Source organism: Pseudovibrio sp. Ad13 (genome assembly GCF_001623225.1).
Taxonomy (GTDB): domain Bacteria; phylum Pseudomonadota; class Alphaproteobacteria; order Rhizobiales; family Stappiaceae; genus Pseudovibrio.
Genome location: NZ_LMCC01000018.1, coordinates 115,344 through 173,014 on the forward strand (window position 1 = coordinate 115,344; position 57,671 = coordinate 173,014).

50 protein-coding genes, 1 tRNA gene and 1 riboswitch (2 of these 52 cut by a window edge) are annotated in these 57,671 nt (G+C 51.2%); of the genes, 20 read left to right on the plus strand and 31 right to left on the minus strand.

The annotated features are described in order from the left end of the window. A protein-coding gene (locus tag PsAD13_RS22095; RefSeq protein ID WP_084404797.1) for a hydantoinase B/oxoprolinase family protein crosses the window boundary here: on the plus strand, nucleotides 1-71 show its 3' portion. It extends 3,529 nt beyond the left edge of the window; only the last 71 of its 3,600 coding nucleotides appear in the window; its start codon lies off the left edge, out of view; the stop codon is at nucleotides 69-71. A 95-nt stretch (nucleotides 72-166) separates the two neighbouring features. Here PsAD13_RS22095 and PsAD13_RS22100 read toward each other — a convergent pair whose 3' ends face one another. The 6 genes from PsAD13_RS22100 to PsAD13_RS22125 all read right to left on the minus strand — a co-directional run bounded on the left by PsAD13_RS22100 (nucleotide 167) and on the right by PsAD13_RS22125 (nucleotide 4,677). Then, nucleotides 167-379, minus strand: coding sequence for a DUF3892 domain-containing protein (locus tag PsAD13_RS22100; protein WP_063319490.1), 213 nt, complete (start codon nucleotides 377-379; stop codon nucleotides 167-169). Nucleotides 380-494: 115 nt separating this feature from the next. Continuing rightward, a complete protein-coding gene (locus tag PsAD13_RS22105; RefSeq protein ID WP_063319491.1) occupies nucleotides 495-869 on the minus strand; it encodes a hypothetical protein in 375 nt (124 codons plus the stop codon). A gap of 217 nt (nucleotides 870-1,086) precedes the next feature. Beyond that, nucleotides 1,087-1,320: a type II toxin-antitoxin system prevent-host-death family antitoxin gene (locus PsAD13_RS22110; RefSeq protein WP_063319492.1), complete on the minus strand. Its 234-nt coding sequence runs from the start codon at nucleotides 1,318-1,320 to the stop codon at nucleotides 1,087-1,089. Nucleotides 1,321-1,924: 604 nt separating this feature from the next. Continuing rightward, entirely contained in the window at nucleotides 1,925-2,902 is a 978-nt protein-coding gene (locus PsAD13_RS22115; RefSeq protein ID WP_063319493.1) for a calcium/sodium antiporter, read from the minus strand. Nucleotides 2,903-2,996: 94 nt separating this feature from the next. Then, complete coding sequence (locus tag PsAD13_RS22120) at nucleotides 2,997-3,797, minus strand: sulfite exporter TauE/SafE family protein (RefSeq protein WP_057465702.1); 801 nt, start codon at nucleotides 3,795-3,797, stop codon at nucleotides 2,997-2,999. Nucleotides 3,798-3,894: 97 nt separating this feature from the next. Further along, a complete protein-coding gene (locus PsAD13_RS22125; protein ID WP_063319494.1) occupies nucleotides 3,895-4,677 on the minus strand; it encodes a sulfite exporter TauE/SafE family protein in 783 nt (260 codons plus the stop codon). Nucleotides 4,678-4,840: 163 nt separating this feature from the next. Here PsAD13_RS22125 and PsAD13_RS22130 point away from each other — a divergent pair, with 163 nt between their 5' ends. Together PsAD13_RS22130 and PsAD13_RS22135 are read left to right on the plus strand one after the other, a co-directional pair. Next, nucleotides 4,841-5,413 (plus strand): thioesterase family protein, encoded by a 573-nt coding sequence (locus tag PsAD13_RS22130; protein WP_063319495.1) that lies wholly within the window; start codon nucleotides 4,841-4,843, stop codon nucleotides 5,411-5,413. Then, complete coding sequence (locus PsAD13_RS22135; protein WP_063319496.1) at nucleotides 5,406-6,089, plus strand: glutathione S-transferase; 684 nt, start codon at nucleotides 5,406-5,408, stop codon at nucleotides 6,087-6,089. The genes PsAD13_RS22130 and PsAD13_RS22135 overlap by 8 nt, the downstream gene beginning before the upstream one ends. On the opposite strand, the gene PsAD13_RS22140 is transcribed toward PsAD13_RS22135, so the two are convergent. Then, on the minus strand, nucleotides 6,073-6,729 hold the full coding sequence (locus tag PsAD13_RS22140) for a class I SAM-dependent methyltransferase (protein WP_063319497.1): 657 nt from the start codon (nucleotides 6,727-6,729) through the stop codon (nucleotides 6,073-6,075). The genes PsAD13_RS22135 and PsAD13_RS22140 overlap by 17 nt on opposite strands. Before the next feature lie 83 nt (nucleotides 6,730-6,812). Further along, the gene (locus tag PsAD13_RS22145) at nucleotides 6,813-7,559 is read right to left on the minus strand and encodes a pyridoxamine 5'-phosphate oxidase family protein (RefSeq protein ID WP_063319620.1); all 747 of its coding nucleotides are present in this window, start codon (nucleotides 7,557-7,559) and stop codon (nucleotides 6,813-6,815) included. A 326-nt stretch (nucleotides 7,560-7,885) separates the two neighbouring features. Here PsAD13_RS22145 and PsAD13_RS22150 point away from each other — a divergent pair, with 326 nt between their 5' ends. Next, nucleotides 7,886-8,374, plus strand: a complete 489-nt coding sequence (locus tag PsAD13_RS22150) for a BA14K family protein (RefSeq protein ID WP_057465821.1) — start codon at nucleotides 7,886-7,888, stop codon at nucleotides 8,372-8,374. Nucleotides 8,375-8,481: 107 nt separating this feature from the next. Here PsAD13_RS22150 and PsAD13_RS22155 read toward each other — a convergent pair whose 3' ends face one another. From PsAD13_RS22155 to PsAD13_RS22185, 7 genes are all read right to left on the minus strand, one after another. After that, nucleotides 8,482-9,291 (minus strand): extensin family protein, encoded by an 810-nt coding sequence (locus tag PsAD13_RS22155; RefSeq protein ID WP_063289968.1) that lies wholly within the window; start codon nucleotides 9,289-9,291, stop codon nucleotides 8,482-8,484. 606 nt (nucleotides 9,292-9,897) lie between these two features. Continuing rightward, the gene (locus PsAD13_RS22160; protein ID WP_063302563.1) at nucleotides 9,898-10,494 is read right to left on the minus strand and encodes an NAD(P)H-dependent oxidoreductase; all 597 of its coding nucleotides are present in this window, start codon (nucleotides 10,492-10,494) and stop codon (nucleotides 9,898-9,900) included. A 281-nt stretch (nucleotides 10,495-10,775) separates the two neighbouring features. Further along, nucleotides 10,776-14,522, minus strand: coding sequence for a methionine synthase (metH, locus tag PsAD13_RS22165; protein ID WP_063302564.1), 3,747 nt, complete (start codon nucleotides 14,520-14,522; stop codon nucleotides 10,776-10,778). Between the two features lie 90 nt (nucleotides 14,523-14,612). After that, nucleotides 14,613-15,533, minus strand: coding sequence for a methylenetetrahydrofolate reductase [NAD(P)H] (gene metF, locus PsAD13_RS22170; protein ID WP_063289971.1), 921 nt, complete (start codon nucleotides 15,531-15,533; stop codon nucleotides 14,613-14,615). Between the two features lie 2 nt (nucleotides 15,534-15,535). Next, nucleotides 15,536-16,552 carry a metalloregulator ArsR/SmtB family transcription factor gene (locus PsAD13_RS22175; protein WP_208860167.1) on the minus strand — a complete coding sequence of 339 codons (1,017 nt, stop codon included), beginning with the start codon at nucleotides 16,550-16,552 and terminating at the stop codon, nucleotides 15,536-15,538. Between the two features lie 217 nt (nucleotides 16,553-16,769). Then, entirely contained in the window at nucleotides 16,770-19,112 is a 2,343-nt protein-coding gene (locus tag PsAD13_RS22180) for a mechanosensitive ion channel domain-containing protein (RefSeq protein WP_063319498.1), read from the minus strand. 155 nt (nucleotides 19,113-19,267) lie between these two features. Further along, nucleotides 19,268-20,353, minus strand: coding sequence for a DUF2336 domain-containing protein (locus PsAD13_RS22185; RefSeq protein WP_057465693.1), 1,086 nt, complete (start codon nucleotides 20,351-20,353; stop codon nucleotides 19,268-19,270). A 525-nt stretch (nucleotides 20,354-20,878) separates the two neighbouring features. Between PsAD13_RS22185 and PsAD13_RS22190 the strand changes: the two genes are divergently transcribed. Further along, nucleotides 20,879-21,766, plus strand: a complete 888-nt coding sequence (locus PsAD13_RS22190; protein ID WP_063289973.1) for a LysR substrate-binding domain-containing protein — start codon at nucleotides 20,879-20,881, stop codon at nucleotides 21,764-21,766. A gap of 204 nt (nucleotides 21,767-21,970) precedes the next feature. Then, a complete protein-coding gene (locus PsAD13_RS22195) occupies nucleotides 21,971-22,573 on the plus strand; it encodes a helix-turn-helix transcriptional regulator (RefSeq protein WP_063289974.1) in 603 nt (200 codons plus the stop codon). Nucleotides 22,574-22,597: 24 nt separating this feature from the next. On the opposite strand, the gene PsAD13_RS22200 is transcribed toward PsAD13_RS22195, so the two are convergent. Further along, the gene (locus PsAD13_RS22200; protein ID WP_057465690.1) at nucleotides 22,598-23,224 is read right to left on the minus strand and encodes a metalloregulator ArsR/SmtB family transcription factor; all 627 of its coding nucleotides are present in this window, start codon (nucleotides 23,222-23,224) and stop codon (nucleotides 22,598-22,600) included. A gap of 392 nt (nucleotides 23,225-23,616) precedes the next feature. Here PsAD13_RS22200 and PsAD13_RS22205 point away from each other — a divergent pair, with 392 nt between their 5' ends. After that, a complete protein-coding gene (locus PsAD13_RS22205) occupies nucleotides 23,617-25,641 on the plus strand; it encodes a diguanylate cyclase (protein ID WP_208980530.1) in 2,025 nt (674 codons plus the stop codon). Nucleotides 25,642-25,670: 29 nt separating this feature from the next. Continuing rightward, on the plus strand, nucleotides 25,671-26,006 hold the full coding sequence (locus PsAD13_RS22210; protein ID WP_057465688.1) for a DUF2293 domain-containing protein: 336 nt from the start codon (nucleotides 25,671-25,673) through the stop codon (nucleotides 26,004-26,006). A gap of 7 nt (nucleotides 26,007-26,013) precedes the next feature. Here the strand turns inward: PsAD13_RS22210 and PsAD13_RS22215 are convergent, their stop codons facing one another. Beyond that, complete coding sequence (locus PsAD13_RS22215) at nucleotides 26,014-26,277, minus strand: hypothetical protein (RefSeq protein ID WP_063293931.1); 264 nt, start codon at nucleotides 26,275-26,277, stop codon at nucleotides 26,014-26,016. 260 nt (nucleotides 26,278-26,537) lie between these two features. Here PsAD13_RS22215 and PsAD13_RS22220 point away from each other — a divergent pair, with 260 nt between their 5' ends. Continuing rightward, a complete protein-coding gene (locus tag PsAD13_RS22220) occupies nucleotides 26,538-27,437 on the plus strand; it encodes a glycoside hydrolase family 18 protein (protein ID WP_063302568.1) in 900 nt (299 codons plus the stop codon). 243 nt (nucleotides 27,438-27,680) lie between these two features. Further along, nucleotides 27,681-28,418 carry a hypothetical protein gene (locus PsAD13_RS22225; RefSeq protein WP_063302569.1) on the plus strand — a complete coding sequence of 246 codons (738 nt, stop codon included), beginning with the start codon at nucleotides 27,681-27,683 and terminating at the stop codon, nucleotides 28,416-28,418. A 58-nt stretch (nucleotides 28,419-28,476) separates the two neighbouring features. On the opposite strand, the gene ettA is transcribed toward PsAD13_RS22225, so the two are convergent. The 3 genes from ettA to PsAD13_RS22240 form a co-directional block, all read right to left on the minus strand. Continuing rightward, entirely contained in the window at nucleotides 28,477-30,126 is a 1,650-nt protein-coding gene (ettA, locus tag PsAD13_RS22230; protein ID WP_063289978.1) for an energy-dependent translational throttle protein EttA, read from the minus strand. Nucleotides 30,127-30,349: 223 nt separating this feature from the next. Further along, the gene (locus tag PsAD13_RS22235; protein ID WP_063319499.1) at nucleotides 30,350-31,015 is read right to left on the minus strand and encodes an energy-coupling factor ABC transporter permease; all 666 of its coding nucleotides are present in this window, start codon (nucleotides 31,013-31,015) and stop codon (nucleotides 30,350-30,352) included. Between the two features lie 35 nt (nucleotides 31,016-31,050). Beyond that, nucleotides 31,051-31,262, minus strand: a riboswitch (cobalamin riboswitch). 356 nt (nucleotides 31,263-31,618) lie between these two features. After that, nucleotides 31,619-32,434: a hypothetical protein gene (locus PsAD13_RS22240; RefSeq protein ID WP_208986874.1), complete on the minus strand. Its 816-nt coding sequence runs from the start codon at nucleotides 32,432-32,434 to the stop codon at nucleotides 31,619-31,621. 426 nt (nucleotides 32,435-32,860) lie between these two features. Between PsAD13_RS22240 and PsAD13_RS22245 the strand changes: the two genes are divergently transcribed. Beyond that, nucleotides 32,861-36,070 (plus strand): EAL domain-containing protein, encoded by a 3,210-nt coding sequence (locus tag PsAD13_RS22245; protein ID WP_063319500.1) that lies wholly within the window; start codon nucleotides 32,861-32,863, stop codon nucleotides 36,068-36,070. A gap of 44 nt (nucleotides 36,071-36,114) precedes the next feature. On the opposite strand, the gene PsAD13_RS22250 is transcribed toward PsAD13_RS22245, so the two are convergent. Beyond that, nucleotides 36,115-39,864 (minus strand): AAA family ATPase, encoded by a 3,750-nt coding sequence (locus tag PsAD13_RS22250; protein WP_063319501.1) that lies wholly within the window; start codon nucleotides 39,862-39,864, stop codon nucleotides 36,115-36,117. Next, nucleotides 39,864-41,111, minus strand: coding sequence for an exonuclease subunit SbcD (sbcD, locus tag PsAD13_RS22255; protein WP_063319502.1), 1,248 nt, complete (start codon nucleotides 41,109-41,111; stop codon nucleotides 39,864-39,866). The genes PsAD13_RS22250 and sbcD overlap by 1 nt, the downstream gene beginning before the upstream one ends. A gap of 378 nt (nucleotides 41,112-41,489) precedes the next feature. On the opposite strand from sbcD, the gene PsAD13_RS22260 reads away from it, so the two are divergent. From PsAD13_RS22260 to PsAD13_RS22280, 5 genes are all read left to right on the plus strand, one after another. Then, the gene (locus PsAD13_RS22260; protein ID WP_063319503.1) at nucleotides 41,490-42,221 is read left to right on the plus strand and encodes a pirin family protein; all 732 of its coding nucleotides are present in this window, start codon (nucleotides 41,490-41,492) and stop codon (nucleotides 42,219-42,221) included. A 157-nt stretch (nucleotides 42,222-42,378) separates the two neighbouring features. Next, the gene (locus PsAD13_RS22265) at nucleotides 42,379-42,741 is read left to right on the plus strand and encodes a metalloregulator ArsR/SmtB family transcription factor (RefSeq protein WP_063319504.1); all 363 of its coding nucleotides are present in this window, start codon (nucleotides 42,379-42,381) and stop codon (nucleotides 42,739-42,741) included. A gap of 22 nt (nucleotides 42,742-42,763) precedes the next feature. Continuing rightward, nucleotides 42,764-43,174, plus strand: a complete 411-nt coding sequence (arsC, locus tag PsAD13_RS22270) for an arsenate reductase (glutaredoxin) (protein ID WP_063293940.1) — start codon at nucleotides 42,764-42,766, stop codon at nucleotides 43,172-43,174. A 12-nt stretch (nucleotides 43,175-43,186) separates the two neighbouring features. After that, a complete protein-coding gene (gene arsH / locus PsAD13_RS22275; protein WP_063302577.1) occupies nucleotides 43,187-43,894 on the plus strand; it encodes an arsenical resistance protein ArsH in 708 nt (235 codons plus the stop codon). Nucleotides 43,895-44,178: 284 nt separating this feature from the next. Continuing rightward, nucleotides 44,179-45,048: a BadF/BadG/BcrA/BcrD ATPase family protein gene (locus tag PsAD13_RS22280; RefSeq protein WP_063289987.1), complete on the plus strand. Its 870-nt coding sequence runs from the start codon at nucleotides 44,179-44,181 to the stop codon at nucleotides 45,046-45,048. A gap of 29 nt (nucleotides 45,049-45,077) precedes the next feature. On the opposite strand, the gene PsAD13_RS22285 is transcribed toward PsAD13_RS22280, so the two are convergent. From PsAD13_RS22285 to PsAD13_RS22310, 6 genes are all read right to left on the minus strand, one after another. Beyond that, on the minus strand, nucleotides 45,078-45,680 hold the full coding sequence (locus tag PsAD13_RS22285) for a curlin (protein ID WP_063319622.1): 603 nt from the start codon (nucleotides 45,678-45,680) through the stop codon (nucleotides 45,078-45,080). 41 nt (nucleotides 45,681-45,721) lie between these two features. After that, nucleotides 45,722-46,246 carry a curlin repeat-containing protein gene (locus PsAD13_RS22290; protein WP_063293943.1) on the minus strand — a complete coding sequence of 175 codons (525 nt, stop codon included), beginning with the start codon at nucleotides 46,244-46,246 and terminating at the stop codon, nucleotides 45,722-45,724. A gap of 117 nt (nucleotides 46,247-46,363) precedes the next feature. Next, the gene (locus tag PsAD13_RS22295; RefSeq protein ID WP_063319505.1) at nucleotides 46,364-47,923 is read right to left on the minus strand and encodes a curlin; all 1,560 of its coding nucleotides are present in this window, start codon (nucleotides 47,921-47,923) and stop codon (nucleotides 46,364-46,366) included. 250 nt (nucleotides 47,924-48,173) lie between these two features. Next, nucleotides 48,174-49,124, minus strand: a complete 951-nt coding sequence (locus PsAD13_RS22300) for a CsgG/HfaB family protein (RefSeq protein ID WP_063319506.1) — start codon at nucleotides 49,122-49,124, stop codon at nucleotides 48,174-48,176. Nucleotides 49,125-49,139: 15 nt separating this feature from the next. Beyond that, entirely contained in the window at nucleotides 49,140-49,607 is a 468-nt protein-coding gene (locus PsAD13_RS22305) for a curli assembly protein CsgF (protein ID WP_208860170.1), read from the minus strand. A gap of 344 nt (nucleotides 49,608-49,951) precedes the next feature. After that, a tRNA-Ile gene (locus PsAD13_RS22310) sits at nucleotides 49,952-50,028 on the minus strand. Nucleotides 50,029-50,234: 206 nt separating this feature from the next. Here PsAD13_RS22310 and PsAD13_RS22315 point away from each other — a divergent pair. The 3 genes from PsAD13_RS22315 to PsAD13_RS22325 all read left to right on the plus strand — a co-directional run bounded on the left by PsAD13_RS22315 (nucleotide 50,235) and on the right by PsAD13_RS22325 (nucleotide 54,136). Next, nucleotides 50,235-51,317: an AI-2E family transporter gene (locus PsAD13_RS22315; RefSeq protein ID WP_057461156.1), complete on the plus strand. Its 1,083-nt coding sequence runs from the start codon at nucleotides 50,235-50,237 to the stop codon at nucleotides 51,315-51,317. Between the two features lie 125 nt (nucleotides 51,318-51,442). Then, nucleotides 51,443-52,198 (plus strand): SIMPL domain-containing protein, encoded by a 756-nt coding sequence (locus PsAD13_RS22320; protein ID WP_063289991.1) that lies wholly within the window; start codon nucleotides 51,443-51,445, stop codon nucleotides 52,196-52,198. Nucleotides 52,199-52,696: 498 nt separating this feature from the next. Then, on the plus strand, nucleotides 52,697-54,136 hold the full coding sequence (locus tag PsAD13_RS22325; protein WP_208986875.1) for an MFS transporter: 1,440 nt from the start codon (nucleotides 52,697-52,699) through the stop codon (nucleotides 54,134-54,136). A gap of 148 nt (nucleotides 54,137-54,284) precedes the next feature. Here PsAD13_RS22325 and PsAD13_RS22330 read toward each other — a convergent pair whose 3' ends face one another. Further along, nucleotides 54,285-54,542 (minus strand): hypothetical protein, encoded by a 258-nt coding sequence (locus tag PsAD13_RS22330; protein ID WP_057461158.1) that lies wholly within the window; start codon nucleotides 54,540-54,542, stop codon nucleotides 54,285-54,287. Between the two features lie 102 nt (nucleotides 54,543-54,644). Then, complete coding sequence (locus PsAD13_RS22335) at nucleotides 54,645-54,992, minus strand: helix-turn-helix domain-containing protein (protein WP_063319508.1); 348 nt, start codon at nucleotides 54,990-54,992, stop codon at nucleotides 54,645-54,647. A 91-nt stretch (nucleotides 54,993-55,083) separates the two neighbouring features. Between PsAD13_RS22335 and PsAD13_RS22340 the strand changes: the two genes are divergently transcribed. Next, nucleotides 55,084-55,824: a hypothetical protein gene (locus tag PsAD13_RS22340; RefSeq protein ID WP_063302582.1), complete on the plus strand. Its 741-nt coding sequence runs from the start codon at nucleotides 55,084-55,086 to the stop codon at nucleotides 55,822-55,824. A 116-nt stretch (nucleotides 55,825-55,940) separates the two neighbouring features. Here the strand turns inward: PsAD13_RS22340 and rpoD are convergent, their stop codons facing one another. Continuing rightward, a protein-coding gene (gene rpoD / locus PsAD13_RS22345; protein ID WP_063319509.1) for an RNA polymerase sigma factor RpoD crosses the window boundary here: on the minus strand, nucleotides 55,941-57,671 show its 3' portion. Its footprint extends 390 nt past the window's final position; 1,731 of the gene's 2,121 nt are visible here — the last part of the coding sequence; the start codon falls outside the window, past its right edge — the gene reads right to left on this strand; the stop codon is at nucleotides 55,941-55,943.

A 57,671-nucleotide genomic window follows, 5' to 3' on the forward strand; every position in this document is an offset into this window, starting at 1 on the left:
CAATTCTGGAACCCGGCGAAGCCATCACAGTCGTCCCCCCAACCAGCGGCGGCTGGGGCACCCCAGAATAGGCTACTTAAGGATCAAACAGCAAAACGCCCGGCTTGAATAGCTGGGCGTTTTTAGATTAACAATTGGCTCTCGTGATTAGTAATCGCAAACATCTCTATTTATCGCGATTTACGTTATCTCTTTCAGAACCATCTGGATTATCACGTGCATATTCACGGTCATTAATCGTCACTACATGAGCACCGGGATGTTCGCCGCGCTTAATTTCAGCCACCACATTACGACGCGGTACGTTTTTGCGATTTCCGATGTCATAATGCTCATTCCGACCACCAGGGCCATCACCCCGACCTTTAATCTTAGTCACTTTAAGCCTCTCTTTCGTAAAAGTTGCATAAAATGATATAGTACTCGCTAAACTCATTTCAAGAGAAACGTTAATATTTAGTCAGGCCTTACTAAGCGAGACCAACCACACACCGCTAAGCAAACCAAGCTTGCCAGATAAAGCTCGAAACCGTATTGATGAATATTCCAAAAATAATTCCCCAAAAGAGTTGCCACTTTGAAATCCCATACTTGAAGCGTTCCCATCTATCGTAGGTGCGTAGCCATCGAAGTCCTTTATCTGTCAGGAAATAGCTGCCTGACCTAAACTGTTTTTGATTAATCGCGACGAATGTAAGATGATCAACTAAGCCCAATTCAACCAGCTTTTCAGTTGTCGAAGAGACATCTTGTCCCTCTATTGTCGACTTAATTTCATGAGGTTCACAACCACTTTTAATTTGCTTTAGAATAGGTCGAATAAAATCGATGTCTTCAAGAGCATGTGGGCGTGAATGATGTTCTGACATCTGATTTCCTTAATCGGATACATAGGTCGTGGCTCTTCCGATCTAAAACTGTGATTATAGAAACTGTTAAACAAAAGCTATACAGACAGGTCAATAACCTTCTGCTAGCTCCTAATTAAGATGACTCGCCAACCTTAGCAAAATCGTCTTCCTGCGCTTAGAGAAAACAAGAAGGCTCAACTTCAGATTTACAGCAACTGGCAGCTCAGCCAGCGCCTCATTCATCACCCTCAAAGCCAGAAGTAACCTCTTTAATCTCTTCATTAAAGTCATCAGCCAGCTTGATCTGCCCCTCGAAGCGCCCGGGCCTGCGCGGTTTCAGCTCTCTCTTATGCGGTACAAGGTCAAGGTAAGGTTTCCCTGCTTTGGTAATCACAACACGCTCCCCGTGCCAAACTCTCTCGCCAAGTTTGGATAGATTAGCCCCCGCTTCATGCATGTTGATCTTCATAGCACTCGTCCTTAGCTAAACTTGGCTAATCATAGCTCAAAGAGCAGAAGTCCGCCAATCTATCCTACCACAAACACCAACACCACCACATGGCATCCCATGCAGTGTTGGACCAGAGTTCCCGATAGTCGGGATGAGCAAGGCGGCAGGCAATGCCTGCGCTATTTATTAAATAATGTTTCTTCGGCATCAGCTACACGCCTTGCCCGGACTTTCTTTAAATGAACAACGTCGCCTCTTTTGCCTATAAGGCACGATAGTCAGTTTCCTGAAAAGAAGGTGGCTTATCCAGACACGTTTCCATGCCCAAACAGTTCCTCCGTCTTTGACAGACACGTCAGCAAAAGTGGATTTCCCACCGGTACATCTGCACCTGTCACCGCGTGATACCCTATAGTCCTGGGCCCTTCCCCTCAAACCATGCGGTCACGTTTGAAGTTCGGTTCACCGGACCACTGAAAGGTGCGTTACGTCTTCCAACAGCCCAACCCAGCCTACGACAAACTGACGGTCGCTCCGCCAGCAGCCCGTTACGTAGGCATAGGTTCACAGTATGGGAGGAATTCAGGAGGGGAATAAGTTTTTCCAAAAACGCTTTGCAGCATCACGCAATACCAACTGCAGCACGTAGGCCGGGCATAAGCTGAAAAACCATATAAGCTGCGTAACAGCACAGGAAGAACACGCCTTCCCTGCGGCTCACTCGCCAGCCGGTAATGCAGGCAATCGCCATCAGCACGACTGTGCCCACCATCACCCAGATATCCACTTGCGCGATCTCAGAGGGCACCGGGATTGGCACAACAAGGGCTGTTACACCGCCAATGCCGAAAATATTGAAGATGTTGCTGCCAACAATATTGCCAAACGCAACCTCGGCATGGCCTCGCACCGCAGCTATGGCCGAGGTGACAAGCTCTGGCAAAGAAGTGCCGATCGCAACCAGCGTCAAACCAATCACCGCATCGGAAACCCCAAAATGATGCGCAATTTCAACGCTGGATGACACCAGCAAACTCGCTCCAATAACGATGCCAACCACACCGACAGCAAAAATCGCAAGCCCCGCCCAGATGGAAAGGTTCGGATAGCTCGCCTGATCAGCCTCAGCCTCATGAATCTGAGCCGCTGCCTTTCCCGCTTTGCGTTCCGACCAATAGCTGAAGAGTGTATAGGCCAGCAGCAGGCCAATCAGAACGAAACCAGCCCATCGGGACAAATATCCCGTCAGAATGACGCCCATCAAGATCAGGCTTGAAAGCACAAGCACGGCACCATCACGCTGAAACGCTTCCCGGTTCACCGCAATGGGTAAGATCACTGCCGTAATACCTAAAATGAGCAGCACATTGGCGATGTTGCTGCCCACAATGTTGCCAATGGCAACACCGGGGTAACCAGCAAGCGCGCCCTGCAAACTGGCCACAAGCTCCGGCATGGATGTGCCAAAGCCAACAAGTGTCAGCCCGATAAACAGTTTGGAAACACCCAGACGCGTCGCAACAGCCACACTGCCGCGCACCAGTGCTTCACCGCCAACAAGCAGCAGCACAAGCCCCCCAACCAATTGAAGGATCACCATTTTCTGAAAACTTTCCTTAAGCGCAGTTCGCGCTTGCGGTTTAGACTGATGTGCAATTGGGTATCCTTCAATCAGATTGCAAGAAGGTTGGTCATCACATTACATTCAGCCAAACCTCTTTGATAATGAGGCCGAGACCAGAAAAAAGCATCATCACCAGCACGCAATAGCGGAACAGGATCGGGCTGAAGCGCCGGCCAAGATAGTTACCACTCTTGGTGCCGATATAGACAAAAACCAGCCCGGTGATCGAAATCGCAAAAGCACCAAGATGCAACAGGCCCATGTATGTCAGACCAAGGATCATCATGACTGTCACGACTGTGAAGAAGCTATTGATCGTTTGAATGAAATGGCTGCGTGGCAGATCGAGAGACACCAAAAACGGTGTGATCGGCATCAACTGTGAGCCTGTCATCCCCGTCAACAATCCGGTTGAGAATCCAGACAGCGAACTCCCAGCTTTCTCCCAATGCGTTTTCAGCTTCAGGTTCTTGGAAAGCAGCGCATATCCCACAAACGCCATGATGATAAATCCCAGCAGGATTGTCAGCCAATGCGTGGACGCCCACCCCAAAAACCAAAGACCAATGACAACGCCCGGTACCGAGTAAAGATAAATCCGCCAGAAGCGAGAAAAAGATTCCCGAAAATGCCCGGCTTCATAAACCAGTATGAGATCACTGATGAGCCCCGGTATCACAATAAGCGGAATGCCCTTCTTCAAACCCACCGTGTAAGCGAGAACAGCAAGGCAGATTGTTGTAAACCCAAGCCCTGCAAGGCCTTTCACAAAAGCTGCAAAGAAGAACGTGAACATGATGATGGCAATCTCAAAGGCCGTATAACCGAGATACTCCGCCGCCATTGCCATGTCTGCTTCCATATCCATCATGCAGCAGAGCCTAAGCGTGAACCTGCAACAATCTCTAACATCTCAATCTGCAAACTGAAGGGATCCATCAACCACCAGTTAGCTTAGAGCGTGGCCGCTAAAATCCTTTGACCAACAAGCTCAATCCAAGCCCGAACAAAAGCAGCAGAATAGACGCCCTGAAAACCGACGGCGACATCAGCTGGCGCACCACCGAGCCCAGTTTGGTGCCCAGATAGACAAAAGCCAGCCCAAGTGCAGAAACACCAAGCGCACTCAGATCAAGCAGTCCGAGATAGTAAAGACCGCCCGCCATCACAAAGGAGGACAAAGTAAAGGAGCAATTGATCGCCTGCACAAAACGCTCACTGTTGAGATTGAGCGACAACAGATAGGGCATCACAGGCATAATTTGCGAACCGGTAATGCCATTCACCACGCCCGTAATAAAGCCGCTGACAGGCCCAAGGAAGCGCTCCATCTCATAGGAGAGTTTCAGGTGCGGCGTGAAATAAGCAAACAAGGCATAGCTGATAAGCACAAAACCCAGCACCACAACGGCTTCCTGAGCAGGCGCCACATCCAAAAACCAAAGGCCCAGCAGAATCCCCGGCACCGTGGCAAGCAACATCCAGCGAAAGCGATCCACCATCTCCCTGAAAGACCCGGCATCGACCATCACCAGAATATTGCTGGTAATACTGGGCAGTAAGATGAGCGGAATTCCTCTTTTCAACCCCACCGCGTAAACCAGAAACGGCAGACAAGTCGTTGAAAACCCGAGGCCTGTCGCGCCTTTAACGAAAGCTGCAAAGAAAAAAGCGCCCGCAACAGCAGCAAGTTCCGTTGAGCTATACGCAATCTCCCACACAAAGAGATAACTAGAAATATCTTCAAACATCTGGCACAACACACCTGACCTAATAGGAAAGCTAATTCCCTATTGGAAAATCCATTAGATTTTTGTGAAAGCCCGTGAGCTATCACGTGGAGAAGAAATGCAACTCTGGTTTAGACTTATACTTTATTTCATTAAATTCCCTTTTCAGGAAAAACTAGCAGACATGTTCAGCAAGTCTGTCGTCCGATTGCGCGTTCTCCCCTCTGACATTGACATGAACATCCACCTCACCAACAGCCGCTATCTGGCCATGATGGATTTTGGCCGTGTGGATCACATGAGCCGCACCAAGCTCGGCAAAGCGATTTTCCGCAACAAATGGACTCCACTGGCCAACCACGCCACCGTCCGCTTTCGGCGCGAGCTCCCGTTTGGCGAGCCGTTCAAGCTGGAAAGCGAGATTGTGTACTGGACGGATGAGGCCTGTGTGATGGAACAACGCTTCATCTTCACCAAAGGCCCGAAGAAAGACATTGTTGCCGCAACCGGCCTGGTGCGCGTCAGCATGTACGACCGTGCGCAGAAGGCTTTTGTCCCAACCTCAGCGGTGCTGGAAGAGACCGAAACGCAAGCCACCAAACTCCCATTACAGCCGCATATCGAAGCTTTTTTGAAAGAAGAGAAAGCAATTCAGGCCTATGAACGCAAATCCGCTGGCATTGCTCCGGTAGATTCATTAGAAATACCAGCTGCTGAAAACGATCAATCAAAGGCAGACAACAGAAAGCATGGCTGAGCAGACCTCCTTCCCGATCTTGTATTCATTTCGTCGGTGTCCCTACGCAATGCGCGCAAGACTGGGATTGGTCGCAAGCCAGACAACCGTTGCCCTCCGCGAAATCGTGCTGCGCAACAAGCCAGCCCACATGCTGGAAATCTCTCCAAAAGGAACGGTTCCTATCCTGCAACTGACGGATGGAACCGTCATCGAGGAAAGCCTTGAGATCATGCTCTGGGCCTTGCAGAAGAATGATCCTCAAAGCTGGCTCTCTCCAGAGACGGGCACGCTGAAGGAAATGCTGCAGCTGATTGAAGAGATGGACGGCGACTTCAAACGCAATCTGGACAGGTACAAATACTCAACACGTTACGAAGGCGCGGATCCGGACGAGCATTACGCCCTCGCCATCAAGGAACTCTCCAAGCTCTCTAGGTGCCTTGAAAGCTCAGCGTATCTGTTCGGAAACCGCCCAGCTCTCGCAGATCAGGCACTCTTCCCATTCGTGCGCCAGTTCGCCAATGCAGATAAAGAACGCTTTGAAGTAGAAGCCCCTGCAAGCGTAAAAAAATGGCTACTCGAACGGATCGACCAGCCGGATTTTAAAACCGTATTCGGTATAAAATGGAAGCCATGGTCACCCGAGGATGACCTTGTGCTCTTCCCGCAAGAAGTGACTACACACGCCCTTTAAACAGCGCAACTTCGCCAACCACTTCAATCGTCACATCCCTGAAGTACGTTTCCAGATTGGAGCGCAAATCATCAAGGTTGTCTTCAGAATTCGAGAAGATGCCCTTGCTGTTGTAAAAGCCCATCAGCTTACGCGCTGCCCAGTTTGGTTTCTGCCCTTCACCCAAAATGGTTGAGCCAAACAAAATCCCACCGTCATTCAGCAGCGGTCTGAGGTTCTCAAACACCATATACTTCTGCTTCATGGTTCCCGGCAGGCAGTGCAGAAGGTAACCCAGATTGATGCTGTCAAAGTTGGCATCAGTCCACTCAATCGGCTCAAGCACATCAGTCTGTGTCACGCTGACATTCGCCACCACAGAGCGCGCCTTGGCATAGTCCAGACAGGTTTGGTTGAGGTCCATCAGCACCAGACGTGTCTTATCCGGAAAGCGCCCGTGCTCCAAAAAGTAACCACTGCCAACACCCACATCGAGGTGATTGGCACTGACATTGCGATTGAAGAAGCTCAGCGCTTTTGAAGCGGAACAGCGCCACAGAAACGTGTTGGAGAACCGCAGAACCAGCAGGTCATAAATACGCAGAGTTTTGTCGGAGTAGACCTCTGCCCCTGCCGCGCTATCCAAATTCTCTTTGTTCATTTCCGCACCAATCCTGTTTTGCTTCACGCATGCATAGTTGCCATACTAGAACAACAACATGAGCAAAACCCTACGTCATGGTTTTACACAGAACAACCAAGAGTTTGCATCAGCAGCTTTTCTAGCTCCGTAACCGACACTTCCTGATCCCAGGAATGACGGTAAACAGCCTCTCCATCAAAGAAATCAGCCCCCTCACCATCAACGCTCACCAGCCCCCATTTTGAGGCACCAACCTTAAAGGTTTTCGAGGCAAACGCCCCAATATCATCAGCACGGCGCTCATTCATGCGGATAACAAGGTCATGAGCGGTAGCCGCGAGTTGCTCGCGTCCCTCATCAGAAGACAGAACATCCTCGGTATCTAGAAGGAACGCCTTACCAAAGCCGCCGTTCATGTTCACCTGCTCAACATGCAGGCGGTACCAGTCGAAATCAGCAAAATCGACATAGAGCTTGGCCTTTGGGTGCCGCATCAAATAGCGGTTGCGCAGCTCAGTGCACAGCGGATCCCCTTTGCTCAGTCGCTCAAAGCGCCCGATAACGGTCAGCCGCGGATGAGCCAGTGGGTCCCCTTTTCCCGGCTCGCCAATCAGCAAAGACACTCGCTGATCCTGCTCAAGGCATTGAGAATGGTTGGAAAGGCTGGAAGCAAGCATAAACGGCGCACCAACAGCATCCGAGCTGACACCAACACGGCTGACAATAGGGTAGCCGGTCTCTGGCTCCAGAACAGCAAGAGAAGCAAATCTGACAGACCTGATCAGCTTCTTGGCAAGAGCGCGTGCTTCATCGGTGGTTTCACGAATTGGATCTATCTTCTTTTCCATACCAACCTCACTTTTCCCAATCTGACCCTGCTCAGATTCTTGGCTCTTGTCTATCTCCACTTATGCGTATTCCGGAAAAGTGGTCTCCATAATCTGGAGAGGACAACATACTGATTTAAGTAAGATGGATAACGTACTCAACTTAAAATTCGGTAAGAAACCAGCGTCTTAAACATTTTTTCAAACACATAATCAATTGATATATATAGATTTTCTGGCCCATTCATCTACATGAACAGAAGATGAATGGCGCTCTCAAAGAAGGTTCAGGCCACTTCTGGTTAATTAGTCTCAACAAACACGAAATACCGTTTACGGAGACGAAAATGGCTAAAGCATCAGCAGTAATTTCAGTAGCGCTTGCAGGGGCAATGATGTTGCCAGTCGTTTCTGCAGCTCAGGCAGGCCCCAGAAACAATACTTATATTGAAAACAACACTTACGTTGAGAACAACTATTACCATAAGCGTAAGAAGAGAAAGCATAAGAAGCACGGCATCAATGCAGGTGAAGCAGCTGCAATCGGCGTTATCGGTCTGGCGGCAGGTCTCATCATCGGCAATGCAGTGACACCGCAACCTCAGTACGTTGCACCACCACGCCCGGCCTACCGTCCACCAGCGCCAGCGTATCGCCCACCAGCCTACCGTCCGCCAGTGGTGCATCAGCCAGCACCGGTTTATCACGCTCAGGCTGTAGCCCCAGCCCCGTGGTCCCCGGCTTGGTTTGCCTACTGCACCAACAAATACAGAAGCTTTAACCCGAACACCGGCACCTATCGCACGTACTCTGGCAAAAACCGTTTCTGCCAGTAAGCCCTGTCATCACAGAACACGCCCGCTTGAAAGAGATAAAGCCCCGTCTCAATCAGGTGGGCGTTCCCACATCATGCTTTTGAAAAAAGGACTGTGAGCCCGCGCCTTTATTTGCAGACGCGATATTTGCAGCCCTTGCCGTGACAGCCCTGATCGAAGTGTAAGTGGTCTCGGTGATACTTGTCGGCCTCTGGGCCAAGTACGGTCGTGAACCGCTCACAGGCTCCTTTATGTAAGCTGCTCAGGAAACGCACTTCAGCTGAAGACCCGTCCCAGCCCTCTTCAACAGTCACTTCTCGTCCATCAGACAAATAGAAGGCTGCAATATCGATGGCGTTGCCCTTGCCATGCTCTGAGAGCTTCGCGCCGCGTTTGTTATTCCGGCCACGACAAGCATACCCTGCAGCCGTGCGAATGCGCGTGATGGATACACCAAGTTCCCGCCGAGCAGCAGGCACTGCCACATCCTGCAACCAGCCATCCAGCTTTTGTGCCAGCTCGCACTCAATTTGCACTGGCATCGTCAGGCCAATCTCTTGGCCACCACCAACCACAGACCGCAAAGAAACAGGCTGATCAATCCCACATCCGCCCGGCCCGTCAACAGCGTTTGAGATCTCAACACTCCAACCACGGAGCACACACATCCTCGCATCGCTTGCAGGAGGAAAAACACGCTGGTTTTCAAGTGGCACAGGAACGAGAGAAAGCGGCTTGCCCGCAGGAACACGTGAAGGCTGAACACTCACCTTGCTCTGAGGAAGAGGCATCGGAGGCAATAAGGTTACATTGCCCACATAAGGACGAGCTTTTGGCATCGGGGCAGCACTAACGTGTGCAGCGCCGATGCACATACCGATAACCAAAACGGCAGACAAAAGTCTTCCGGCAGCGTTCCCACCTGTCTTGTAACCCACCTCGAAATCCCCGATTTGAACAGACGTTTGCCCGGCGCTGTTCCTGATTCAATGCTGAATATTTCCGTTTTCCCGCCTGAATTGTCATGAATGTTTTAAACTATCCACGCCCAATTCACCCCAGGAAAAGCATGAGTATAGCCCGACGAGTATTCGCGAAGCTGCAGAAAACCTGCATATTGATTTGACAGAGGAAACGCAAGAATTCCCTTGGTCTTTCACAAAACAACCAGAAAGTATCCTCCGGCTTTACACATATTATTCGCTACAGAAATTTTCAGTGATCCTAGGTGCTTTTCTAGCAGTGCCATGAAAAATGGCATTTTTTTGCTTCCTAACGTGGCTTCCGTCACATAAGCTTTAAACAGCTAGTGAGTAACGGGAGATAAATCCATGACTGTCACACGAAGCTTTAACGCCGTCGCAATCACACTTGCATTTGCATTTGTTGGTGCTGTCGTTATCGGCTTGCTATAGTCCCCCTCCCCCACACTGACAAAGTCCTTCACAAAACAAAAATCGAAGGCAAGACTTATCCAGACGCACAAAGAAACCCACCTTGTTACCAAGGTGGGCTCCAGTTGATTAATTGCTTTTGCGTATCAGTTACGCTGCCACAGATGTCAGGCCAACCATTGTGTTCTGCGCTTGTGCAATTGCTGCATCACGGTCAACAGCAACACCTTCCGCTGCAACAACTTCCACATCGCTCACACCAATAAAGCCAAGCACCTGCTTGAGGTAAGGCACTGCAAAGTCTGCTGGAGAGCCAACAGGCACACCGCCAGCTGCCGCAACAATGTATGCCTTCTTGCCTGTCAGCAAGCCCTGTGGGCCGTATTCGGTGTAATTGAAGGTCACACCCACACGTGCAATCTGGTCAACCCATGCCTTCAAAACAGCAGGCACAGAGAAGTTGTAGATCGGCGCACCAATAACCAGCACATCTGCCGCTTTCAGCTCCGCAATGAGTGCATCAGAAAGCGCAAGGCCTTCTTTCTGCTCTTCACTGCGCTGCTCGTCAGGGGTGTAAGCAGCACCAATCCATGCTTCGTTGATAAACGAAATCGGGGAATTCAGATCACGCTCGATAACGGTGTCACCATTATTGAAGATCTTGGAAGAAAGTTCATCAGAAAGCTGGCGGGTTACGGATGTTGCAGTTGCCGCTGAGCTATGGATCTTCAAAATTGTCTTTTTCATCGGTCGTCTCCTATGCCCCAAACAGGAGCTACAGCGTATCTCCGAAAAGTGGAAACCGGTTTTCGGAGAAAGATACGCAAAACAAAGGCTAAAGCAGTTCATGTGTTTCCACTTAAATGCGAACTGCTTTATTGTCTTCTCCTGAACATACATAATGGAACCACAGCGAATGATTAGATCACTATTTGGAAACAGTCTTTGCACGTCTCAGCGACAATCCGACAAAGAAAAAGGGCTGCGAAAACATCCGCAGCCCCTCTAAATTTCAATGCTTCAAAGCGCTACTCCGCAGCTTCGCGAGCCATCGGGTTGTAGTTCAGGATCGGAGCCAGCCAGCGCTCCGCCTTTGCCAGTTCCCAACCCTTACGCTTTGCATAATCTTCCACCTGATCCCGCTCAATCTTGCCAATGCCGAAGTAGTGGCTGTCAGGGTGGGAGAAGTAGAGACCAGACACAGCAGATCCCGGCCACATCGCGTAGCTCTCAGTCAATGAGATACCTGTCTGCGCTTCCGCATCAAGCAACTCCCAAAGAGTACCCTTCTCAGTATGATCTGGCTGCGCTGGATAACCCGGTGCCGGACGAATACCATCGTAGTCCTCTGCAATCAGATCAACATTAGACAGACCTTCATTCGGCGCATAGGCCCAAAGCTCAGTACGAACCAGTTCGTGCATCCGCTCTGCAAGTGCTTCTGCCAAACGGTCAGCAATCGCCTGAGAGAGGATCTTGTTGTAGTCATCACCAGCTTCGCCGTAGCGCTTGGCAATTTCATCCTCACCAATACCCGCAGTCACAGCAAACCCGCCAACATAGTCCGGGATGCCGCTGTCGATTGGCGCAACAAAGTCCGCAAGAGCCACGTTCCCACGATCAGAGGAACTCCGGTCCATCTGCTGACGAAGGGTATAGAGACGGTTCAGCTCAGTCGTACGGCTCTCGTCGGTGTAAAGCACAAGATCATCACCATCCTGCGCACACGGCCAGAAACCAACCACAGCATTCGCTTGCAACAGATTGCCGTCCACGATCTCCTTCAACATCTCCTGCGCATCATTATAAAGCGCCTGAGCTGCTGGACCATAACGGTCATCTGTCAGCACTGCAGGATAGGCTCCCTTAATCTCCCAGGTGGAGAAGAAAGGTGTCCAGTCAATGTACCTCACCAATTCCTTCAAGGAGACATTGGTAAATGTCTTGGTGCCGATAAACTTAGGCTTGGTTGGAGCATATCCATCAAAGTTTGGCTTGAAGCGATTTGCACGAGCCTTCTCGATAGATGCCCGAACCTTCTTGTTCCGCGACCGCGCATGCTTTTCAGCAACATCCACATATTCCGCGCGGGTTGCATCATAGAGTGCCTCACGCCCACCTTCACTCACCAGACGGGACGCAACACCCACCGCACGCCCAGCATCAGTGACGTAGATCGCCTGACCCTTGGAGTAGTTCGGATGGATCTTCACCGCTGTATGGACACGAGAAGTCGTCGCACCGCCAATCAGCAGCGGAATATCCAGCCCCTCACGCTCCATCTCAGAAGCTACGTGACACATCTCATCAAGCGACGGTGTGATCAGGCCGGACAAACCAATGATATCAACATCATGCTTGCGCGCTTCATCAATGATCTTGGCTGTTGGCACCATCACCCCAAGGTCGATAACCTCAAAGTTGTTACACTGCAGAACAACGCCAACGATGTTCTTGCCAATGTCGTGCACATCGCCTTTCACCGTAGCCATCAGGATCTTGCCGTTGGATGAGCTCTCATCCAAGCCACTGCGACGCTTTTCCTCTTCAAGGAATGGCATCAGATAGGAAACAGCAGCCTTCATCACGCGGGCGGATTTCACCACCTGCGGCAGGAACATTTTACCAGCGCCAAACAGATCACCAACCACGTTCATGCCATCCATCAATGGACCTTCAATCACATGCAGCGGACGATCAAAGTTCTGGCGAGCTTCTTCCGTGTCTTCCACGATAAAGTCAGTGATACCGTGAACCAATGAGTGCTCAAGACGCTTGGCAACAGTTGCCTCACGCCAGCGCAGATCAACCTCACGTTTCTTTCCACCCGGACCTTTAAACTTCTCAGCAGCTTCGAGCAGACGATCCGTGGAATCTGAACGGCGGTTCATAACCACATCTTCACAAAGCTCACGCAACTCAGCAGGAAGGTCATCATAAACAGCCAGCTGACCAGCATTCACAATGCCCATATCCATACCAACCTGAATGGCATGGTACAGGAACACAGAGTGCATCGCTTCACGAACCGGCTCATTCCCGCGGAAGGAGAACGACAGGTTGGAAACACCACCAGAAATATGAGCGTGTGGCAAGTTCTCAGAGATCCACTTGGTCGCTTCAATGAAGTCCAGACCATAGTTGTCATGCTCTTCAATACCAGTCGCAACCGCAAAGATATTCGGATCAAAAATGATATCCTGAGGCGGGAAACCAACCTTATCTACCAGCACATCATAGGAGCGTTTGCAGATGTTGATCTTGCGCTCAAACGTGTCAGCCTGACCCGTTTCATCAAACGCCATCACAACAACAGCAGCACCATAACGGCGGATCAGCTTAGCCTGCGCGATGAAGTTCTCTTCCCCTTCTTTCAGGGAGATCGAGTTCACCACAGCCTTACCCTGCACACACTTCAGGCCAGCTTCAATGACAGTCCACTTGGAGCTGTCGATCATCACTGGAACCTTGGCAATATCCGGTTCAGCCGCAATCAGGTTGAGGAAGGTAACCATAGCTTCTTCACTATCAAGAAGCCCCTCATCCATGTTGATGTCGATGATCTGCGCACCATTCTCAACCTGAGAGCGGGCAACATCCAGCGCTGCATTGTAGTCATCGTTCTTGATCAGTTTGCGGAACCGCGCAGAGCCCGTCACGTTGGTACGCTCACCCACGTTGACGAAGTTCACTTCCTTGGTGAACGTGAACGGCTCCAGACCGGACAGACGCATCAGGCGCGGCACTTCTGGCAAAGCACGCGGCTTCAAGCCTTCCATAGCATCCGCAAGGGCCTTAATGTGATCCGGCGTCGTACCACAACACCCGCCAACCACGTTGACCAGCCCAGACTCGGCAAACTCTTTCATGAGGCCAGCCATGTATTCTGGGCTCTCATCGTATTCACCAAACTCATTCGGCAAACCCGCATTCGGATAAGCACAAACAAGAGTATCTGCAACACGGGAAATCTCATCCACGTGCGCACGCATTTCCTTGGCACCCAGCGCACAGTTTAAGCCAACCGTAAACGGCTCCGCATGACTGACAGAGTTCCAGAACGCTTCTGGTGTCTGACCCGACAATGTACGGCCAGACAGATCAGTAATCGTGCCGGAGATCATGACCGGCAGCTTGATGCCTTTTTCCTCAAACACCTGATCAATCGCGAACAAAGCCGCTTTTGCATTCAAGGTGTCAAAGATGGTCTCAACAAGAATGAGATCACAGCCACCATCAACCAGACCACGGGTCGCTTCAGCGTAAGAGTCCTTCAGATCATCAAAGGAAACTGCACGGAAACCTGGATTGTTCACGTCTGGAGAGATCGAGGCCGTCCGGTTTGTTGGACCAAGCCCACCAGCCACAAACCGGCGGCGGGACGGATCAATTGCCTTCATCTGCTCAACAGCTTCACAGCAAAGGCGGGCACCTTCCTTGTTCAGCTCATAAACAATGCTCTCCATCGCATAGTCAGCCTGTGCGATAGAAGTCGACGAGAACGTGTTGGTCTCAATGATATCTGCGCCCGCTTTCAGATACTGCAGGTGGATATCACGAATGGCATCTGGCTGGGTCAGGATCAGAAGATCGTTGTTCCCTTTCAGATCCTGGTTCCAGCTCTTGAAGCGCTCACCTCGGAACTGCGCTTCATTGAACTGAAGATTCTGGATCATAGTTCCCATGGCGCCATCCAAAACAAGGATACGTTCCTTGGCGGCTGCTTCTAGGGCTGCAAAAATGTCCGAACCGGTCTTTTTCACCTGCAAACTCATGGGATCCGATCTTTTCTAGTCTTTATTTTTTGCGGGTCACGATTGGGGACCGTAATCCGACAAATATCTTTTTATGTACGTGGATTGGGTTTAGGCAGCGACAGATGCTTTCACATCCTGTTTTGCCCGAAGACCAAGCATGTGGCAGATCGCGTAAACGAGGTCTGCTTTGTTCATTGTGTAGAAGTGGAAGTCCTCAACACCATCATCCGCAAGGCTCATCACCTGCTCAGCAGCAACAGCCGCCGCAACCAGTTCACGGGTGCGAGGGTCGTCATCAAGACCATCAAACCGGTGCGCCAGCCAACCTGGAACAGATGCTCCAGTCTTCTTTGCAAAGCCGGAAATGCCCTTGAAGCTGGTCACTGGCACGATACCCGGAATAATCGGGATCGTGATGCCAGCAGCCCGAACACGGTCCACATAGCGGAAGTAATGATCATTATCGAAGAAGAACTGCGTGATCGCACGGGTCGCGCCCGCATCCACTTTCGCCTTCAAAACATCCAGTTCCGTCTCCCAGCTTGGAGATTCCGGGTGTTTCTCAGGATAGGCAGAAACAGAAACCTCAAAATCACCGATGGAACGAATGGAAGCTACCAGATCAGCGGTAGACTGATATCCACCTTCATGCGGATGATACTGCTCACCAAGTCCAGCAGCCGGGTCACCACGCAGCGCCACAATGTGGCGAACACCCGCATCCCAGTAAGCGCGAATGACTTCATTCACTTCTTCCTTGGTGGCATCCACACAGGTCAGGTGTGCAGCAGGCTTCAAAGCAGTCTCATTCACAATACGGGAAACCGTAGAGTGAGTACGCTCACGGGTCGACCCGCCAGCGCCATAAGTGACAGAGACAAAGTTCGGGGCCAATGGCTCAAGCCGTTTGATTGATGACCAAAGCTGTTGCTCCATCTTCTCGCTCTTAGGAGGGAAAAACTCGAAAGAAACGGAGATGTCAGAGGCTCCATTGAGCCTAAAACGGCGATCGATACTATGTTCGCTCATAACTAAGCAAGCTCCTTGGTCTGATCCGCTACAGGCAGGTCGGTCACAACCCGACGATCCTGAGCGAGCCAAAGGGTAACGGTTAATTTGTCTTTCTCCCCCGCGCCCGGGGTAAGATCATTCGTTGAAACAAGCTCCAGATCAGCCTCGGAAAGCCAATTGCCCACTTGTCCCTGAGAAAAGCCAAGACGACGATGCGCATGCTTCTCTCGCAAAAACTCCAATTCGTGAGGAGCAAAATCTACAAGCAACAGACGCCCACCCGGCCGCAAAGCACGGGCAGCTTCCAAAATCGCTCGCCCAGGCTCTTCCAGATAATGAAGAACCTGATGAACCACAGTCAGATCAGCTGTGTCTGGTGCAACCGGCAACGCGTAAATGTCGCCCTGCCGCACCTGCGCTTTCTGCAAACCAGCACGGTCCAGATTGGCCCGCGCAACAGAAAGCATGTTCTGGCTGGCATCAATGCCAATGCCACGCTCGTACTGTTCACTGAACAACTCCAGCAAACGGCCGGTTCCAGTCCCCAGGTCCAGGAGGGTATCAAAAGACTTGGACCCCACGAGTGCACGCATCGCAGCTTCAACGGCAACTTCCGGCACATGAAGACTACGCTCCTTGTCCCAGTTGTTGGCACGTGCTGCAAAGAAAGCCGCCGCTTCCTCAGCCTTTGCACGGCGCAACGAAACCAATCGCTCATGGTCGGCAGCAAGTACCGGATCATCCTGCTCGCTCTGCGCAACAATGCGCCGCGCCAGCTCAGCCGGACCACCTTCACCAAGACGATAATAAACCCAGGCTCCTTCCGGATACCGCTTGATCACCCCTGCCTCACAAAGAAGCTTGAGATGCCGCGAAATCCGAGGCTGGCTCTGCCCAAGAATGACTGTAAGATCCTTCACGGTCAGCTCACCAAGCACAAGCAAAGCAAGCAGACGAATACGCGTCGTCTCTCCACAGGCACGCAAGCAGCCCACCAGGTCCTCTACAGGGAGTTTGCCTTCCGGTTCATTGTTCACTGTCGTTATCAAGCCTACTACCGCCACCAACTGATCGAATAATCTGATATAAAGATATCTTTATACGTATAATAACTCGATGACAAGGAGGAACATTCCCTTCTCGCACCAAAAGAGGAATAGTTTTTCTGAGTTTTCCTTGAAAATTGGCTGATCAAAAATCAACTCTGACATTACGGAGGGGCAAACAGAGCAAAAAAGCCAGGAATTACAACAGCTAGGCTTTTGGAGAGCCGTTCTGGTCATCCTCTTCAACCACAGGCAAAACAGCACCACCCACTGCCTTTTTCTGTGAGTCAGAGAAAGTTTGCCCACCAGCAGCCCCTTCATCGATCCTCACCTTCACCTCACGATGGGCAAAAGTGATGCCCTCGCGGTTGAAAATCTCCCGAATGCCTGCAAACACTGCTTTCCGCAAAACATACTGATCCCCAGGTCGCGTCGTAAATTTGACCCGCACAATCATCGCGGAATCTTCCAGAGCCGTGATGCCTTGAGATTGAAGTGGCTCCAGAAACTTCGGGCCAAGCTCAGGATCCTCGAGCAACTTGTCTCCCAGCAATGAGATCAACTCCCGCATCCGGTCGACATCCGTGTCATATGTGACCCGAAACGCCAACTTCATCATGGTCCAGTCACGCGACGAGTTTTTCACAAACGACAAATTGCCAAACGGAACCGTATTCAGGAGACCGTCCGACTGCCGCAGCTGCATGGATCTAATGGAGATCCGTTCAACCGTCCCTTCAACATTATTGGTGACATAAATGTACTCACCCGTTCGAAAGGCATCATCGAGCAAGAAAAACGCACCTGAGAAGATATCTTTGATGAGCGTTTGCGCGCCAAACCCGACAGCAAGCCCAACAACACCTGCACCAGCAAACAGAGGACCAATGTTCACCCCGATCTCCGAAAGAGCAACCATGCCGGAGAGCACAACAATAGAGACCAGCAGAAAATTCCGCAGGATCGGCAACAGCGTCGCCAACCGCCCCATCTTGGCTTGCCCACTTTTATCGCTTTCAGAGATTTCAATCTGACGCTGGATAGTAATGTGAACGGCCTGGTAAGCCATGTAGCCAAAGAACACGATCAACGCGACTTCCACCAGATTGCCAAACAAACCATCCTGCTTGAAAAGATTGATCCCCCACGCTTCAACGATCACCGCAAGACCAAACATCAGCGTCACAAGGCGGGCACCATGATCAAGCAATTGCCGGTAGGGCCGTCGGGCAGCCTCTTTTTCTGCCGCCAACGCTCGGGCTTCAGCATTGACCTCCTCAGGATTATAGGAATGGCCGGCCTGCTCTTCGACCTGCACAATCTCCTCAACAAAGGCATCCTGCAGTTTGTCGATGTTAATCGGCGGCAAAAGCCACTTATCAATGACAAGAAGTAAGATACCGTAGAGCAAGACGCTGGCAAAAATAGCCATAATCGGCGCCAGTAACAGGAGACTGTCATAGCTCAGTCCTAAGAGCAGGCGGTGGGCAAACACCAGCCACGCCACCAGAAAATACGCCAAAGCACCCAAATGCCAGTTTTGGCTGAACAACCTCCGCCAAACCCGCCGCCTCTCAGTGCTCGCATACTCCCCGGAAAACCAGCCTCCAATAGGCCTGCGAAAAATATAGCAAATCAACGCAGCAGAGACGGCCAGAAACAACCCACTTTGAAGATCAAGAATACGTTGAGCATTGGCATTGAGAGACAAATGGCTCATCCACCTGCCAAATGCCAGCAGGAAGAAGGCAACCCCGCCGCACAGAATAATGGCATTCAGAAATGACCGGGCAACGTCATCATCCAATGGCACAACACGGTGATGTTCATTCCCAACGGCCAGAAAGTTCCGCGTGAAAACCATCAAAAGCCGAAAGAAGAAGTAAAAACTCGCAAAGATCAGCGCAGCATGTCGAACACTCTCTGTATTACCGGAAATAACAAGAATGAGTCCGAACGTCACAATCACATGCAGAAAGATCGCAGCAACCTGCACCAGTGATCTTGAGAACAGAAATCCAATCTTCTCAGCCCTGCTCTCCGGCATCCCGCGATAAAATCGTAAAAGCCTTTTGGCAAACAACTTGTCTGCAAACAGCTCAACCACAAAACCAAGCGTGACAGCAAACAGCGTCAGCGCAAATATCTGCCACACCCACGAAACACTCGTATCGGGCCGCGCCCGCTCCAGTGCATTGTGGACGTGCCTGGGAAAGTTCCCAAGATCCTTCAAAACAGCATTCAGAGACTGGCTGGAGCGATCAATGTTCTCCAGCGAGAACAGCTCCAGTCCATTAGATAGCCCAAAAACAAGCGGTGCCCCTTCCATAGGAATAGACTCGCTTTGCACCACCATTTCCTGAGCATCAACCATAGGGTCTGCAACAACTGAGTTCTGGGTTTCTGGCGTTTGCGCAACAACAAAACTGATGTGCAGCAAAAGCCCCATACCAACCAAAACAGCGAGTGTCAGAAAGGAGATAAGGAAATTAAGAAAGCGATCCGCCTTAGAACTGTCAGAAGAAACTTTTTTGCTTTTTCTTATTTGCATCAATCCTGCTTTGGCTACACAACCCAATCAGCAGGAGTAAACACGAACAGCACCTAAAGTTGCTTTGGCAGAAACATTCGACTTTTGGACTAAATTGACCAAAGAAAAGGGCCGCACACGCGACCCTCACAAAACCACTTAAATTTTTGAATGGATCAGGCCATCCATTGCTCTTTCCAGGTAATAAATTGCTTATAGGCTTCTTGTTGGTCAAGCGCCTGATAACTCTTTAACGCAGTCTGACGCTGAGAGTTTGAAAGGCGGTAACGCCATGGCCCAATCTTCAGGAGAGCCTGAACAGTCATCATCCCAAAACCAGAGGCACGACACACCACGAGGAAAGGCTCAGTGTCATTTCGCACAGTCCAATGCTGCGCTTCTGCATGACCAATACCAGCCAGCATCGCAAACGCAGCAACCGCTTCAGCAAACCGGTCTTCCTCAGCATAAGCACGCAGAGCATTCTCAGTCAGTTTGCCTTCACGGACCAGCTCCATGACACGGCCACGACCAGTCTCAAAATCATACCGGCCCAGCCAGAATTCATTAGAAAGCTTGCCAGCCGCAATCCGAGCAGCTTTCGGCAGTTTCCCGGCAGCTTCGGTCGCGCCTTCTTTGATCAGAAGCTTGCGAACCTGCTCACTAGCGAAGTTGATAAGCGCTTCAATATGAGCATCTGCCAGATCTGCGCGCTGACCAAGGGCCAGCTGAAGGACTTCGTCCCCCTTCGCGTCAGTCATCAGCGAGTTCACACTGCGCTGACCAAGCACTGCACCATCATTTGCAGCAACAGTCTGTTTCACCTCAGTATTTCCAAGATTCACCAGCACATCACTGATATTCTCGGAAATGACATCCCGCTTCGCAATCGCCAGACGATGATCATCACTCTTGCTGCGCGCAATGCTCACCAGGTCACTTTCACGCAGCACGTTAGAGTTCCGTAAAAGCGGCTCTGCAATTTCAATTTCATCGAAAGCAAGTTTGCGAACAGTTTGCTCAGGCGCACGTCGCACTTCAGAAAGCTGTTCCGCCATATAACTCAGCGCATGCCGCTCAACCATTTCCGAGAGCCGCAGCATCACACCATCGTAAATATCGATCTGATCGTCAGAACACCGTTCCCATGTCCGCGCAAACAAAAGCGCAACATGACGCGCAAGCTCCGAACGTCGCTCAATATTGTTCTCAAGCGCGAGAGATTTGAAATCAACGATATGAGAAGCCAAGTCAGATGACATTTAAAACACCGATGGGATACGCAAGCTGATAAAAACTTATGGAACAGGATTAAACAAAACCTAACTCAATCTATTCTATTTTTAGTTAATTTAGAAAAAATAACATGCGATTTGCATGCTTCAAAAAGCGGAAAAACCAATAAGTTTTCTCCCGTTAGAACAGATTTCAGAAATTTAATTAAAAAGGTAAGTGACAACAACGAGTTACAAAAATATCACGGAGACTTAACAAGCTTCATCTATGTTGCGAGCAGACCCGCACTCGTTAATGACTTGTTTGCGACATGCGTTCTTTTTATCAAAGCGTCCCCAAATTATGAGTAACAGCATCAACGTTTTAAGGCCTGTCACTCACCCAATTCCTTACCAAAAGGTCAATTTCGTAAAACCAACCGTTTTGAGTCGCACCATGCTAGCAACCATGGAGTGCAACACCCCTTCATGATTTCAAGTCAGTAATCCAGTAATAATTAGATCAGAACATGTGAATTCAATTTCTTATATTGATAAGATATCCTGATCCTTATGCTTACGTTCAAACAACTCCGCTATTTCCTCGCCGTGCAACAGCATCACCACTTTGGCAATGCCGCAGAAGAAGTCTGTGTTTCCCAACCTGCACTCTCCATGCAGATCCGGGATCTCGAGAAAGAGCTAGGCCTTTGCCTTGTCGAGAGAAACGCACGTTCAATCCGGATCACACCGGAGGGCGAAGAAATTGCCAGAAGAGCCAACCAGATCCTGCGAGAAATGCAGGACCTTAAGGATTATGCAAAACACGCAGCATCCCCACTGAGTGGTATCATACGCCTCGGTGTCATCCCTTCACTTGCACCATACATTCTGCCCAAGCTGCTACCTGCTCTTATCAAGCAATATCCTGATCTTCAGCTCAATCTCCGCGAGACTTTGACAGCATCTCTGGTGAGCGAGCTAAAGCACGGCACCCTAGATGTTGTTCTCGCAGCCCTGCCCATCGAAGAACCGGAGCTTGAAGAAGTACCTATCTTTGAAGATCATTTCCTTTTAGCTGTGTCCAGCTCACGCAAAATAGATGAGCGTAAGAGGATGGGACCAGATGACCTGCATGGTGAGAACCTGCTGCTGCTTGAAGAAGGGCACTGCCTCAGAGATCAAACACTGAGCTTTTGTGGAGCAATTGGTCAAAATCAATCAGCTAACGTAGGCGCAACAAGTATAGCAACTGTCCTGCACATGGTCGCTGCCGGATATGGCGTCACTGTCCTGCCTGAAATTTGCGCAGATACAGAAATCGCAGACGATCGCATAACACTTTTGCGGTTTGCAGAGCCTCAACCTTCCCGTAGGATAGGTTTAATTTGGCGAAAAACTTCACCTAAAAGCGAGGATTACATGGCACTTGCAAGGTGTTTGCGTAACGTCACCAACTAATGAAACGAGTTAATTTAACCCGTTGCTGTGAATAACCGAAAAATATACCGTGCAACTGCATACGTATTATCGATTTCTCACTAAGCTATAGAATATGGATTAGAAGAACGACTCTTTTTAAGATGAACTTCCTTCCACTCAAATGCACACTATTACGCCATCAGCCGGTTTTAGTTGCTCGGTGTAAAACAGGAATCCACTAGCTTGAACCAAGAGACCGCCCATATTGTAGACCAAGCATTCTGCAAGTTTCTTGCAGACAGCCTTGACCGGCTACAAAAGGGCGTGGCCATTATTCAGGGTAATGGAACCATCCTGCAATGTAATGGGTTTGCAAAACGCTTGTTTGAGCAAACACCTCAGATCAAGGTCAGCACCGGACGGCTAGAGTTCACCGACCCGAGCCACCAGCGCGAGTTCCAGAACGCACAAAGTCTGGCCACAGCAACAATTGATCTGGATGTACAGCAAGAGCTCGTCCTCAGAAGAGATGAAGCATTTCTGCGCCCGATCCATATCGACATACGCCTGGTCGATACTGAGTTCGACGATCTCTTCTTTCTGTTCGTCACGGATCTGGAAATCCAGCAGCAAATCAACATCCAGAAGGCAACGGCCCTCTTCCGCCTGACGGATAAGGAAGCGATTGTCCTGGAGCAGCTGTCTGGCACGCAAACAGAACCTCAGATTGCTGCTGATCTGGATATTACGAAGAACACGCTGCGCACACACCGTAAAAACATCTACGCAAAGCTTAACGTGAGCAGTCGCGTGGAACTGGCAATGCTTCTGTCAATTCTGGTTTAAAAAGAACGTGAGGTCGCGAGCAGCTTAGTTGGGTGAGACCTTATAGAGACAACGCCGGTCACCTTTCAGGATATGCTCAACACGCTCGATGCGTACATCATCTCCCAAAACCTCCTGAAACAAATCAAGCTCTGATCGACAAAAGTGTTGGCAAGACCGGGCTGCAGCACAAATAGAGCAATGGTTCTCTGCAAACAGATAGCCATTCTCGCCATCCTTCAGAACCTCAGCCATATACCCTTCTTCACTGCGCTGTTCAGCAAGGCATTGTAGCTTGTCAGACAGGGTCTTTGCAGACTTCATCGCAGTTAGATAGGACTTCCGGGATTGATCAGCCCGCGCATCTATGAGGCGCTGGAGTCCTTCTTCCCCGTAAAGGTCTTTGATGTTTCCAAGCAGATCAACCAGCACACCACTATGGTTATCAGGAAACTTCCTGTTGCCTGTCTCAGAAAGACGCCAGGTTCTGCGAGGACGCCCCACAGTCCCTTTCAGGTCTTCAAACTCAACAAGATCAGCTTCCAGCAACGCATCAAGATGTTGACGCACGGCCACAGCCGTCACGCCCAAATGTTTGGCCATGGTTGCAGCTGTGTTCGGTCCGCGCGATTTCAGCGCGTACATCAAACGATCTTTCGTACGGTCACTCATAGGCATCTCATAGCACAATCGAAATTATATGAAAAGTTTTAGCTTTCCTAATAAAGTAAAAGCTGTAGTGCACCAACATCAGAAAACAACGCGAAGGAATCACTGATAACTTACCCATAAAATAGTATTGTCTTTGAACCATAAGAGATTATGCATCATAATTACTCTTCTACATATGTAATGCACAAATAAGAAATTTCACTTTTCACATAAATCAGAAAAGTAGACGGTGCTTATCCCCATTTTCCTAAAATTTACCTAGTATTTTTATAGTATTCACATAAAGCTTGCCCCTTAATTCTCACAGAGCCCCCCGCTTTCCTTTTGCGTAAAAGCACATAATCCCTATCAATAAGGGCGTGGTAAATAATTGGTTGATAGTGGTGGGAATGATGTCTGAAGCAGGCAACGCAAAATACAATATCGAGTACCCGGCATATAAAACGAACCTGCATCCAGTAGAGATGCCCCCGCAGCCATTCGCTCAGTCTGTCCTGCGCGTCTACGAGAAACTGTTCGAGCTCCCGACCTTCATCATGGTCAATCAATCAGAAACAGGGAGTGGTTCAGAGCTTTTCGTTTCAGATAGCATTCATCCCTATAAGAACCAGCTCAACAATCTTCTCTCCAAGATTACGGAACTTCCAATCTGCGGAGATGATGTGCAGATTTTCCCACATAGGTTTAATGGCGAAGACGCACCCTCAACTGCTAGGTCATCGCATCTCGCAACGCAGTTCATCGCACTCATGCCTCTCTCCCTCCACGAGCGAGTGATCGCCGTCGTGGGTATTCTCTGCAAGTCCGATGCAAACAACACTGCCCATTTTCCCAGAACACATTTCCAGCCAACCACACCTTCAGATCAACTCATAAATGCAGACCTGACCAAAAAGCTCAAAAGCTTCAGAAACCTGGCAAGAATTCTCGTTCCCGGTCTGCTCCGCATCCTCTCAACAAACGATTTGTGCAGCACACTCTCAGTCAATGCCAAGGTGGCAACAAAATACTTGCTACCACCAGAGCAAGCCAATCCGCGAGAAATCTTCACAGTCTGCAATATTGACCCGTTGACAGGCCTGCGAACCAGAGAGAGCTTTGAGCAACTTATCTCCGACGCCATAGAAAGCGTGACAAACCCAGATCAACGCGTGGCCTTGTTCTATGTCGATCTGGATCATTTGAAAGTCATCAACGACGCTCACGGGCACGCTGCAGGCGACGCAGCTTTGGTGGCTATTTCTGACCGTTTGAAGCAGATGGAATGTGAAAACGTCACCGCTCTCAGATTAGGCGGCGATGAGTTTGCACTGCTCTTAGAAGACACCACATGTCATCAGATCAGAGTATTGCTTGAAGAATTGCCAGTATCTCTCAGTCACCCGATCTATCATGAGCACAGCGAAATACGACCCAAGGTCAGCATTGGCGCTGCAGTATTCCCACGCCACGCAAACACTGTGAAGGAACTGCAGGATAGTGCCGACACAGCTCTGTATCATGCAAAAAAGAGGGGCCGAAATCGGGCCAGCCTGTTCAATCAGGTCATGCGTACCCGGTTGGAACGGCAGGTCACCCTTCAGCAAACCGCAAAACAGGCACTCTTGCAAAACCAGGTCGGAACAATCTTCCAGCCCATAAGGTTCGGCCAAACAAGCCAAATACGAATGTTGGAGGCACGGCCAGAATGGCCGTCTCAGATTTTAGAAATTGCTCGTGGATGTGACCTTTCAAACATCTTCGACAGCGCAAGCTTCAGTAATGTTCTTGGCGAGACAACAATTGCAGCCATCATTCACACCATGCGCGCCTGTCAGAACACTCCAATGCAACATTGGGAGTTCCTGTTCCGCGTCCCCGTTCCCTCTGTGTTAAAGGAAGGGTTCTGCGATGATCTCAGCTACCTTCTACAGGAAAACAATGTATCGCCAGACAAGTTCACATTGGAGATCCCCTCGCGTGTTCTCTTAAGAGCCAACGCTCATATCCTCATTGGTCAGCTGAATGAGCTAACAAACACAGGCGTCAAGTTGTGCATCAACCACTTTGACTCCGGCGGACTGAAGATTGAGCATTTCCAGAAACTGAAGATCTCCTACATCAAACTACACGCGGGCTCTGTAGAACGGCTGTTTGAAGATGATAAAACAACACGATTACTCTCCGCTGCAACTGAGTTCGCACATGCCTTGAACATCGAGATCATCCTTTCGGAAATCAAAAATGCAAACACCGAAGAGAAACTGAGAAAATTAGGAGCAGAATACGTTCAAGGTGCATTCTATGGTCCAGAACAACGCTTTTCTGAAATTTACAAGAAACACGTGCTCGGCATCTCGCCAGATCCCATCCAGAGAGTAAAAACAAACATGGCACGTAGAAGAATATCGCGCCTGCCATCATCCATGATAAATTAGCGCGCAACACCAGCGCAAAGAGATCATGTGTGAGCAAAACCAAAAGACAACGAGCGATCAGCGACGCCCTAAGCACGCTTATTCCGCATGTTCCATTTCTGGATGCTTCGGAAATACGCAGCAAAGCCAACCAACAGCACCTGCGTCACCTCCCAGCTCACATTGCGGTTCTGCTGGCAACAACCAGCTATGTGCGCCATCAATATACTGACTACGATGATTTACTGGAAGAAGGTCTGGACCGGGACGCTGCTCGTTACTGCGTCGCAGATGAGATGGAAGCCACCATCACATCATGGGGCGGAAGCATCACCGCCGGGGAACTGCTTGCCGCTCCCAATGAAAGCGGCGAGCAAGATCAGTAGCTACAAATTATCGGCAAACACCAATAATCCAAGTAAACGCAAGCGCTACAAGGCACAGTGCAGGGATGATGATCGCAGCATACCCGAAGAATGCAATTGCCAAACCCCAGCCAACAAAGAAGTTCGCGCAGAAATAGTATTTTGCTTCACTGTTGCCATGCACAGCATCTTTGAACAACCAGCCGATGATTGGAACAAGGAAAAGAAGCTTGAAGAAGAGTGGATCATTATCCTGCTGATCTTCAGCAGAAGACAGAGTTGTATCGCTCATTACAGTGCCCGTTATTGATTGATGGGGGGAAGAACACAGAGTTGACTTACATCAATTTAACATTCACGCGCATGCGTCACATCAGCACATCTACGTATGAAGCATGAATATAGATGATGGTTCATTTCCCATCACCAGGCCCAAGTCTCACGTATAACTCTAAAAGCATTAACTAAAACACACTTATCAGATCACGACCTCTCCTGATTTTCGTCAGCTAAACGCGAGCTCATTGAGCACAAGAGAAAAAAGGAAATCAGATGCCAAATAAAGAAATTGTCGGCTACGCTCTCAGCACGAATACGCAGCTCATCGCTGAGATGGCGCAAAGCGATTATACAACAGTCATTCTTTGCTTTGTCGTGAGCGATGAAGCCGGAAATCTCTCCCCAAGCACAGAACTTCAAGCCATGTTCAATGCACCGGATTTGATCAGTAATCTGAAAAAAGCTGGCAAACGTGTCTTGATTTCAATCGGTGGCGAAGTCTTTACAACTGCTGCCTGGGCCGCCCTTTCAAACAACCTCGACAACACAGCACAACAGCTAACTAAGATGGTAATCGACCATGGCCTTGATGGTGTTGATATCGATTGGGAGGATACCAACTACTCTGGATATGACGCCCCAACTTTTCTGGCTGATCTATCGAAGGCGTTAAAATCAAAACTTCCTGAAGACCAGAACTTCGTAACACATGCACCGCAAGCACCATACTTTTATGGCGGAGCCGGGTACTTACAAGTGTACGTTGATGTAGCCAAGAATGCTGGAGACACAGTCGATCTTTACAACATCCAGTACTACAACAATCAGTGGTATGTCGGTGAAACAGCTGAAGAGGAGACAGGAAAAGTCGCGGGTACTGAGCCGGTTGGCGGAAGTACGTTTCCTTCCAGCATTATCGGAATCGCATCAACCGGTGTTCCAATCTCCAAGCTTATTCTCGGCAAACCGACCACGCTGCAAAATGTCGTCGGCTCAGCCGCAGTAAACGGCTACCTGCCCGCTGATGAGATCGTAGACAACCTCATCACACCTCTACTCGCAAAAGAACCTGACTTTGCCGGCGTGATGGGGTGGCAATATCCCACTCAATACGGTTCAGATACAGGCACTGATGAATGGGCAGCAACCATGGCAAAGGCGCTTGGTAACTGATCCTAAGCTATCAGCGAACGGCGGGGCAGGCCCTGCTCCGCCACTCAGAAGCAAAACCCCACCTAAAACCAAATAGTGGTTTCCCAAACGCCGATCCAAAACAATTTCGTGATCAGTGCCGAGCAGCACGTAATGCACGCTGCACATTCCCTATTTTCTCCCTCAAAGGTTGCAGCAATACAGGGACCAGACAGCCCTGTCTGATGACGCGGCCTTCAAGTTTTCAAGCGAGGAGAGGATCTCATGCCAAAGTTCGGACTGTCTCTTAAACTGCAAGTCCCACCATTGCAGCTCAACCAACCTCAGCAACAGGCTGCTACCAACCACCAAGCCAACAAACCAGGAGGTTTGGCTGGTAAGCAGGACGCGATTGCGCAACAAGTGAAAGACCTGCCGGCACCAGTATTCCGCCCTGCAGCAAACCCACCAAACTTCGAAGCAGCAAAGAACAGTGGCTGGGGGTCAGAGAACAGTGGTTGGCGAACGCTCAATATTGAGAGCCAGGACAGCTTCATCCACACCAAGCGCATTGATCCGAACGCAAAAGGTGAGTTTGCGGGTGACAAAATTCATTTAAGCATCGAGCCTAGTCAGGTACCACAAGCCTTTGATGCCATTAACACACTTCTCTTTTCGGAAGACTCTCCGGTCGATAAATGGAAAGTAACCGACATGACACGCGTGACAGAAGGCTCACGCGTACAAGTCGGTGCTCAATTTACTCTTTACCTGCGCCCAAGTGCTGAAGATTCCCAGTACACGGCGCAAGATTTGAAGAATGATAAATCCTTTGTCGAAACCATCGAGCAGAAACTCTCTCATGCAGGTATCCAACCTGGTGAACGACCAGCGTCAGACGTTGCTCCACACCATTGGGACTTTGCCAGCTATCGCAACGAAATTCGAAGCGACCGCGATGGAGGTGCTGCGCAGACAGAAGCTTTGCGGCGTGAACCTGTCTTCGAGCTGCTAACCATCTAGTAAAACAACAAAAAAGGCCCGCAAAGTGCGGGCCTTAATTCTTTCAAGCAAACTAGACTTAGCGAGTAAGTGGCTTGTACTTGATGCGGCTTGGGTCTGCAGCGTGTGCACCCAGGCGGCGAACCTTGTCTTTTTCGTAGTCTTCAAAGTTACCTTCAAACCACTCAACGTGGCTATCACCTTCAAAGGCCAGCATGTGCGTTGCAAGACGGTCAAGGAACATACGATCGTGCGAGATAACCACGGCACAACCAGCATAGTTCTCAAGTGCATCTTCCAGAGCTGCAAGTGTTTCGGTGTCAAGATCGTTGGTCGGCTCATCGAGCAGAAGAACGTTTGCGCCTGACTTCAAAACCTTAGCAAGATGCACGCGGTTACGCTGACCACCGGAAAGGTCACCAACTTTCGCCTGCTGTCCAGCACCCTTGAAGTTGAAGGAGGAGCAGTAAGCGCGTGAGTTGATCTCTTTCTTATCAAGGTAGATCACTTCAGCACCTTCGGAAATTTCTTCCCAAACGGTCTTGCTGTCATCCAGCTTATCACGGGACTGATCCACATAACCAAGGTGAACGCGGTCACTCACAACCACTTCACCGCTGTCTGGTTTTTCCTGACCGGACAACATCTTGAAGAGTGTTGACTTACCAGCACCGTTTGGACCGATGATACCAACAATACCGCCACGTGGCAGTTTGAAGGTCAGATCATCAATCAACAAACGATCGCCAAAGCCTTTGGAAACGCCTTGAACGTCGATAACATTGTTACCCAGACGCTCACCAACAGGGATCAGAATTTGCTCAATAGAAGGCATACGCTCTTCTTGAGCAGTCAACAGCGCATCATAAGCATTGATACGGGCTTTTGACTTGGTCTGACGGCCCTTCGGCGTCATGCCCATCCATTCCTGTTCACGCTTGATAGCGCGGGAACGAGCCATGTTCTCACGGCCTTCCTGCTCCATACGCTTGGTTTTCTGACCAAGGTAAGTGGAGTAGTTGCCTTCATAAGGAATGCCCTGACCGCGGTCGAGCTCCAGAATCCAGCCAGTCACGTTGTCAAGGAAGTAGCGATCGTGGGTAATGATCAGAACGGAACCCTTGAACTCACGCAGATGGCGTTCCAACCAGTGCACGGTCTCAGCGTCAAGGTGGTTGGTTGGTTCGTCAAGCAGCATCAGGTCAGGCTCGGACAAGAGCAGCTGACACAACGCGATACGGCGACGCTCACCACCAGAAAGGTTATTTACAGGAGAGTCGGATGGAGGGCAGCGAAGCGCTTCCATTGCCATCTCAACCTGGCTTTCCAGATTCCACAGATCCTGCGCATCAATGATGTCCTGCAGCTGAGCGCCTTCATCGGCTGTCTCATCTGAGTAGTTCATCATCAGTTCGTTATAACGATCCAGAAGAGCCTGCTTGTGCGCAACGCCTTCCATCACGTTTTCAAGGACAGTCTTGTCCTCATTCAGCTTTGGTTCCTGCGGCAGGTAGCCAACTTTGGCACCTTCTGCAGCCCATGCTTCACCGGTGTACTCTTTATCAAGACCAGCCATGATCTTCAAAAGAGTAGACTTACCTGCACCGTTTGGACCAAGGATACCGATTTTCGCATCCGGGTAGAAAGACAGGTGAATATTGTCGAGTACTTTTTTTGCACCGTAGGCCTTGGAGACCCCGTGCATGTGATAGATGAACTGGCGCGCCATGGACTGCCTGCATCTCCTGATCTGTGTAAACAATGAAATCTCTGGAGAGCACTCATAGTGGAAGCAGCGCCAAGGGGCAATCCATAACACTTCAGCGATGATCAAATCCGTCGCTTTTTCTCTTCAAACGGAGAATTTCACGACAACACCTGGTCACTTCCACGCAAGAAAAAGGGCAGCAGGTTTACTCTGCTGCCCCAATAACAAACAGGCTCGTAAAAATTTACGCCAGCTTCAGCTGCGGAACCACTGTCAGGTTCCGAACAATCGCATTGTCTTCAACGGCCTTGAGCCCCTTCACTGCAATAAAGGTGACCAATGGCTCACAAGCAACAATTACCAGATAAGACAGAGCAAACTGCGCCCATGCCGTAAACGGCGTAGCAACGTCCCCAATCATCAACCAGAAGCCAACCATGCCAGTCACACCAGCATAATACATCGCATCCAACTTCAGAATCTGCGCAAAGTTCACACGCTTGGTCAGTTCTTTGGAAAACAGCTCACGGCCACTCAGGTAATGAACAGCAATCAGCGGCAACATCAAAGACAAGCTGTTGACGCCAAGGTGGTACATGTCCTGCGGATCAAAAGCGAGCGCCTGAAACAGCAAGCCAATGGCAAACCCAAGCAGAACAGGGGTAAACCCGAGCGTTAGATACATCGCCATTGCACCAACAAAGTGAAGTTCTGATGCTCCAACAGACATATGGAAGCTCTGCATGAAAATGGAGAAGAAAACCGCAGCCAATAGCGTTTTCAGTGGTGTGAATGGCTCTTTCTGGAATTCTGAAATCTGCTCTTTGCAGCCCCAGACAATAACGCCAACGGCACCCGCATTGGCAGCAATAACCTTGGCGGCGGAAACGTAACCCGGTTCAATATGCATTTAATATGCTCCTCTTCGCACCCTCCGTGCGGTCATGAGTTTATGTCGTGTCGGGCAGGTTTCCTGGCTTATGGCTTTTGCGTCCTCCGCCTTCCCAGAGATCATCTCCAGTGGCTTTTATGAAGAACGCACCACGTAACAGTTGCGGGGGCAGCTGCGGTTCGGGCCCATCTTTGGTCATCCCTACCGCATTCCCTTTTCATCCAAGAAGCTTGGCTTCTACAGAACCCAACAGCGGGAATATCCTAAATTACAAGAGAAGACACAACTAGAAATAAGAGGCAGTTGGGATAAGCAACAATCAGAGGTATGCAACAGCCTTCGTAACCCGCCAGAGCTGCAGGCAAAAAAAGAGGCGTGTACCCGTTGGTACACGCCTTTAAGAAAGTTGACACTCCCCCATCCGAGTGCCAGCCGAAGCTGTATTTAGAAATATCAGAGTGCCCCATCTCTTCATTGATCTTCATCAAAATAAATAAAATTACCTCAGAAACATCGGATATTATTCAACATTACAAAAGCACTCAGATTTTCAATCGATTAAAACTAGAATAGATCAAATATATCTCGGGCAGCTTGCAACGAAAGTCTCAGTATTTTCTATTAGTTCTTGCTATAAGTTCTCTCCGAAGGTGCCTGCCACGAATATTTCCTTAGCCAATGCTCCTCAGGAGAAACCACAAAGCTCCAGGAGTTCTGCTGCTCTCCAGAATCATCAGGAGTTGAATCCGGTGTCTGAGTGGAAGCATTTTGGCTGGCAGAAATTTGGATTTTAAGCACCCCCTCACCTTTTCCAGCAAGCTTCAGCAAGCCAAGATCACTGTGAGATCGTCCAAGAAAAATCTGGGGTGCTGTTCCTATCCTCTCCCAGATAATTCGGGCAAGATCTGTTGAAGACACCGGCGCTGCGTGGGGAGCAACCTCGATAACCCGAAATCTCGGAAGCCCGTAGTTCAACTCTGCCATAGTGCGATCTACTTCATGGTCTCCAAAGCTTAAAACCCAAATCTGAAAGTGATGTTCTTTCAAGAACCCCACCAACTCTTTCAGAGGCTGAAAAGCGAACTCTCTATACGTTGCGCCAACAGCCTTTGGCCCGCGTAATGATAGATGAGCACGTACACTCTCAGAGTAATCAGCAAAGCTACCAAAACTGTCGCCAGCTTCAGGTGGTCTCACTTCATTGTCTGCGCCAGCCAGCGCGTCACTCCATAAAGCCCCATCGCCAACCAAAACAGCAACACGGTCATCGAGTTTCACATATTCAGGGCTCCCGGCCCGAGCCATACGCTCAATGCTTTCCACGATACCATGGCGCGCTGTGGTTGAGCTCCAACTCGGCAAGATGTTATCTCGCTCACCGCCAGTTGGCTGCAAAACCGAAACCGCTGAGTATAAAAACAAGCTGGACCACTGCATCGTTCAAGACCACCTGAAAGTTGTTTCAGCAAGATGGTGAACTACAATGCACATCAATTGCCCATAAAAAATGAACTAAATGCTGTCGTGAAAAGAGAAGAGAATCATAATTGACAGCCCGTCCCTCTTTCCTCTCAACTTGAAGATAAATACGAGTATTCACGTATATAAAGAATTTCACTCAACGAAACATTTACTTACAATTTTCATAAATTTGCTTTGGGAGTGTCAGATAAACGTCATATGCACCGCACTTTTCGATACTTTTTAGAATTAAACCCGGTTCATCCCTAGAATTCTTAATAAATGCGCAATAATTTCAAACAATTATGCCGAGGAATTTCCTGGGGTACCCAAATGCATTTTCGAGCCCTCTTACTTCCTGTATTGCTCCTTTTCGTTTTAATTGGTTTATCGATACACTTCATGTCAGCGTCATCGTATGCGTCGATTTTCGATCCTGCGACAGGTGGCCTGCACAATCAGCTCAATCAAGCTGAACTGCTCACTCAGCAGCAGAACCTATGGACCATATTGTCTGTTGGATTGTTCGCGCTTGGTGTTCTTGGATTACTTATTGTCTATTCCAGCCTGTTTATTCAGGAGCGTATGCGGGCGACCCGTTTTTTCAACCGTGCCCTTCTCCTCATCGCCATCAGTTCAGCAGCATGCCTGCTCATCGACACAACGCTGAACTTGCCTGATGTAACGGCACAATTGATCCTCTGGCAGTCTCAAGTGGAGTTCAAACCACAGGGGGACATCCACGCCGCTGCAATCCACGCAGCAATGGCAGCGATGATCGCAGTTCTGGCTTATCTGCCTCTATCGCATCAGCTGACACTGCGTGCGACGATCATTCTCGCACTCTCAATCGGCGGGGTCATCTACCCTGCCTACCTGAAAGGTGTCCAAGGGTTACTGCTTCATCCGATTAGCCAAAACACCGTGCTGTCAGTTGGTTTCGAGCAGATTGGCGGCGGTACCGTAGTCACATTGCTCGCAACATTCGTCGCCTTTTCCGGCATGTTAGTGACCGGACTAAGAAACTCACCAGCGTTACCTGAGTACATTCTGCGCAACACACAAAACTACAATGTGCTGCAGATCAAAGCAGGCGCGGCGCTGATGGCCGTTGGCGGCATCGGCTTTTCAGTTGGTAATACAAGTATTTATTCAGGTGAGTTGGGCAGTGCGATCTTCAACGTTCTTGTCGCAACTGGTGTCTCGGTAACATTGGGCGTTGCCCTCGGCTTCTTCGCACCTCGCAAGGTCATGTACCCAACCATTCTGTTGAGCATGATTGGCGGCTTGTCCTCCGTTCTCGGAAATGCCCAGCATCTGACCGTAGCGGGCGTCGCTCTTATTGCTCTGACAGCTTCAGTTGCTTCTATTGCAGTTGCACGCATCATCTATGCAAGGTCTAAGACCCACAAAGTCATCATTTACTACACCAGTCTTGGCATTGGCTCTCTGATTGGCCTCTTCGGCTTCACAACCGCACTACCAGCAGACCATGCACTGGCTGGGTTCAGTCTTGATAACTTTATACTTCAGGCCGTTGGAGCTTTACTGACCATCTTTTGGGCTTTCCTGTCAGGCCTGCTCCTGTTTACGTCCTTCAAATTTACGAAGCAGTTCCGCAAAGCCGACGAAATCGACCTGAATGAAACACCGATTGTCAGCACCATCAGCCAGATGGAGAACCTGATCGGCAAGTTGGTTTGGCATGACGCCAAGCTGGATGAGCGCTTACCGGTACGGGATAATGACCCGCAAGAGCGCCTTGCTTCAATCTTCAACACGTTCCTCGACAAACTGCAGAGCGATGAGAAACGACGTAAAATCAGTGAAACATCAAATAGTAAGCAGCAGGAAGAACTCAGCAAACTCGCCACATTTGCAGAAGGCGCGTTTGAAGGCCTCGCCATCTCGACAGATGGTATCATCGTAGAATGTAACCACGTACTCTACGAGCTGCTGGACTATCAGGCAGGAGAGATGCGTGGAACCAGTTTGCTGTCTCATGTCGCGCCAGATTTTCGCGAAAAAGCGCGTGAGAGCATTCTTGCCAATGAGCCGACCCCGAACGAAGTCATGCTTTTGAGCAAGTCTGGCGAGCGCATCCCGATTGAAGTTCGTGGTCGCTTGATGGAAGTGGCGGACGAGAACCTTCGTGTCTCAGCTGTACGTGATATGCGTAAGCAGAAAGAAGACGAAGCGCGCATTCTCCACCTCGCTCAGCATGACATGTTGACCGGCCTGCCGAACCGCACTTACTTCCGCGAACGCTTCCAAAAAGCAATCGAAAACCAGGCAAACGCAGAACAAACGATCTCCGCAGTCATGCTGCTGGATCTGGATCGCTTCAAAGATATCAATGATTTATATGGCCATCCAATCGGTGACAAGCTCATTCAGACAGTGGCCCGTCGCCTCAATGCATGCGTCACCCATCACGACACAGTCGCCCGTCTCGGCGGGGATGAGTTTGCGATCATTCAGGTCAATCTCAAGACAACGGCTGAAGTCGGTCTGCTGACCAACAAAATACTAGAGGTCCTGTCAAAGCCGATTCATGTTGGCAACAACATCACGGTCAGAACGAGCGCCAGCATTGGCATCGCGCTGATTCCAGACCATGGGACGGACCCGGATGAGCTGATGTCCAAGGCGGATATAGCGCTTTATGAAGCTAAAGAAGCTGGCCGAAACACCTTCGCATTCTTCGAAGACAAGATGGAAGAGGCCATCCTGCTGAGAAGAACAATGGAAGGCGACCTGCGTAACGCATTGGAAAATGAGGAACTTCAGCTCCACTTCCAACCGCAGGCACGCTCTGACACCCGTTCCATTGTCGGCTTCGAGGCTCTTCTGCGTTGGAACCATCCGGAGAAGGGCCAGATTGGACCGAACAACTTCATCCCGGTTGCGGAGGAAAGTGGTCTGATCATTCCGATTGGCCGCTGGGTTCTGAATGAAGCCTGCGCGCAAGCTTCTCAATGGCCGGAGCGCTATCGTGTGGGGGTGAACCTCAGTCCGGTGCAGTTCTGTGATGAGTACCTCATACAAGAAGTTGAAGGTGCATTGGCGCGAAGTGGGCTATCTCCGGAGCGTCTGGAGCTGGAAATCACTGAGAGTGTGTTGATCCACGACGACCGCCGTGCGCTCAATACCTTGAGGCAACTCAAAGAGTTAGGCATCACCATCGCTCTTGATGACTTCGGTACCGGTTACTCTTCCCTCAGCTATCTGCGCCGCTTCCCGTTTGATCGTCTGAAGATCGACCGCAGCTTTGTCAGCGGTGTAACTCAGACACCGGAACTGGCAGCAATCATCCGCGCTGTCATCGATCTTGGGCAGGCTCTGGGAATGGAAGTCATCGCTGAAGGTGTTGAAACTGAACCAGAATTAGAGCTGCTGCGCAATGAATCCTGCGATGAAGTGCAAGGCTTTTTGATTGGCCGTCCGCAAGTGATGGATGGCGAGATGGCAAAACATGTCAGCAATGCCAATCTGGAAATTCAGGCTTTAGACCAATACATCGCAGCACTGCAGGAAACTTCTCTGAAGCTAAAAGAGATTGAAAATCAAGCAGCTAAGCAAGATCATGAGATGATTGACGCAGGCGACTAAACCCGCACTCTAGTGCTGAAACAACAAGCACCCAGCAGGACTTATCACCATCCTGCTGGTGCATTCACCGCCACACGGCTGCGTCCGGCACCCTGCCTAACCACCTGAACCTGAACCGGAATTCTGTCCTTCAGCGCTTCCACGTGGCTAATGACGCCAACTTTTCTCCCCTGCCCCTGCAGCATTTCCAGCGCATCAATGGCAAGGTCGAGGCTTTCAGCATCCAGAGAACCGAAACCTTCGTCGATAAAGAGCGTATCAACGAACGATTGGCGGCCTTCCAAACCGGAGAGAGCAAGTGCGAGGCTGAGCGAAATAAGGAAGCGTTCTCCGCCACTTAGCGAGCGTGTGGAGCGTGGTGTGTCGCCCATATCGCGATCGATGACAAACAGGCCAAGGCCGAAGTCAGCCCGTTTCAGCTGGTACCGTGGCTTAAGCTGATGCAGCTGTTTGTTGGCCAGCTCCACCAGCAAATCGAGAGTAACGCCCTGCGCCACCTTCTGGAACTTGGAACCATCTGCAGAGCCAATCGCTTCCGAAATCGCCCCCCACGTCTTGGCGGTCTCTTTCGCTTCCAACAACAAACCCATGATTTGCTGGGCCTTTTCCCGCGCGTCCGCATCAACCCGCAGCTTTTCAGAAAGAACGCCCTTGTTTACCTGCAACTCAGCAAGCGTTTGCTTTGAGGCCTCCAACAACGAGGATAACTCCTCCTGCGGCTTCTCCGGCAAAGGCAGGGCCTCAACCGCAGCAAGCTCCTTCTCCCAAGTGGAAACAGCCGTTTGCGTTGCTAAGTAAGCGTCATCCAGCATCTTCAGCTCTGAGGCCAGTGCGTCCAGCTCCTGAGAGCTCCGCTCCTGCAATCCGTCATAGGCTTCTTTCGTCAGCCCCAAGCTCGCAAGTTCCGCATTTAACCTGTCAGCACAGTCGCTTAGCACAGAGGCCGCTTTTGCCTCCGCAGCTTTTGCCGCTGCCAATCCAGCCTCAATGCGCCCGAATTCTTCTCTTGCGTTGTTTTGTGCGTTGCTAGCGTTATTTTTGCGTTCTTTTGCGTTGCTGTGTTTTTCAGAAAATGCCGCCCGATGCGCCCCGGTCGCCATCCCACCCAACAACAGTTTCCGCTCTGCAGAGCGCTCCTGATGCAGCACGCGCAGCTGCTCCAACTGCCTCAGCAACTCGCCGGAGGATTTGGCCAGTCCATCCCGCCGTTCACTCAAACCACTCGTTTTCTGTTCAAGAGATTGCAGCGCGGCAGAAGTTGTTCCCTCCTGCTGCTCCAGTTGCTCCCAGGTGGAGATACACTCCTGCAAACTCGCCTTCAGTGCTGGTAACTCGGCACCAAGGGACCCGAACACCATGCCACCAGCCAGCAGCGTTTCACCAAGCCGCTGTTCCAATCGTGACTGTGCCTCAAAGTTCTCGGTGTGGCGACCTTCCACGCCAGAAAGCTCCACCTTGATAGATGAAACCTCTTCAGCCTTACGAGCCTGATCACCAACTGCTTTCTGGTGTGCATCCCGCAAACCACGCAGCATGACATCCAGCTGCTCCAGCTCTTGACGCAGCACGTCTTCCTGAACAAGAACGGCACGTAGAGCCTCAACCTGTGTCGCCACTTGCGCAAGCACAGCGTCCAGCAGGTCCGGCGCATCAAGCAAGCCATCAAGAGCAAACGCCACCTCAACCGGCGGCGCCAAAGCAGCCCACTGTTCTTCCGCCTCAACCCGAAGCGCATCAGCCTCACTGGCATAGCGTTCCATCAAGGCGGACGCATTTTTCTGCGATGCCTCACAGGCTGCAATCTGGCCGTTGACCTCGTCTAGGTTTCGCTGCGCAGCTGCGCGAGCTTCTTCCGCTTCCTTGCGCTGTAGAAACACGTCGCCGAACAGCGTGTCCAACGCAGCCCGGCCCTCCTGTGTATCTACGGGGTGATGGTCAGAACCACAGACCGGACATGGTGCATCATCCACCAGCTCGGCGCGCAACAGCTTCACCTGATCGCCTTGCGCCGCTTCAGCAAGAGTGGAAAGGCCGCGTGCTTTCTCAAGGGCTTCCCCTCGAAAAGTCAGCTCACTGGACGCTTTGCCTTTCGCCTGCTGCAACCCGGTCATCTGGTCCACCAGCTTCTTCCAAGTCTCACTCTCAGCCTGCTTGTTACGCTTGGCTTTCAAAAAGTGGCGAGACGTCTCCTGCAGTTTTTCAGCCCGCTGACGGAACGTAGAAAGCTGCTCCATGCTTTTACGGGCACTCTCAGCACCAAGAGCGGAAATCTCGCCCTTCTTGGCAGCAAACGCGCCTTCACACCCTTCCAGATCAGAGACAAACTGCTCCAGCTGGGCAGAAAGAGTGCTCTGGATATCGCTCAACTCACTCTCGCGCTTGCGCATCTGGGCAAGGTGCGTCGCATCTTTCGTCAGCGCAACCTGAACCCGTTCAAACTCATCCAGATCTGCAATCAGGCTATCCTGACGGTCTTTCAAAATCTTGGTCGCACTCAACCGCGCCATCTGCTCTTTCACAGTGGCTTGCAAGGCTTTCTGTTCATCCAGAGATTTGGTGTGCTCTGCCAGCGCTGCATCCGCCTGCTCGGCATCCGCCACAGCAGTGTCAGAGCGGTCCCGCAATTGTTTGCCTTCAACCTCAAGCTCACCCAGCTTGGTGTCCAGTTGCTCAGCTGCACTCCATTCCGGTGTCAACTTGGCAAGTTCAGCTTCCAGCTCATTGAAAACCGCATCAGCTTGTTTGGCCTGCTCTTCCTTGCCAGCAAGGTCTTTGCGGGCACCTTCCAGCATCACCCGGCTTTTTTCAGCAGCAGCACGGGTGCCAGCAACATCCTTCTCGGCCTCAACCACACGGTGGTTCACAGGCTCAAGAGATTTGATGCGCTCAAATTGCGCCTTCAGATCCCGCTTGGCCTTCGCATTTTCATGGCGGGCCTTCAACGCCACAAACTCATCCTGCGCAGACGCCAGCTTTGTCTTCGCTTCATCCAGTTTCTGCAAATGCCCCAGAGACTTGGCAATCGCATCCATATCTGACTGCATAGACTTGGATTGCTTCTCCAACTCTTCTGACTGCCCAACAAGAGCAGTGCGTTCTTCCTCTTCTAAAAGACCAGCCACATCAGACTTTTCTTCCAGTTTTGAGGTTGCATCCTTCGCATCAGTAAAGCGCTGGAAAATCTGTTTGGAAATATCTCTGTAGCGCTGCGTGCCCGTCACTTTTTCAAGCAAGGCAGCGCGCTCATTGTCATTGGCTTTCAGGAAGGCATCAAAATCCCCCTGCGCCAACAGCACAGTACGCTTGAACTGGTCATAGGTCAGGCCCAGCCGCTCTTCAACAGCCGCATCCACCTGTTTGATGCCGCTCTCAACCGCAGCATTGTCTTCAATGCGAACCAGCGAGCGCTCCACATTCTGCAGGCGTCCAGATGCTTTGTTGCGAGCCCGGCGCACAGTCCAGCGCGCACGATATCCAGTTCCATCCGCGCCAACAAAGTCCGCCTCAGCAAAGCCAGAAGCAGCCCCACGTGTGAGCACTGTGCGCGGGTTTGTTTCTCGCAGCTCAGCACCAGCAACATCTGGCACGCTGTCGCTGCTTCCCGCAGCGCTCAAACGAGGGCATTGCCCAAACAAGGCAAGACACAAGGCGTCCAGCAATGTGGATTTGCCCGCGCCCGTTTCTCCGGTAATCGCGAACAAACCTGCCCCGTTCAATGGCTCCTGTTCAAGGTCAATCTCAAACGGAGCCGCCAGACTGGCAAGGTTTTCGCCACGCACCGCTAGAATACGCATTACTCAACCTCCGCTTCTGCGATTGCGCGATAAAAATAGTCCAGATGTTTGGCTTCCGGCTCAATGCCGTGCACCCGCTCAAAAGCGGATTTGAAAAGCTCATCCGGCTGAATTTCAGAAAGGCGAATGAGGCTCTCGGCCTCAACACTCACCACCTCTTGCTGTTTTGGCCGCAACACTGAAACACCGGCACTGCGCACTGGATATTGCGCAAGGATCTGATCCACCTCAGCTTTTAGCCCACCGGCAGAAACCTGCGGTCGCAAATCCACATGCACAAACGGCTGCTGCTCTACTGGCAGGTCTGCATCCAGCTCCAGCGCCACAAGAGCTGGCACCAGCTCCTCCAGCAGCAAGCCACCATCCCCTTTCAGGCGATGGAATGGCACAGGTCGGCTAAGAGGCAAGCGCTCAATGGAAAGCACACCGGCATCAGAAAAGCTCAGCAGATTAACGCCGTGCTTGTAATGTTGCTCGGTGACGGAAAGAGGAAACGGGGACCCGGAATAGCGGATGGTTTCCTTGCCCACCTTCTGCGGTTTGTGCAAATGCCCAAGCGCCACATAAGTCAGATCATCAGGAAACTGCTCCCACGGCATGGCATGCTCACCGCCAATCAGAATACGGCGCTCCGCCCCTTCTGACTCCAGACCACCCGCCACATGCAAGTGACCAGTCGCAATAAGCGGCATCTCACCAATCTGCTCACGAGCTTGCGAGGCTGCCGCTTCATAAAGCTCTGCCACAGCCCGCACCACAGGAGACCCTTCCTCTGAAGAGGAGAAGCTCAGTCCCGGCAAATCCGTCGCCCGAGGAAACGGCAGCGCCAGCACATAGGCTTTCACGGCACCATCACTGTCATGAAGCGGTACAAGATGATGGGAAAGGTCCAGCAAACCGTCGTTTCGGCGCACCATGCCAACCGCCTGCACGCCAATCTTTTGAAACAGCACACCCGGCGCTTCCACACGTCCGGCAGGGTCATGATTGCCAGCAGTCAGCACCGTCACCAGATGCGGGCGCTTCTCGCGGAACCGCGCGAGTGCCTCATACAACATCTGCGTGGCGTCTGCGGATGGGTTCTGGTTGTCAAACACGTCTCCTGCCACAACCAGCGCATCCACCTCATGGCGTTCAATCAATTCTTCAAGCTCCATGAAGAATTGTTGATGCTCATAGGTGCGCGACCAGCCATTCAGACTCTGGCCAATATGCCAGTCTGCTGTGTGCAGGATTTTCAACGCCATACTACCTGTTCCACGCTCCAAGCCTTAAGGGCAGCCGTTTTGAAGGACAGCTGCATCATGACTCAGAAATCTTTCATTAACCAATCCGCAAATTAGGCGGAGGACCTACCAGAAGTCTTTAAAGCGCGGCGCTAACCCACAGATTTAGGGGCTTTGGCACAAGTAGCGCACAGGAATCTGTGCCAGCACCTCCCCCTGCGAAATTTTTGAGAAATTCAGAGCCGGATTTTGCAGTTTCCGAAAACACGCCCCGAATCTGTTCGTTCACTAATGGCGAACAATCAGATCACCAAAGCTTACCTTGTTCATTCCAAGCACTGGAATATCTTTAAGGGCATGACGACACCACTGTAAATATTAAGAAATCAGGAGAGCCCCATGTCTGTTACAGCATCTGATTTGAAACTGAGAGTTCGCCCTTCCCACCAGCGCGGCCATGCCGATGCAGGTTGGTTGAAATCCGCCCACTCCTTCAGCTTCGCCAGCTATTTTGACCGCAATAACATGAACTTCCACAATCTGCGGGTCATCAACGATGACTGGGTCGGCCCGGATGGCGGCTTCCCCATGCACCCCCATGAGAACTTCGAAATCTTCTCCTACATGCTGGAAGGCGCGCTGGAACACAAAGACACCATGGGCAACGGCAGCACCGTGCACAAAGGTGGCATCCAGTTCATGAGCACCGGCACCGGTGTGCAGCACTCCGAGTTCAACCCCTCCAGCACGGACGAAACGCACCTGCTCCAGATCTGGCTGATCCCGGACCGCAAGAACACCACGCCGCGCTATGAGATGCTGGACCTGAGCGACGAAGCCCGCAGCGGCAAACTACAACTGTTCCTCTCTCAAGATGGCCGTGACGGATCCATCCGCACAGAAGCCGCCGCCGATATCTATTCCGGCAAGCTGGATGGCGCTGACACCATCAACTTTGAGCTGGCAGACGAGCGCGCAGTCTACGTGCACGTGGCCCGCGGCGAAGTGCAGATCGGTGGCCAAACGCTGAGTGATGGCGATGCCATTGAAGCTGAAGGCCGCGGCACGCTGGAACTGAGCAACGGCAATGGGGCTGAGGTCATTCTCTTCCACCTTGCACCGCGCGGCTAAACACAACACACACCCCATCTGGACCACCCAATGCCTGACAGGTTGGCATTGGCACATTGGAGGGAGGCACTCCTCAATAACAACAAAAGCCTCCCTCTCTTTTTTCCTTCAGAAGACTCACCTTGCAATACTACAAGGATATTTGTAGTATTATTGCATGACAGAGAGTTCTGAGTGCAACACCTCCGCAAATTTACAGGAAGACGAAGCCGTCGCAGCGCTGAGCGCTCTGGCTCATAAAGACAGGCTCGCTGCCTTCCGTCTCATCCTGACATCAATGCCCAAGGGCCTGCCCTCCGGACAGATCGCCAAAGATCTCTCCATCGCCCCCACACGCATGTCCTTCCACCTTGCAACGCTTGAACGCGCCGGGCTTCTCACCGCCCAGCGCGAAGGGCGTGTGGTGCGCTATGCCATTGCCCCGCACACCATGCGCGGCCTGCTTCGTTTCCTGACGCAGGATTGCTGCAGCGGCGATCCCACCCTGTGTCTGGATTTCAACCCGTTTCCTTGTCCTTGACCGACCCCATCGGAGAGACCAAATGAACCCGATCATCTACCACAACCCAAAATGCGGCACCTCCCGCAACACCCTCGCCATGCTCAAGCAGGCAGGAATGGAACCAGAGGTCATCGAATACCTTAAAACTCCGCCCTCCCGCGCAACGCTGGAAAAGCTGATCAAAGACAGCGGCCTCACCGTACGCGAAATCCTGCGCAAAAAAGGCACGCCCTACGAAGAACTCGGCCTTGATGATGAAAAGTGGACCGACGCGCAGCTCATCGACTTCATCGAGCAACACCCGATCCTCATGAACCGCCCATTCGTCACCACCGCCAAAGGCACCCGCCTCTGTCGCCCCTCCGAGGTCCTGCTGGAAATTCTGGATGAAGAACAGATAGGCGCATTCACCAAGGAAGACGGCGAAGTCGTCATTCCGGCAAAGGGTTAAGCCGTGTCTGAGATGTCTTCTGATCTGCCAAAGGTGGAGGCCGACAGCTTCCACCCCATCAACACTGGTGCTCTGCGCAAAGACGATGCGCCAGACCACGCCCCACGCATCCTGCTGCTCTACGGCTCCCTGCGCAAACGCTCCTTCTCCCGCCTCGCAGTGCTGGAAGCCCAGCGCATTCTGGAGCAGCTCGGCGCGCAAACCCGCATCTTCAACCCAAGCGGCCTGCCACTGGCTGATGATGCAGAGCCGGATCACCCCAAGGTGCAGGAACTGCGTGAGTTGATGATGTGGTCCGAAGGTCAGGTCTGGTGCTCACCAGAGCGCCACGGCTCCATGACCGGTATCATGAAAACCATGATTGACTGGGTGCCCCTCTCCGTCGGTGCAGTCCGCCCAACTCAGGGCAAAACACTCGCTCTGATGCAGGTCAGCGGCGGCTCCCAAAGCTTCAACGCCGTCAACCAGATGCGCGTGCTAGGCCGCTGGATGCGCATGGTCACCATTCCAAACCAGTCCTCCATCCCCAAAGCGTTTCTGGAGTTCGACGAGACCGACCGCATGAAGCCGTCCTCTCTCTACGACCGCGTGGTGGACGTGATGGAAGAACTCATGAAATTCACCCACCTCACCCGCGGCCACTCCGACTACCTGACCGACCGCTACTCCGAACGCAAAGAAACCGCCGCCGAACTCTCTGCAAGGGTGAACACGAAGTAAGACAGGCACACCTCACGGCAAGGGGCTCAGCTCTCAGCCAGCAAGCCATCACACCATAAGCGCGCTACAACCCAAAAAACTCAGCGCGCTTATGGTCTTCGAGGAACAACACCGGGTAAACCGCTTGCTCGTCAATAAACTGGTCAGCCGACACATCCTATTCCAACCACCATCAAACACTCCCCCTCAAACCACCGCCCGCTAAAACTGACAAGTCTCAACCATGCATTAAACACCTGCTGCCATACACAGCAGTGGGATTGGAACAAACAGAGGCAAGCTTCATGGATTACATTCTGGGTGTTGATGGCGGTGGCTCCAGTTGTCGTGCTGCAATCGCAACGGCAGATGGACGTTTGCTGGGACGCGGCAAAGCCGGATCAGCCAACATCTACAGCGACCCGACCCAGAGCCTCAGCTCCATTCTCCATGCCGCCAAAGAGGCCTGCAAGGATGCAGGACTAACCGAAGAAGCCTTACAACAGACATTCGCAGTGCTGGGGCTGGCAGGCGCCAACGCCCACAACGACCCCATTGGCCTTGCCGAAAACCTGCCGTTCGCCGCCGTTCAGGTCGTCTCCGACAGCTTAATCGCATTGGAAGGCGCTCATGATTCTGACGACGGTGTCATCGGCATCCTCGGCACAGGGTCCAACTTCATGGCCCGCAAAGGCGAAAAGCACTATTACCTTGGCGGCTGGGGCTTCCATTGCGGGGATCAGGGCAGCGGCGCTAAAATGGGCGAACGCGCACTGGAAGAAGCCTTGCTCGCCCACGACGGCCTGCGCAGCCTATGCCCGTTAACGGAACACATTTTGCGCCAGTTTAACGACGACCCGCGTAAGCTTTCCGAGTTTGCCCGCACCGCAAAGCCAAAAGACTTTGGCGAGTTCATGCCCATCATCCTCGTCTATGCCAAACAGCAAAGCCGCCTTGCCCTCGACATTGTCGAGGAAGGCACCACCTATGTGGCCTCCGCCCTCCGGCTTTTAAGCGATGATGGCAAACTCCCCATCGCTTTGCTCGGCGGTTTGAGCCACGCCTACGACTCATTTCTGCCTCCAGACCTGAAACAGTTCATCGTACCCGCCAAGAACGACGCCCTGCGCGGTGCCCTGGCAATGGCAGAGCGTGAGAACGCCCTGAACACCTGAAGCTCGCCTCTGCTAAAGCATGGCCCAGCCTACTGCTGATGCACCATCACAGTATTACCTGGCGCATAGACGGTAAGCGTGTTGCCAGCAGCAACATCTGAAGTTTTAAGCCCGTTCCCACGCTGCGTGTAAAGCACATTGGTCTCATTGCTCGTCACAGCAAGCCCGGCTTCGTTGTTATTGCCATGTTGCCATAACGTGCCCTTGGAACTGCTGCCGGATACTTCTACCGAGCCCTGATTACCGTCACCCGTCTGGAACAGATTGCCCGTTGAATTATCACCTGAAATCACAACGGTTGCTTCATTCCCAACACCAGCGGCAGAAGGAGCAAGAAAGCTGTTGCGCACGGCAAGCGCAGCAACATTATCTGCTGTATCCAGTGTATTTTTTGAGGCACCCAACAGCTTGCCGACAAACCATGTCCCGCGCAAAGCTTGTTGACCCAAGCCTGCGGTTAAGGTGTCCCCCCCTTGCAAGACAGTCACATCACTGCCACTCGCACTTTGAGAAACCTGAACTTCGTGATTGTCCCCCACCTGCCGGATGAGAGCTGTATTCCCATCACCTGCAAAAGCCGCAGATGGCATCAAAACAGATGCCAGAATTAAACCCGCTAATTTCCTAAACATATCCATCACCCGAAAATTCGGAGCGAGGAGCCCACTGAAGGCTATTGCCCCTGCATGATACTCAGAGAGTTTCCATCTCCAAATTGATTGAAGAGCGCCCGGTTATTGTTCCCGAACTGCCCAACCAGCGCATTGTTGTCGTGCCCATAAGCTCTGCCTGAGAGCGCATTGCCATATCCATACTGGATAAATCCAAAGCCATTCCCTGTTCCCTCAGCCTCATAAAGCACCGTATTACCGGTCCCGATAATGAGCCCCTGCCCGGCAACCGGAGAGTTCGGAACGCCGCTGACTGTTTCTGGCATCACAGGAACGATCAAAGTGGCGTAACTCTCTTCCAGCCCCCGAAGGCTGATGGTGTTCCCACCAACTTCAGTCACTTGAGGAATGTTGCCCGTAAACACCTTAGCGCTCTTATTTTCCAGTAATTGAGCGGTTGAAGCATCCTGCTGATACCCAGAGGCATCAACTTGCGGAATAACCGCCATTTCCTGGGCAGAGACGCCAGAAAGCGCACCACAAACAACACTGCCAAAAACGAAAAAACCGACACGCTTAAACAACATTGCAATGCTCCGGGAGTGGAATACTCCACTCCCATCACATCACAGCATTTTCTTTTTTTTCTGCATTCAGTCACTAAAACTGAAAAGACCCCGGCCCGTAGGCCGGGGAAAGAAGACTTACCAGTTCGAGCCCATCAAAGTATTGAACGGAACAGAACTGTCAGTCACGATAGCTGGAACTCCCACACTGGCAGCACCCTGGTTAATAGTTGCAGAGTTGCTGTCACCGGTCTGGCTAACACTAGCAATGTTGAAGTCACCCTTCTGGCCAACCATTGCTCTGTTGTGGCTTCCCATCACAGAGACGCCGGCTTCGTTGTAATCACCGATCTGCCCGACCTGAATGTGGTTATCATTGCTGGTAGAGGCATCAGTCCGATTACCAACATTACCGGTGATCATATTGCCTGTACCGTTCTGGGTGAGGAAGATCTTGTTCTGATCACCATTAACGTCTTCAAAGTCGATGTTGTTGCCATCACCACCTTTTTGAATGAACTGCAGGCGGTTATAGCTACCATCAACAACCCCAACCGTTACGCCGTTGTCGCTTGTCGTCTGCAACACATAGAACTTGTTGAGATTAGGACCATTCAAGCCATCAATGTAAACGCCGTTGTTATCACCAGACTGCTTCACAGCAATATACTGCCGATCGCCCCATGAGTGACCGGAGAAGGCATTGCCGGCACCAGACTGTTGAATGGAAACTTTGCCGTTGGTACCAGCACCCACGTAATCAACTTTATTGGAGGTTCCAGACTGACGCGCACGGATCATAAAGTTACTGCCGTTTAGACTGACATCAATATCCTGCATGTCACCAGTCTGGCGGTATCCAGCATCATTCATGTCACCTTCAATGACAGATTTGGTGTAGGACTGGTTCGAACCAGCATCCTGAACCAGATCGACCATATTGCCGACACCTCTGGACTCAAGCCAGAAATTGTTGCGTGAACCATTCTGAAGAGCTGATGTGTCGTTGGCAGAACCAACCTGAATCAGCTTCGCACCATGGGATGGACCTTCAACAACAGGAGTACCTGTTCCTGTTGGATCTGGTGGAACATCATCAATATTAGCGCCGTTAAAGTCCCCACGCTGACGAATTGAAGCAGTGTTTACACCACCAGTTACAGAGGTATTTTCCTGCCTAACCTTAGCAACAACGTTGGTGTCACCACGCTGGTCAATTGTCAGGCTGTTCTGTAAGGCAACAGCACCGGCCTGACCGGTCTGATTTACACGCCAGACACGATGATCAGGAGTACGATCAGAAGGAGAGCCATTTGCACGCTGCAAGATACTTGCAGTGTTCTGGTCACCAGACTGACTAACATTTCTTACCATCTGATTGTTATCTTGGTTGATGGAAAGAGTATTGCTAGCGCCATCCTGCACCATCTGCCCGTCGTACTTACCGCTTGGGCTACGATTGCTACCAGCAATGTTGTTGCTGCCAGTTTGCAGCACAGTTGCGTTATTACCACCACCTGCAGTGTTGGTCTGCACTACAATCGCATCGTTGCTGTCGCCAATCTGGGTGATTGTACCCGTGTTGCCTGCACCAGCAAGATTTACCTGGCTCAGGGAAGATGCATTACCATCTCCCGCATGTGCAGCAGCAACTGAAAATGCCAAAGCTGAACATGACAAAATAAGAATTTGCTTCATAATTACGAACCTTCACCTATAATAGTTCGGGTGAGCAAAGGAGATTGTAACCAATCACATTTGCTCCGTTGCGACATGAGGGTGTGTGAGTTTTTGCGAGGTCGCACACCCTCTATTACCGTTTTTACGGTAACCGAGATCTCTTGCCACCATTTCTCATAGTCACTTATTTTCAATGGCTTAGAGAAACTTTGGATCAAGAGGAAAAAGATGGATGTTGTTCTAGAACTGCTGAACATTTTGCAACATCCTAAGATTTCTTATTCGCCCACAGGTTTGACCGTGCCAGTGGAACACTGCCCCGATATGAACCCATATTCGATGGGGGGCGAGCCTTTTTAACCTTTACACGCTGGGTGACCTGTGCCTTCTCAGATGTGTATTCCTGATACAAAGCATTGGCTTGAGCCGGGTTCTCAAAACTCCAGGCTCCAACACGCGCCCCTTCCATGACAATGGAATAAACCGCCTTCTCAATGGCCTGCTGCACAGCAAGGGTGACAGGCTCATTCTTGGTGATGCCAGCTTCGGCTTCTAAAATTTCATCTAAAGCGATGTAGCGGAACGCGCCACCTTTCAACCCGACAGAGACAACGGATTTCTGAACCATCACGTTGGCCATGACTTCACCGGTTCGTGTGCTGACAGCACGCAGCGAAACCGTCACGTCATCCTGCCGGTAATCCGCATTTCCGCCAATGCCCAGATAACGAGCCCCTAATCCGCCTGTTCGGGTGTTGCTATCATACCCGACAACGCCACCCTCAAAAAGAACTCCCGCATAAAGCAGTGGTGGCAGGACCTTCGGATCAACTTTGTCTTCACCCAGATAGATTTTGCGGATCTGCGTAACGATCTGGCGTTCTTTCAGCAAAGCATCAAGATTGCCCCTTTCAACCACACGGAACCATTTGCGATCCCCGGCATCCTGAAGCGCACGAACCAGCATAGTGTCAGCACCCTGTGTCACAGATCGTGACAGTGTCTGAACTTTGTCAGACGGCTTATACTGGCCTGTCAGATCCTGATAACTGTAGACAGCAGCGTAAATCGGTTCCTTCGGAGCGGGCAGCTTTTTCAGCTTGCTGGCTTGCACCGAAATCGTTGCAAGTTGAGGTCCGGGACTAAATGCCATGCGTGTTACCGGCCCGCAGGCAGACAACGACAACGCCATGGCAACAACAATGGATTTCTTCATCATATCAATAACCTGGCATTAATTTATGGGAGTACCGTCCTGCAGGACAGGAACCGTGATATCGGTAATGGCACCCGTGCTTTCATCAATAATCTGCAGCTGAATGGAATCTGTGCCGCGAACAAACGAAACCTTCTGGTCGCCAAAGCTCACAGTGCCGCTGTCTTTCGGATCATCACCAAAAATCGCCTGGGATACCTGATCCGCCAGAGCATAAATCAATCGGTTCTGCAGCTGGCGTACAAACAAATCAGCCAGGCTACTGCCAGAACCATCAGCACCGCTACCAGACCCGGAACCATACTTGTTGCTTCCTCCGACAGTCGCAGTTTTCTGGGCATTGGCCGTTGCAAAAAGGTGGGTAGTATTAGCCGCATATCCGCCAAAGCTCGGATTAGTCGGCTGATAAACAAGTTGTTGTGCGTGAGAGGAGCCAACACTGAGGACACACCCCAGCATAAGCCCGAGAGCAGAATTTAGTCTCATAGCAACCCCTAATCTAACGAGGACTTCACGATAAATTTCTGAGAAAGAAAGTGTCAGTTGTATCGATGTAGCTTTGGTATATTGGGGGAATACTATTGTGTCATCTCTCGACATATCGAGTTATTAGTTTCTTTTAACAAGGTAAGAACCAAGTGATTACTTTAAACCAATTTCACCCAGTAGATGCCTGATAGAATATATCACCTATAAATTCATAGTGGTATAAATATCAATTCTAATAGAGCCCACACGATTACATCATGCAGATAGCATAAATGCATGACTTGAATGCAAGTTACATCAAGGCAGCTGTTCTAAAAGGGAAATGAACAAGATAGGAAAGGTGGTAGGCCCGGAGGGACTTGAACCCCCAACCAGTCCGTTATGAGCGGACGGCTCTAACCAGTTGAGCTACAGGCCCTTACCGAAGACAGGTTCTACACCAACAACCACGGGTGAGTAAATTGTTTATAGCAGTGAACAAGGCAGATCCTGTTGAAACTTGGGGATGCGCCTTTTCCCCGGCAGATCAACAGAGCATTCATCACAAAGCTTTATAAATACCTGATTTTAAGAGACTATGTGAAAACTAACAGCTTCCGGCAGCCTGACCCCTTGGAGTGCATGATGCGCCAGCCTCTCATTAAGTTCACCGCCTCTTTGTTCCTTCTTGTCATTATTGGCTGGCTACTCTTCATAGGGCGCTCCCTCATTATACCCCTGATTATCGCACTGGTGCTTTGGTACATTATCAACTCCATGTCCTCTGCCCTGCGACATTTGCCTGTGGTTGGACCGTATCTGCCGCGCCCGCTCACCATTTTGCTGGCCCTGTTCGCGATCTTTTATGTCGTCGGCATCCTGTTCAACATCGTCTCAGTCAACCTGCAACAGCTGGCGTTCGATGCACCGACCTATCAAGGACGGCTGGATGAGCTGCTGCTCAAGCTTGCCAATCAACTGAATATGGAAAAGCCGCTCCAGCTTTCAGACATCTTGCCCAACTTCTCGCTAAGTGCAGCCCTCAGCACCGGGGCATCCGTTCTCACCAGTCTGGCCGGATCCAGCTCACTGGTCTTCATCTACGTGCTCTTCATGATTTTCGAGGCGGCAACCTTTGACAAAAAGCTCGCTGCCCTCTTTGAAGATTCTGACCGCGTACAGCTTGCGTTCGCCATCCGCGGAGAGATTGGTCGCCGCATGCGCCACTACATGGGCATCAAAACCGGTGTCAGCATCATCACCGGTTTCCTCACCTACGGCATCACGTCATGGGCAGGCCTGCCCTACGCGGCCCTTTTCGGGTTCATCGCCTTCCTGCTCAACTACATCCCGACCATCGGCTCTCTGATTGCGGTCATCTTCCCAAGCCTGCTGTCACTGGTCTATTTCGACACCCTCACACCATTCATCGCGATTACTCTTGGGCTGGGAGCAGTTCAGTTCATTCTCGGCAATCTGGTGGAACCACGTCTGATGGGCACACAACTTAACATTTCACCCCTCGTCATTATGATCTCCTTGAGCTTTTGGGGGGCATTATGGGGCGTCATTGGAATGGTGTTGTGCGTGCCGCTTGTCGTGCTTGCCATCATCATTTGCGCCCAATTCCCTTCTTCGCGCCCCATTGCAATCCTGTTGTCGGGGGATGGCAATGTCGGCGATCCGATAAACCTGGATCATCAAAATCAAACCCGTGAATTGACATGATCACGCCTGAGAGCCGCCGCAATTGTAACTTCTAATTGCATTTCTCGATATTCGGCTGATCAAGAATGACAGTCCGCAGCACGGATCAGGCATCAGCCTCAACAAATTTGAAACTGGAGAATTTAATGCAGAGCGAACAGAAGAAATTGCGTCTTCCAAGTATAAGCGCGCTGGCAGTTGCTGGTCTTGTTGCCGCCGCCCTTGTTGTATCCAGCGGTGTCAATGCCAAGGCTGCTGAACAAACTGGTAAGATCACAATCTCTGGCCAGGGATCGGTCAACGTGGCGCCTGATATGGCGACGCTGGTCTCTCGCGTAATCACACAGGGCGATGATGCAAAGTCCGCCCTTCAGCAAAACTCCGTCACCATGCGCGCCATCCTGCAGGATGTTGAAGACGCAGGTATCGAAAAAAAGAATATCCAGACCACCGGTTTTGACATTTCACCGATCTACGACAACCGCCGCCTCAAGAACAATGAGCCAAAAGCTCCTGAGATTGTTGGCTACCGTGTGCAGAACGGCATCCGCATCAGTCTGCAGGACATCACCAAACTGGGCACCACGCTAGACATGCTGGTGCAAAATGGCTCCAACGATGTTGGCCAGATCCAGTTCGGCGTATCCAATCCTGAAAAATATATTGATGAAGCCCGCGAAAGCGCCGTGAAAGACGCCCGCACCAAGGCGGAAACCTACGCGAAAGCTGCCGGTGTTAGCCTCGGCAAAATTCTCAGCATTTCCGAAGCCGGGTACAACCCGCGCCCTTACCCGGAAATGATGGGCATGAGAGCTGCAAAAATGGACAGTGCCCCGCCAATTGCAGCAGGTCAGGAGACCCTCTCATCATCAGTTACAATAACCTACGAACTTGTGCAGTAACACAAGCCTCCAATGCAACCTCTCAAAACCCCGCCCCAAGCGGGGTTTTCTTTTTTAATGCCGACAACCATCATAGTCCGGCAACATGCACATTCCCACGAGTGCTCCTATATTGGGGTCTGATAGGCTCCCCCAGACATTCATTATTTATGCATATTCTGAAGCCGCCTCGATTCAGAACACCTCACAAAGCACGCAGCATATTTCATCGTTTCAACAACTCAAAACCGCGCCAGGCTTCACGTAGGCGACCGCCAAGTGCCCGCATAAACCTAGCTATTCAAGTTGCCTTCACATCTGCCGAAAAAAGGACCTCCCCGTGCTGTAAGAAAGCTAAGCCTGCGAAACAAATGGAACAATCCGCCAATTTATGTTGGGCCAATTTTTGCAAAATCGATTTATTGAAATAGCAGGTGCGCCACGATTTAATAAGAAAAGACTTTACTTATTAAATATCTCAAATTAAATAAGTGATATATTTTTAAATAGGCAATACTCATGACCATATCCAGCCCGGCACAAACAGTCCCATTATCGCCTTTCAAAAAGCTCACCATGGATGGTCGTTGGCTTGCGTCTCTCATCATGATTTTGGGTGTTGGGTCGGCAAGCATGAACAACTTCCTCTCCTCCGCCATCATGCCAGATATCATCCGCGATCTTGGCGGCCAGCAACGCGCCTTCTGGGTCCTCAGCCTGTTTCAGATCGGCTCCATTCTGGCAGGCACGGTCACAGGCTCGTTGAAAGCACGCATTGGCGCACGCCCCCTTTTTATCGCGGCGGCCCTGTCGTTTCTGGCAGGCTCATTCGTTGGCGGCGCTGCAAATTCCCTGGAACACCTGCTGCTTGGCAGAATGCTGCAAGGCTTGGGCGAAGGCATGATTGTCTCCCTCTGCTATACGTTGATTTCAGACCTTTATCCGGAAAACGCCGTCTCCTCAGTCTTTGCTTTGCTCTCAGGAGTTTGGGCTGTCTCCGCAGGCATAGGCCCCCTCACCGCAGGTGTCCTGACAGAAAGCTGGTCCTGGCGTGCAGTGTTTTACGCCAACCTGCCTCTGTCTTTGATGCTGCTCCTGCTGGCAATCACCGTCATCCCGTCCACCACCAGAGACAAAGCCACAACGACGCAATCCTCGGATAAGATGAGCATGTTCCCCCGCCTCGGGCTTCTGGCTGTGGCGGTATTGCTCATTGCGTATGTGGGCGAACTGCGCAGCCTTCCCCACATCACTGGAGCTCTAGGTGTTGGCCTGCTCCTGCTGTTCCTCGCCGTGAAATGGGATAAGAAAAGCACCAGTCCGTTCATTCCGCGCAGTGCGTTCAAGTTCACCGGCATTTTGGGTCTTGGCATGTGGGTCACGCTGCTGCTGTCCATCGCCAGCGCTGCCCGTGTTGTTTATGGCGCTGCTATGGGGCAGGTGCTGTGGGGACTTTCCGTCACCCAGGCATCCTATGCCATGGCCATCACAGCCTTCACATGGACAGCCGCCGCATGGATTGTCGCCCGCGTGCAAACACCACACGCCCAAACCTCTCTGATCCGTTTGGGAACCTTAAACATCATTGCTGGCACACTGCTCACCGTTGTTTCACTCTACACGATGTCCCTATGGATATTCCTGCTTTCCTCCGTCTTTAACGGAGCAGGCTTTGGCATGAGCAGCCAGTTCCTGAAGAAGGCAATCATTTACGCAGAAACGGACGACGAGCGCGACAGAGCCTCCGGTTTCATCGGGCCTCTGCAATCCGCAGGCATGGCCATTGGCGCAGCGCTGGCAGGCCTTCTGGCTGGCCTCTCCGGCTTCTCCGTTCCAGGTGCAGAAGACTTGATTACACTGGAAAATGCAGCGCAGTCCGGCCCGGTCCTGTTCCTCATCATGGCGGGCATCGCAAGCATTGCAGCTCTATTGGCGTTCAAGATGCCAAGAATGGCCTAGTCACATTGAAGGGATGACAAACATGTGCCGCAAATGTGGAGACAACCCGGGACGCGATCCGCCAAAGCTTCAGGCACCGGCCGGTGCTTAAAGCGCACCTTACCAAAGTGAGTGCTGATTTTCGGATCAGGACACGCAGGAAAGTAAATCAGCGTGGAAGCGGTTGACCCGGTGGCGGCGGAGGTGCTCGTCGCAACGGCTGATCAAAATACCTGTCAGGTCCATGCCCACGCCAACCAACACCATGCATGCGGTTCATCATCGCAAACATCATAATCACAGCAATCACCACAAGAACCAGCAGTGTTGTGATGATCGAAGTAGCAATCACCCATCCCCTGCTCGGCTTCCGCCCAATCGAAGCCCTCAACCCATCCAGCTCACGCCGCATATCTTCCGGTTCCATATCCTGCTCCATCAAAAACGATAGAACAATCCTCTCAGAAACACCGGAACACCAACTTACATCAATCGCTCACAATTGATGCACTCCCGAAAGCCTCTCACCTCACGCAAACGTCTCACCCCATTTCAGCAGTTCCAGCAGAATGGAGCCGACGGCTTGGCCTTTTTCGGTCAGGACGTAGTCGGCACGTGGAGGGTGGGAAGAGTAGAAGCGCTTTTTGAGGACACCGTGTTCCTCCAGCTTTTTCAGGCGAGTTGAGAGCGTGTTAGGACTGACCTTCAAACTCGTTTCAAGGTCTTTGAACTTACGCGGCCCATCCAGAAAAAACTCTCGTAATATCAAGAGACTCCACGGATCGCCCAGCACGCCAAGCGAGCGCATGATGGGGCAGTTATCGCGGTCAATTCCAGCAAGTTCAGGCGGCAGAAGAGAAGGGTCAAACTCAGTCATATAAGCAGAGGTAGCATAGTAAATTCAAAAATGGAATTGACTCCTATATTTGAAGTCACTACCAATATTGAAGTTATTCAGGAGAACTCCCATGACTTCAATCATTCTGGAATTCATTGTTTTAGCCTTCGCTGTTATATTCCCGACTACACTGGTTGCTATCGTCGCAAACAGAGCCAACCACGCCCAGTTATCACCACCCGCTCAAAGTTGGGCCGTCGGCGTCTTCATCACATTGCTTGGGGTGTGGTTTGCAGCTGCCGTCTTGCTTGCCAAGGCAGATCTGTTCACGCTGCCCACCGAAGCCCCACAGGTTCCACGATTGATCCTTCTGCTTCTGGGCGGCTCCCTCACCGTATGGGCACTGGCAAACTTCACGGCAGCAGGACGCAAGATTCTGGAAGCCACAGGCCAAAGCGTCTTTATGGGAATTCAAATCCTGCGTGTGATCGGCTTTGTGTTTCTAGTGGGGTGGGCAATGGGGCCAGTGCCATGGGAATTTGCCATGCCAGCGGGCCTTGGAGATATCGCAACAGGCATTCTGGCCGTGTTTGCTTACAAAGCAGTCCGCAGCAACGCCGCCAACGCCCGCGCTCTCATGATCCGCGTTCACATTCTCGGCCTGTTGGATTTCGTGGCCGCAATCGGCACCGGTGTCCTCACCTCAAACGGCTACTTCCACCTGCTCTCAACAGATGCTCCCAACATCATAGACCACTACCCCCTCGTCCTCGTCCCCGCCTTCTTCGTCCCCCTCTTCCTGACAGCGCATATTCTGTCGATCCAGAAGATGGTGACAGAAAATAAGAAAGAGAAAACGGTAGCAGCATAACTCTCAATTAACGCAGGAAAGCCCGTCCACTCTCCAGCCAGAAAGTCTCAACCCAACAAAAAAAGCCGGTCTCCTCACAGAGACCGGCTTTCTTAATTCTCAACCAGAGCAGCAGCTTAGCTGTCCAGGAAGCTCCGCAGTTTGCGGGAGCGGCTTGGGTGCTTCAGCTTACGCAGCGCTTTCGCTTCAATCTGACGAATACGCTCACGGGTAACGGAGAACTGCTGACCAACCTCTTCCAGAGTGTGGTCGGTGTTCATGCCGATGCCGAAACGCATACGCAGGACACGCTCTTCACGAGGTGTCAGCGATGCCAGAACGCGGGTCGTGGTCTCACGAAGGTTCGCCTGAATAGCCGCATCAATCGGCAGGATGGCGTTTTTATCCTCAATGAAGTCACCAAGATGGCTGTCTTCCTCGTCACCAATCGGTGTTTCAAGGGAGATAGGCTCCTTAGCGATCTTCAGCACCTTACGGACCTTCTCAAGCGGCATCTGCAGCTTTTCAGAGAGCTCTTCCGGGGTTGGCTCACGGCCAATCTCGTGAAGCATCTGACGAGAGGTACGAACGATCTTGTTGATCGTCTCGATCATGTGCACCGGAATACGGATAGTGCGTGCCTGATCCGCGATGGATCGGGTGATCGCCTGACGAATCCACCAGGTCGCATAGGTGGAGAACTTGTAACCACGGCGGTATTCGAACTTGTCGACCGCCTTCATGAGGCCAATGTTACCTTCCTGAATAAGATCCAGGAACTGAAGGCCACGGTTGGTGTATTTCTTGGCAATGGAGATAACGAGACGAAGGTTCGCTTCCACCATTTCCTTTTTCGCGATACGTGCTTCGCGTTCACCCTTCTGCACCATGGAAACCAGAGTACGGAATTCGGTGATCTCGAGGCCAGTCTCAGTCGCAAGCGTCTGAATCTCGCCGCGCAGTTCGCGGATCATGTCGCCATCATTGGTCACAAATTTCTTCCAGCCACGGCCAGAAAGGTTTGCAACTTTGCGGATCCAGTTCGGATCCAGCTCAGAACCCTGATAGTGTTTGATGAAGTCAGCGCGGTTCACGCCGTTGCTGTCTGCAAGACGCAGCAAGCGGCCTTCATAACCCATCAGCATTTTGTTGATGGAGTAAAGCTGCTGAACCAGTGTCTCAATACGGTTGTTATTGAGGTGCAGGCTCTTCACTTCAACAATAATGTCTTCTTTGAGCTTCTTGTAACGACGCTCCTGAGACGGAGACAGAGTTTTGTTGGCCAGCTTGTTTTCAACCAGCTGGTCCTGAAGCTTGCGCAGCTTCTTGTAATCCTCTGTGATCCTGTCAAAGATCTCAACGACCATAGGCTTCAGCTCTGCTTCCATTACGGAAAGAGAAACGTTTGCCTCGTACTCGTCGTCATCGTCTTCAGTGGTTTCACCACCTTCTGCAGGTGCTTCACCCGGCGCGCCCGAAGTAGCATCAGCAGGCGCAGCAGCGGCAGGAGCAGCAGCACCGTTAGGTTTACGGGCTTCTTCTTCCTTGCGCTTGCGGGCTTCTTCTTTTTCCTTAAGGCGCACGGCCTCAGGAACTTCACCCTCACCAGCTTGTTCCTGCTCAGAAAGGTCATCATCAGATGGACCGTTCTTGTCATCAGGTCCGGAATATGTTGCATCCAGATCAATAATGTCACGCAGCAGAACCTTGCCTTCAGCCAGCTCCTCACCCCAGATGATAATCGCCTGGAAGGTCAGTGGGCTTTCGCAAAGACCTGAGATCATAGCCTCGCGGCCAGCCTCAATACGCTTTGCAATGGCAATTTCGCCTTCGCGGGACAACAGCTCAACAGAGCCCATCTCGCGCAG

What these genes read in the sequence shown, in the direction of transcription:
- PsAD13_RS22250 (WP_063319501.1), bottom strand. Translation starts at nt 39,864, where the DNA reads ATGCGTATTCTAGCGGTGCGTGGCGAAAACCTTGCCAGTCTGGCGGCT.
- arsH (WP_063302577.1), top strand. Translation starts at nt 43,187, where the DNA reads ATGTCTTCTGATCTGCCAAAGGTGGAGGCCGACAGCTTCCACCCCATC.
- PsAD13_RS22130 (WP_063319495.1), top strand. Translation starts at nt 4,841, where the DNA reads ATGTTCAGCAAGTCTGTCGTCCGATTGCGCGTTCTCCCCTCTGACATT.
- PsAD13_RS22295 (WP_063319505.1), bottom strand. Translation starts at nt 47,923, where the DNA reads ATGAAGCAAATTCTTATTTTGTCATGTTCAGCTTTGGCATTTTCAGTT.
- PsAD13_RS22205 (WP_208980530.1), top strand. Translation starts at nt 23,617, where the DNA reads ATGTCTGAAGCAGGCAACGCAAAATACAATATCGAGTACCCGGCATAT.
- PsAD13_RS22180 (WP_063319498.1), bottom strand. Translation starts at nt 19,112, where the DNA reads ATGCAAATAAGAAAAAGCAAAAAAGTTTCTTCTGACAGTTCTAAGGCG.
- PsAD13_RS22225 (WP_063302569.1), top strand. Translation starts at nt 27,681, where the DNA reads ATGCCAAAGTTCGGACTGTCTCTTAAACTGCAAGTCCCACCATTGCAG.
- PsAD13_RS22335 (WP_063319508.1), bottom strand. Translation starts at nt 54,992, where the DNA reads ATGACTGAGTTTGACCCTTCTCTTCTGCCGCCTGAACTTGCTGGAATT.
- PsAD13_RS22145 (WP_063319620.1), bottom strand. Translation starts at nt 7,559, where the DNA reads ATGGAAAAGAAGATAGATCCAATTCGTGAAACCACCGATGAAGCACGC.
- PsAD13_RS22325 (WP_208986875.1), top strand. Translation starts at nt 52,697, where the DNA reads ATGACCATATCCAGCCCGGCACAAACAGTCCCATTATCGCCTTTCAAA.
- PsAD13_RS22340 (WP_063302582.1), top strand. Translation starts at nt 55,084, where the DNA reads ATGACTTCAATCATTCTGGAATTCATTGTTTTAGCCTTCGCTGTTATA.
- PsAD13_RS22215 (WP_063293931.1), bottom strand. Translation starts at nt 26,277, where the DNA reads ATGAGCGATACAACTCTGTCTTCTGCTGAAGATCAGCAGGATAATGAT.
- metH (WP_063302564.1), bottom strand. Translation starts at nt 14,522, where the DNA reads ATGAGTTTGCAGGTGAAAAAGACCGGTTCGGACATTTTTGCAGCCCTA.
- PsAD13_RS22315 (WP_057461156.1), top strand. Translation starts at nt 50,235, where the DNA reads ATGCGCCAGCCTCTCATTAAGTTCACCGCCTCTTTGTTCCTTCTTGTC.
- PsAD13_RS22110 (WP_063319492.1), bottom strand. Translation starts at nt 1,320, where the DNA reads ATGAAGATCAACATGCATGAAGCGGGGGCTAATCTATCCAAACTTGGC.
- PsAD13_RS22330 (WP_057461158.1), bottom strand. Translation starts at nt 54,542, where the DNA reads ATGGAACCGGAAGATATGCGGCGTGAGCTGGATGGGTTGAGGGCTTCG.
- PsAD13_RS22265 (WP_063319504.1), top strand. Translation starts at nt 42,379, where the DNA reads ATGACAGAGAGTTCTGAGTGCAACACCTCCGCAAATTTACAGGAAGAC.
- PsAD13_RS22320 (WP_063289991.1), top strand. Translation starts at nt 51,443, where the DNA reads ATGCAGAGCGAACAGAAGAAATTGCGTCTTCCAAGTATAAGCGCGCTG.
- PsAD13_RS22245 (WP_063319500.1), top strand. Translation starts at nt 32,861, where the DNA reads ATGTCAGCGTCATCGTATGCGTCGATTTTCGATCCTGCGACAGGTGGC.
- PsAD13_RS22140 (WP_063319497.1), bottom strand. Translation starts at nt 6,729, where the DNA reads ATGAACAAAGAGAATTTGGATAGCGCGGCAGGGGCAGAGGTCTACTCC.
- PsAD13_RS22160 (WP_063302563.1), bottom strand. Translation starts at nt 10,494, where the DNA reads ATGAAAAAGACAATTTTGAAGATCCATAGCTCAGCGGCAACTGCAACA.
- PsAD13_RS22135 (WP_063319496.1), top strand. Translation starts at nt 5,406, where the DNA reads ATGGCTGAGCAGACCTCCTTCCCGATCTTGTATTCATTTCGTCGGTGT.
- PsAD13_RS22200 (WP_057465690.1), bottom strand. Translation starts at nt 23,224, where the DNA reads ATGAGTGACCGTACGAAAGATCGTTTGATGTACGCGCTGAAATCGCGC.
- PsAD13_RS22120 (WP_057465702.1), bottom strand. Translation starts at nt 3,797, where the DNA reads ATGATGGATATGGAAGCAGACATGGCAATGGCGGCGGAGTATCTCGGT.
- PsAD13_RS22220 (WP_063302568.1), top strand. Translation starts at nt 26,538, where the DNA reads ATGCCAAATAAAGAAATTGTCGGCTACGCTCTCAGCACGAATACGCAG.
- PsAD13_RS22125 (WP_063319494.1), bottom strand. Translation starts at nt 4,677, where the DNA reads ATGTTTGAAGATATTTCTAGTTATCTCTTTGTGTGGGAGATTGCGTAT.
- PsAD13_RS22260 (WP_063319503.1), top strand. Translation starts at nt 41,490, where the DNA reads ATGTCTGTTACAGCATCTGATTTGAAACTGAGAGTTCGCCCTTCCCAC.
- arsC (WP_063293940.1), top strand. Translation starts at nt 42,764, where the DNA reads ATGAACCCGATCATCTACCACAACCCAAAATGCGGCACCTCCCGCAAC.
- PsAD13_RS22105 (WP_063319491.1), bottom strand. Translation starts at nt 869, where the DNA reads ATGTCAGAACATCATTCACGCCCACATGCTCTTGAAGACATCGATTTT.
- metF (WP_063289971.1), bottom strand. Translation starts at nt 15,533, where the DNA reads ATGAGCGAACATAGTATCGATCGCCGTTTTAGGCTCAATGGAGCCTCT.
- PsAD13_RS22290 (WP_063293943.1), bottom strand. Translation starts at nt 46,246, where the DNA reads ATGTTGTTTAAGCGTGTCGGTTTTTTCGTTTTTGGCAGTGTTGTTTGT.
- PsAD13_RS22235 (WP_063319499.1), bottom strand. Translation starts at nt 31,015, where the DNA reads ATGCATATTGAACCGGGTTACGTTTCCGCCGCCAAGGTTATTGCTGCC.
- PsAD13_RS22115 (WP_063319493.1), bottom strand. Translation starts at nt 2,902, where the DNA reads ATGGTGATCCTTCAATTGGTTGGGGGGCTTGTGCTGCTGCTTGTTGGC.
- PsAD13_RS22190 (WP_063289973.1), top strand. Translation starts at nt 20,879, where the DNA reads ATGCTTACGTTCAAACAACTCCGCTATTTCCTCGCCGTGCAACAGCAT.
- sbcD (WP_063319502.1), bottom strand. Translation starts at nt 41,111, where the DNA reads ATGGCGTTGAAAATCCTGCACACAGCAGACTGGCATATTGGCCAGAGT.
- PsAD13_RS22185 (WP_057465693.1), bottom strand. Translation starts at nt 20,353, where the DNA reads ATGTCATCTGACTTGGCTTCTCATATCGTTGATTTCAAATCTCTCGCG.
- PsAD13_RS22280 (WP_063289987.1), top strand. Translation starts at nt 44,179, where the DNA reads ATGGATTACATTCTGGGTGTTGATGGCGGTGGCTCCAGTTGTCGTGCT.
- PsAD13_RS22300 (WP_063319506.1), bottom strand. Translation starts at nt 49,124, where the DNA reads ATGATGAAGAAATCCATTGTTGTTGCCATGGCGTTGTCGTTGTCTGCC.
- PsAD13_RS22305 (WP_208860170.1), bottom strand. Translation starts at nt 49,607, where the DNA reads ATGAGACTAAATTCTGCTCTCGGGCTTATGCTGGGGTGTGTCCTCAGT.
- PsAD13_RS22240 (WP_208986874.1), bottom strand. Translation starts at nt 32,434, where the DNA reads ATGCAGTGGTCCAGCTTGTTTTTATACTCAGCGGTTTCGGTTTTGCAG.
- PsAD13_RS22285 (WP_063319622.1), bottom strand. Translation starts at nt 45,680, where the DNA reads ATGTTTAGGAAATTAGCGGGTTTAATTCTGGCATCTGTTTTGATGCCA.
- PsAD13_RS22150 (WP_057465821.1), top strand. Translation starts at nt 7,886, where the DNA reads ATGGCTAAAGCATCAGCAGTAATTTCAGTAGCGCTTGCAGGGGCAATG.
- ettA (WP_063289978.1), bottom strand. Translation starts at nt 30,126, where the DNA reads ATGGCGCGCCAGTTCATCTATCACATGCACGGGGTCTCCAAGGCCTAC.